Annotated in this window: 20 protein-coding genes and 2 tRNA genes; 13 read left to right on the forward strand and 9 right to left on the reverse strand. The window is 56.9% G+C overall.

The window, feature by feature from the left end; translation table 11 throughout:
- Positions 1–9 precede the first annotated feature (9 nt).
- Entirely contained in the window at positions 10–1,185 is a 1,176-nt protein-coding gene (locus tag KAJ71_RS01805; RefSeq protein WP_248944106.1) for a fimbrial protein, read from the forward strand.
- A 124-nt stretch (positions 1,186–1,309) separates the two neighbouring features.
- Positions 1,310–1,882: a helix-turn-helix transcriptional regulator gene (locus KAJ71_RS01810; protein ID WP_248944107.1), complete on the forward strand. Its 573-nt coding sequence runs from the start codon at positions 1,310–1,312 to the stop codon at positions 1,880–1,882.
- A gap of 45 nt (positions 1,883–1,927) precedes the next feature.
- Here KAJ71_RS01810 and KAJ71_RS01815 read toward each other — a convergent pair whose 3' ends face one another.
- The 3 genes from KAJ71_RS01815 to KAJ71_RS01825 form a co-directional block, all read right to left on the reverse strand.
- Positions 1,928–3,382 (reverse strand): alpha/beta hydrolase, encoded by a 1,455-nt coding sequence (locus tag KAJ71_RS01815; RefSeq protein ID WP_248944108.1) that lies wholly within the window; start codon positions 3,380–3,382, stop codon positions 1,928–1,930.
- A 150-nt stretch (positions 3,383–3,532) separates the two neighbouring features.
- Positions 3,533–4,000 carry an outer membrane lipoprotein gene (locus KAJ71_RS01820; protein ID WP_248944109.1) on the reverse strand — a complete coding sequence of 156 codons (468 nt, stop codon included), beginning with the start codon at positions 3,998–4,000 and terminating at the stop codon, positions 3,533–3,535.
- A 288-nt stretch (positions 4,001–4,288) separates the two neighbouring features.
- The gene (locus KAJ71_RS01825; RefSeq protein ID WP_248944110.1) at positions 4,289–4,741 is read right to left on the reverse strand and encodes a periplasmic heavy metal sensor; all 453 of its coding nucleotides are present in this window, start codon (positions 4,739–4,741) and stop codon (positions 4,289–4,291) included.
- Between the two features lie 142 nt (positions 4,742–4,883).
- On the opposite strand from KAJ71_RS01825, the gene KAJ71_RS01830 reads away from it, so the two are divergent.
- From KAJ71_RS01830 to KAJ71_RS01840, 3 genes are read left to right on the forward strand one after another with little or no spacing between them, the layout of a single operon-like run.
- Positions 4,884–5,057, forward strand: a complete 174-nt coding sequence (locus KAJ71_RS01830) for a hypothetical protein (protein WP_248944111.1) — start codon at positions 4,884–4,886, stop codon at positions 5,055–5,057.
- Entirely contained in the window at positions 5,047–6,819 is a 1,773-nt protein-coding gene (locus KAJ71_RS01835) for an ATP-binding protein (protein ID WP_311292383.1), read from the forward strand. Before KAJ71_RS01830 ends, KAJ71_RS01835 begins: the two co-directional genes overlap by 11 nt.
- The gene (locus KAJ71_RS01840) at positions 6,806–8,149 is read left to right on the forward strand and encodes a sigma 54-interacting transcriptional regulator (protein ID WP_248944112.1); all 1,344 of its coding nucleotides are present in this window, start codon (positions 6,806–6,808) and stop codon (positions 8,147–8,149) included. The genes KAJ71_RS01835 and KAJ71_RS01840 overlap by 14 nt, the downstream gene beginning before the upstream one ends.
- Positions 8,150–8,337: 188 nt before the next feature.
- Here KAJ71_RS01840 and KAJ71_RS01845 read toward each other — a convergent pair whose 3' ends face one another.
- Entirely contained in the window at positions 8,338–9,075 is a 738-nt protein-coding gene (locus KAJ71_RS01845; RefSeq protein WP_248944113.1) for a carbonic anhydrase, read from the reverse strand.
- Positions 9,076–9,330: 255 nt separating this feature from the next.
- Between KAJ71_RS01845 and mltB the strand changes: the two genes are divergently transcribed.
- On the forward strand, positions 9,331–10,410 hold the full coding sequence (gene mltB, locus KAJ71_RS01850; RefSeq protein ID WP_248944114.1) for a lytic murein transglycosylase B: 1,080 nt from the start codon (positions 9,331–9,333) through the stop codon (positions 10,408–10,410).
- A gap of 170 nt (positions 10,411–10,580) precedes the next feature.
- On the opposite strand, the gene KAJ71_RS01855 is transcribed toward mltB, so the two are convergent.
- From KAJ71_RS01855 to KAJ71_RS01875, 5 genes are all read right to left on the reverse strand, one after another.
- On the reverse strand, positions 10,581–11,750 hold the full coding sequence (locus KAJ71_RS01855; RefSeq protein ID WP_248944115.1) for an HlyD family type I secretion periplasmic adaptor subunit: 1,170 nt from the start codon (positions 11,748–11,750) through the stop codon (positions 10,581–10,583).
- 10 nt (positions 11,751–11,760) lie between these two features.
- Positions 11,761–13,899 carry a type I secretion system permease/ATPase gene (locus KAJ71_RS01860; protein ID WP_248944116.1) on the reverse strand — a complete coding sequence of 713 codons (2,139 nt, stop codon included), beginning with the start codon at positions 13,897–13,899 and terminating at the stop codon, positions 11,761–11,763.
- A gap of 26 nt (positions 13,900–13,925) precedes the next feature.
- A complete protein-coding gene (locus KAJ71_RS01865) occupies positions 13,926–15,323 on the reverse strand; it encodes a TolC family outer membrane protein (RefSeq protein WP_248944117.1) in 1,398 nt (465 codons plus the stop codon).
- A gap of 186 nt (positions 15,324–15,509) precedes the next feature.
- On the reverse strand, positions 15,510–33,164 hold the full coding sequence (locus tag KAJ71_RS01870; protein ID WP_248944118.1) for an Ig-like domain-containing protein: 17,655 nt from the start codon (positions 33,162–33,164) through the stop codon (positions 15,510–15,512).
- 677 nt (positions 33,165–33,841) lie between these two features.
- Entirely contained in the window at positions 33,842–35,233 is a 1,392-nt protein-coding gene (locus tag KAJ71_RS01875; protein WP_248944119.1) for an MFS transporter, read from the reverse strand.
- A 203-nt stretch (positions 35,234–35,436) separates the two neighbouring features.
- Here KAJ71_RS01875 and pncC point away from each other — a divergent pair, with 203 nt between their 5' ends.
- From pncC to KAJ71_RS01910, 7 genes are all read left to right on the forward strand, one after another.
- Entirely contained in the window at positions 35,437–35,925 is a 489-nt protein-coding gene (gene pncC, locus KAJ71_RS01880; RefSeq protein ID WP_248944120.1) for a nicotinamide-nucleotide amidase, read from the forward strand.
- 112 nt (positions 35,926–36,037) lie between these two features.
- The gene (gene recA, locus KAJ71_RS01885; protein WP_248944121.1) at positions 36,038–37,102 is read left to right on the forward strand and encodes a recombinase RecA; all 1,065 of its coding nucleotides are present in this window, start codon (positions 36,038–36,040) and stop codon (positions 37,100–37,102) included.
- A gap of 57 nt (positions 37,103–37,159) precedes the next feature.
- Positions 37,160–37,693: a recombination regulator RecX gene (gene recX / locus KAJ71_RS01890; RefSeq protein WP_248944122.1), complete on the forward strand. Its 534-nt coding sequence runs from the start codon at positions 37,160–37,162 to the stop codon at positions 37,691–37,693.
- A 131-nt stretch (positions 37,694–37,824) separates the two neighbouring features.
- Positions 37,825–40,452: an alanine--tRNA ligase gene (alaS, locus tag KAJ71_RS01895; RefSeq protein WP_248944123.1), complete on the forward strand. Its 2,628-nt coding sequence runs from the start codon at positions 37,825–37,827 to the stop codon at positions 40,450–40,452.
- Between the two features lie 254 nt (positions 40,453–40,706).
- Positions 40,707–40,892, forward strand: coding sequence for a carbon storage regulator CsrA (gene csrA / locus KAJ71_RS01900; protein ID WP_004091602.1), 186 nt, complete (start codon positions 40,707–40,709; stop codon positions 40,890–40,892).
- A gap of 332 nt (positions 40,893–41,224) precedes the next feature.
- Positions 41,225–41,317, forward strand: a tRNA-Ser gene (locus tag KAJ71_RS01905).
- Positions 41,318–41,320: 3 nt separating this feature from the next.
- Positions 41,321–41,394: transfer RNA gene (locus KAJ71_RS01910), tRNA-Arg, on the forward strand.
- Positions 41,395–41,396: the final 2 nt, after the last annotated feature.

Here is a 41,396-nt window from a genome sequence, read left to right on the forward strand (position 1 = left end):
ATAAATAAAGTGTCGGGCCTGCTCGGCGGCATGTTGTTAAGTGTTATTAGCACCCATAGTTGGGCCGTAGCCAATTGTTCGTTTGATGCTGGTGCAACCCAAACGGAAACGGTGCCGTTGAGCCCGCCGGTGATTTCTGCCGGGGCCGATATTCCCGTAGGGACGATACTTTATCAAGGCAGTTGGTCGATGAAAAACACCAAGATGGGGTGTCAATGGGCGCAGGCCGACGTAGGTAAGTCATTTTGGTACAGCAGCTCAACGCTGATTAGCAATGCTCCGCTGCCTCTGAGTGGCTTAATGACTGGCCCGTTTGCGGGGGCCGTCTATCAAACGAATATTCCAGGGATTGGCGTGGTGATGTCACGAACCCCTGATGGCAATCCGATAATACCAACCAGGCCCGCAGTGACCACCGATGCAGAGAACCCTATCAGGCAGGTTAGCAATGAATTAGGGGGAGCCTTGGATTTTGCTGGTTCAACACGTTATGTCTCGCTTATTAAAACGGGGCCGATCACGCCCGGCAGTTTTACATTGAGCGGGGCAAATCTCCCGAGTATCAGGACTATGATTGAACAACCGGTAAATAGCCATCCTGGCTCCGTCGCTGTCACCGGGCTGCCGTTTACTTTTTATAATATCAATTTCCAGGGAACCCTGACGATCGCTACACAAACCTGCGCGACGCCGGATGTGTCGGTGACACTGGGTTCTTTTGAAATAAAAGATTACTTCACCCAAATTGGTGCGACCACCCCCTGGGTGGATGCGTCTATCAATTTGACCAACTGCCCGACATTTTACGGTTTTTATAATAGTACCAATACCACGAAGCTGATGGATTACAGCACGGGACAGTCGACGGTCTCCACGGCACTGAATAACAGTATTGGCGTGAGACTGGCCCCGACAACCTCGGTACTTGATGCTGCCAATGGGGTGATGGCAATCGACTCGACGGTATCTGGTGCGGCTTCAGGCGTAGGTATTCAGATCGGTTGGGGTGAAAGTAGCCAAGCGCCGAAGCTGTTTAACCTGGCCTCAGAACAAACGGTGGCGTTGCCAAAAGACGGTAGCCCAACCATTCGTATTCCTCTGGCTGCCCGCTATATTCAAACGGCTGCGAACCCTACGCCGGGCGAAGCGAATGGCAAAGTGGTGTTTACCATAAACTACTATTGAGTTACGGCCTGCGGATAGCGTAATTCATGACGATAAAAACGTTCAACTCGGCCATCTTTTAGCCTCGGCTTGCTGTGACATTGATGAGATGGAGATTCATTTTGCATTAAGGAGCGCCATTGATATGTCTGGAAACATTAATATAATTACCGATAATTATTATTTTTTTGTCGGACTGAAGGCATATTTACATGCCGAGGGTAGAGTGATTAACCTAATGTCAATTAATGAACTGAAAAACACCAGTTTCAGTAGCTTTGGCAAAAAAGACGTGCTGGTTTTTCATATATTGAATTCAATGAGTGCAATGTCGTTCTTGATTACGGTTGCCAAATTTCCGGGGAAAGTAATTTTTTTGCCACGCGAAATGAAAATAAAATTCAATCTGGATTTTGAGCGGCATAGTGCCTCGGAAGAGGATGCCGATGCGGTGTTTAAAGCGTTGGTCAAGATTTTAGGCGGGGAACCTTCTGTTGCTACTTTTCCCCAGGATAGCTTAACCGGCAGAGAGAAGGCCGTATTGCTGTATATGATTGATGGCATGAATATGCAGGCTATCGGCCACAGCTTACGTATATCAACCAAAACTGTGTATACCCACCGGCGTAATGCTTTGCATAAACTTGGGGTGCGTAACCTGTTTCAGGCGTGTCCAATAAACACCAGTGTGCTCAATTCAGCTATTTTTGCCAGTTGAAAACACGGCCAGCGACGAATGGACACTGGCCGTGTTTAACCTACTTTATTTCGTTGGTGCCGGGCCGATGTTGTCATCGATACGTTTGAGCAAATAAGGGAAGAACGGGTTCGAGGATAGACGCATCAGCGAATCCAACCCGACCACTAGCACTGCCCGCTCACCACGTGCGGCAAAGGTACCCAGGCTGATGCCGTATTGATTGCGTGGTTCAGGGTAACGTCCGTACAGGGAATCACTCAGCGGGAATGGCAACGCTACGTGCGACAGCGAGAAGATATCCGGCAAATAGGTGATACCAAGCAGATCCGTGGTCTCTGCCGTTTGCCCTGCGACGATAGTGCGCGCCTCGGTATCGGTAGTTTCCGGCGTCACGTTGGTGACAACGGTAGCCGTATAGTTACGCGGAGGTGGTGGCAATAGCCTTGGCAGTGCGGTATAGGACGAACTTCTGAGTAACGGCCCAAATGCTACCGCCTGGTTTAAATCAAATAAAACCACCTCACTGCCGTTGGCGGGCAGATGGTTATACAGGGCGGTGATCACCGCACGGGTACTGACGGTAGAGTCCATCACCGATTGGAACGTCAGGATCGGTGGCAATTCGCCCATTTTGCCGTTGCGCGAGTCAGCGGCAATCTGCTTTTGCAATGCCTGAGTTAGCAGGAAGGATTGACGCGCGGCGTTCACCGGGAACGAATTATATTTGAACGGGTTAAATTCCGGTACAATCCCCAACCAGGCCGCCTTGGCAAACGCCGGGAAGATGGCTGGCCAACCGGCAATACCGGCAAAACGGGCAAAGCTGGTGACGCCGATCATCGGTGAAATCAGCACCACGCGCTGGGGTCTGGTCAGTCGAGGGTCATCCAACGCATCCAGCGTGTATTTCATCGCCAATGCGCCGCCGTTGGAGAAGCCAACGATATGCAGCGGTACGTCGTCACCCGCCAGGCGTTTGGCTTCACGGATCGCCAGCCGTGTCGCGGCTAACCAATCTTGCCAATCCACTTCGGTCAGCGCTCCCGGTACGGTGCCGTGCGCCGGTAAACGAATGCCGACCGCTACATAGCCATATTCACGATAATTATCCGCAATATGTCGCAGGCTATAAGGGGTATCGGTCAAACCATGCAACAGCACCACGGCGCCTTTCGGTCTGCCGTCCGGCATCATGATGTAGGAGCGGTTCCAGTCGGTGGGAAACTTTTCGGGGTAGATCGGGCTGTCGACATAGTAGCGGTTCAACGAGGTCTGCTGGCTGCTGTCCAGTTTGTCGGTCACATTCTGGCGGACCTCTTTGAAAATAGCGTCCTCGGCGGTCAGATAGTCCGCCCAACTGGCCTTATCGATCTCATCGGAGTGCATTTCATCGGGGACAAAGGTATGCCAAAGCTGTAGCGACGGCCCACGCTGGGTATCATAAATCCTTGCCCCCAGCGCACCGATAATTAATACCACCAGCAGCAGGGCAATGCGTTTAATCCATTTGATAAACATCAGGTTTAACTCCGTTTTTTTATTGTAATGGCCGAGCCGGAAAACTCGCTATAATTCCCGCAAGGGGAGTTCGTCCCTGAAGTCTGTATCCCATCAGTAAGGGGGTCATGTTGCGGCCTGACACCTAAACCGTGAAGCTACCTATTCCCTTTAGCGTGGTGATACGGTGGTGGTGCTGCCATTGGTCACCAGTGCGACGCGTTGCCCATTATGGAACTGGGTTGAGCCCTGTGCCTGAACGACCACGATATTCACGCCATCATCCCGGCGCACTTCAAGTTCCACCCCGGCGCTGCGGTTCATGGCGCTTTGGATACCTGAGCCAGCAGCTGCGCCCCCCACGGCACCCGCCGCCGTTGCCAGATTGCGTCCTGAGCCGCCACCCACTGTATTACCCAGGAAGCCACCAACTACGGCCCCGCCGATAGCGCCAGCGGCGTTGGTGCCATCACCTCCCTGGATGGTTACCGGGCGCACGGATACCAGCGTGCCATAAGTAACGAAGTTGGCCTGCCTGGCCTGTGCTGCGGTAAAGGTATCGCCGGAAGCGGTGCGATTAGCGTTACATCCGCTGAGAACGGCAGCAGCAAGAGCGACAATAATGATGGTTTTATTCATGAGAAAACTCCGAGCAAGTTAAGTGCACAAAGAGACAGTCGCTGTCTCATGCAAATAAGTATGGCAGGAACTTGATTTTATTCAGGTGCTACGAAAAATTATCTTCGGGTGCAAGAATAAAGATTAAGAATTTTAGTGTGTTGTTTTAAGTCAATTTACCGAGAATATTCTCATTTATGAGGGTTGTTAATTATTCGGTCGGGGGGTAAATGAGTCGCGGGGGATTGGTGGGAGAAACCAGAGCGGGTCTGGTGTTCCCCCTACTTTAATTAAGCGTATTATTATGACTTAACGGCAGCCACGACCGCCGTGCATCCCCGCTCCGCCCATCCCGTGGCCCATCATCGGCACGCCGGCCTTGGCCAGTTCCGTATCCAGTGCTACGCGTTGTTGGTACAGATTGTCACGCAATGCGGTAATTTCTTTGCTCACGGCCAATATCTTCTGCTCATCCAAAGGTTTGCCGGTCAGCAGCGCCTTGTATTCATATTGCTTGGACATCAGCTGTTGGCGCAGATCGGCGGTTTTCGACTGGAACTCATCAAAGGCTTTCTGGCTGACGGCCTGCTGTTCTGGCGTCAGATTCGCACGGTTGCCGTGCTGATAACCCATCCCCTGATGAGTTTCCTGTGCATTGGTCATGTTTGCGTGGTTGCCATTTTGCGCCAGCACGGTAGTGCTAACACCGGCCAGCATGGCAACGGAGATAATGGCGGCTAGGGTGGTTTTAGTCAGCGTCATGATTCATTTCCTGTTGTTTACGGTTTATGGATTCAATTTTCTTATTGCAACCGTCGTGCCAGCTTCAGACTGGCATGGGAATTGTATAGATCCTGGATCATCGTAATGCTCAGCCAACGGGCGTCACCAAAGGAACTTCAGCATGCAGGGCGTTGATTTTATGACAGCAATAAAAATAACTGACTGCGGAGGATGGCCGTTTGCTGACCGTACCGCAGCCATAAAGTGGGTTATTTTTACTCGACATGCTGTTAGTGTGGGTAATAATTACCCGCACGCTGGCGTGTCGGTTGCAGAGGAAGCCAATGAAATTTAAAACCAAATCGACGCTCTTACCTGCCTGGATAGCGATCGCTGCGGTCGCGTTACTGCTTGGCATTATCATCACGCTGGCTATCAAAGACCTGCAGCGTGGACGTGAGGTGGAGATCCAAACGCTACGAGAGAAAAGTTCAGTGCTGATGAGCTCGTTTGAGTCCGGTGCCCGTACCGGTATGGGCATGCGTTGGCGTCACGATCAGCGTCAAACCCTGTTGGAGGAGATGGCCTATCAGCCGAACGTGTTGTACATCGCCATCACCGACCGTTCCGGCCGCATCCTGGCGCACAGCGATCGGCAACGCGTTGGCCAGCAGTTGTATAGCCCGCAACAGATGGCTGAGCTGAAGGTCTCCAGCGATGAACAGTGGCATATGACGACCTTTGATGAGCCGCAGAATGGGCGGCAGAATGCTTTCGAAACCTACCGTTGGTTTAAGCCGCTCAAGCGCGGCAGCGGTCACTCTGGCCATATGATGAACCGATCGCATATGCAGGAGGCTGCCGAGCCTCAGGATGATGAGCAGGCCGTCATTTTTGCGGCGTTTGACACTGTCGCGTTGGATGCCGCCCAGGCAAAGGATATGCGTAACACCTCCATTTTGCTGTCCATCCTGCTGTTGCTGGCGTTAGCCAGTTTGTTGGCGCTGTTCTGGGGGCGACGTTATCAACGTTCCAGCCAACAGTTACAGGACTCAAAAGCCTTCTCCAGCGAAATTATCAGTAACCTGCCGATGGGGTTGATCACCACCAATGAGCAGCACCAGATCCGGGTGGTTAACCATGCGGCAGAAGTGATGCTGGGCTGTGATGTTGCAGAGCTGTTTGGCCAGCCCAGCCATCAGGTGCTGCCTGCCGAATGGCAGCAACTGGCACAGAAAAGTAGCCACGGCCAGCCGATCATCGAACAGGATATTGACCATCGTCTGGCTGGTGGGCAGAGCCTGCCGTTGAGCATCAGCGTGGCAAATATTGTTAATCATGGCGGCCATTTTCTGGGCAACGTATTTATCTTCCGCGATATGCGGGAAATTCGCCAACTGCAAGAAGAGATCCGCCGCAAAGAAAAGCTGGCGGCTATCGGCGATTTAGCGGCTGGCGTGGCCCACGAGATCCGCAACCCGCTTTCTTCCATCAAAGGCTTCGCCAAGTATTTTGCCGACCGCTCGCCTCTGGGCAGCGAACAGCATGAACTGGCCAAGGTAATGGCGAAGGAGGTCGATCGTCTCAATCGGGTGATCACCGAGTTACTGGCACTGGTGCGCCCTGCCGATCTGCGTTTGCAGCGGGTGGCGATTAATGAGGTGATCGAACATTCGCTGCACCTGATCCGTCAGGATGCTGAGAGTAACAATATCGTCCTCCGTTCCCGCTGTGATGAAGCTTTGCCGCTGGTGGAGATCGATCCCGATCGCCTCACTCAGGTGTTGTTGAATCTGTATCTCAATGCCATCCAGGCGATTGGCTCGGATGGCGTACTCGAGGTTGAAGTTGAAGCGACCAAGGATGGGGCGATGCGCATTACCGTCAGCGACTCGGGTGCTGGTATCTCACCTGACGACCTTGGAAAAATCTTTAACCCTTACTTCACCACCAAGGCGACGGGGACTGGCCTGGGGCTGACCATGGTGCAGAAAGTGATCGAGGAGCACCAGGGGACGATCACCGTTACCAGTGGCCAACCAACGGGCATTCGCTTTGCAATGGTGATCCCACTTAGCCACCAAACACCGCAGGGAGAGGCTCATGCAGACGCCTAATGCACATATTTTGCTGGTTGAGGACGATCTTAGCCACTGCACCATCCTCCAGGCGCTGATAAACGGCTGGGGTTACCGGATCAGCGTGGCGCATAACGGCCGACAAGCGTTGGAACAGGTGAGGGCACAGCCGTTCGACCTGATCCTCAGCGACGTGCGGATGGCGGAAATGGACGGCATCGCGGCGCTGAAGGCCATCAAAAGCTATAACCCGGCGATCCCGATCCTGATCATGACTGCTTACTCCAACGTGGAGTCTGCCGTTGAAGCGATTAAGGCGGGCGCTTATGACTATCTGACCAAGCCTCTCGATTTCGATACGTTGCAGCTCACGCTGGCACGCGCGCTGGAGCATACCTCGTTAAAGAGCGAGAACCAGGATCTGAAGCAGCGCTTGCGGCTCGAACAGCGAAATTTTATTGGCCGCAGTGAGCCGATGCGCAAGCTGCTGGAAATGATCGCCATGATTGCCCCTTCCGAAGCGACGGTGTTGATCTGCGGTGAATCAGGCACCGGCAAGGAGCTGATAGCCCGGGCCGTACACGCCAACAGCCTGCGCAAGGAGCGGCCATTGGTGAGCATCAACTGCGCCGCCTTGAGCGAATCTCTGCTGGAGTCGGAGCTGTTCGGTCATGAGAAAGGGGCGTTTACCGGTGCCGATAAACGCCGGGAAGGGCGCTTTATGGAGGCTGACCAGGGCACGCTATTTCTGGATGAGATTGGAGAAGTTTCGCCGTTGATGCAGGCGAAATTACTGCGGGCTATTCAGGAACGGGAGATCCAGCGGGTGGGCAGTAACCAGACCCTGTCGGTGGATGTACGCCTGATCGCAGCGACCAACCGGAATCTGTTGGCGGACGTGGAGGCCGGCAGGTTCCGCCAGGATCTCTACTATCGGCTGAATGTGGTGACGGTGGATAGCCCGCCGCTGAGGGCGCGCCGCGAAGACATTCCCCTGTTGGCGATGCACTTTCTGGCCAAATTTGCTGAGCGTAACCGTAAGTCGGTCAAGGGATTCACCCCGCTGGCGATGGATATGCTGCTGAAATACCCCTGGCCGGGCAATGTGCGTGAGTTGGAGAACAGCGTTGAGCGCGGGGTGATCCTGCTGAGCGGGGACTTTATCAGCGAAAAGGAGCTGCCGTTGAGTATCAGCCAGTGTGTTGATGTGCAGCCGGAACGACAATGTAGCCAATCTATCCAGCCGTTGGATCAGGTAGAGAAACAGGCGATTTTGGCGGCGCTGGAACAAACCGCTGGCAACAAGACCGAGGCGGCCAAACAGCTCGGCATTACCCGTAAGACGCTGTTGGCCAAGTTACAGAAGTAGCCTCAGGCTTGCGTTCACGCCGCTAACCCTAACTCTGTGGGAGAGGGGGGGGAGTGATGAAAAGAAGGGGGTCATAATTAGCAAGATGATTATTGACGCGGAATGTTATGTAGTGCATTGATACTCAAGAAGCGTTATAAGGAGCGGCGAGCCGATGTTCGCCGCTATGGTGATGGGTTACCTAGGGGTTAAGCGAGAAATTCGACCTTGCCACCGTTCAGATGGTACATGCTGCCCACAATTTTGATTTTCCCTTCCTCTTCCAGCTTTTTCAGCACCGGGCTGTTTTTGCGGATATCGGCGATGGTCATCTCGACGTTGGTTTTGGCGACGGCATCGACAAATTCATAGTTGCTACCGCTGCGTTCGCCTTTAAATTCGGTCTTGTCGATGGCCGGCTTGATCTTGTTGAGCAGCCCGGTCAGGTTACCCAGCTCGACATTCTCGATGGCCCCTCTTATCGCGCCGCAGGCGGTGTGTCCCATTACCAGTACCACTTTGGCTCCGGCAGCGGCGCAGGCAAACTCCATGCTGCCCAGAATGTCGTCATTCTGGATGTTACCGGCAACGCGCGCGTTAAAGGTTTCGCCGATGCCGACGTCCAGCAGGATCTCCGCCGGGGCGCGTGAGTCGATGCAGCTTAAAATGACTGCTACCGGGAACTGCCCCTTAGCGCTGGCCTGCTTCTGGGCCACATAGTCATGCTGCTGCATTTTGCCTTCACGAAAGCGCATATTGCCTTGTTTAAAGCTTTCGATGATGTCGTCCGGTGTCATTTTGTCGCGCTGTGCTTTGGTCATCGCGGCGGCAAAGGTTACTGAAGGTGTGGTGAAACCGGCAATGCCGGTTATGGCTAATACCGAAAGGGCTGCGGTACGTTTTAGCAGGGCGCGGCGTGGCGGTTCTTGATCGGGAAACTTACTCATATACGTTATTCCTTGTGGGCTGTTTTGGAGATAAAACACGTTGATTGCGCCAGTTTCCAGGAGCAATACATGAGCCTGGCGTAGTGGCGTGCTTTGATAAAGGTAAGCGCTAGTAAGTGTATATGTGACCTTGCTTTTCAGTTGGGTGTTTTGTGAACAAAATGCGGGTATCGGAGAGCATATTCCTGTTTGTTCGCGTCAGACAATAGCTTAACATAGCGACAACTTTTTTTGCCTGGCCTATATGGATATCCGATGCGTCATCTGGTTACGCTTTTACCCCTGATCCCTTTGCTGGCTGCCTGTAGCAGCGGGCCTAAATCTACTGAGCAACTGGCCCCCCCAGATAGCCTGGTGCAGAGTGGCTTTGTGCTTGAACCGGAGCATGCCATTCATCCACTGGGCGGCGACTTTGCCAATAATCCGGCGACGGCGCGCTTTATCGACAAGATGGTGCAGGAGCACGGCTTTGAGCGCCAACAGCTGCATGACGTGCTGGCCCAGGCCAAACAGCTGGACTGGGTGGTAGCGCTGATGGATAAGCAGGCACCCGCTGGTAAGCCAGCGACGTCGCCAAACGGCGCCTGGATCCGCTATCGCAACAAGTTCCTGACGCCGGACAACGTGCAGAACGGGGTGGTGTTCTGGAATAAATATGAGGCGGATCTCCAGCGCGCCTATCAGGTTTACGGCGTACCGCCAGAAATTATCGTCGGCATTATCGGGGTGGAAACCCGCTGGGGCCGGGTGATGGGTAAAACGCGCATTATCGATGCGTTGGCGACGCTGTCGTTTAACTACCCACGCCGTGCCGAGTACTTTAGCGGTGAATTGGCCACCTTCCTGCTGATGGCCCGCACCGAAGGCGACGATCCGCTTTCCCTGCGCGGCTCCTACGCTGGCGCGATGGGCTACGGCCAGTTTATGCCTTCGTCGTTCAAGAGCTATGCGGTTGACTTCAACGGTGACGGCCATATCAACCTGTGGGATCCGGTGGATGCCATCGGCAGCGTGGCCAACTACTTCAAAGCTCATGGCTGGACGCGTGGGGCAACGGTGGCGGTGCCGGCTAACGGCCAGGCTCCCGGTTTGGAGACCGGCTTTAAAACCAATTACTCGGTCGCTACGCTGGCTGCGGCTGGGTTGACGCCGCAAGGCTCGTTGGAAGGGAATCAGCAGGTCAGCCTGCTTCGCCTGGATATGGGCAACCGTTATCAATATTGGTACGGCTTGCCGAATTTCTACGCTATTACTCGCTATAACCACAGCGTGCATTATTCGATGGCGGTATGGCAGTTGGGTGAAGCGGTGGGTAGAGCTCGGCGCGGGCAGTGAGTTTTTCTGATTTTTGAGCGAGTTTCAGGCGTAAAAAAACCCGATGGTGAATCGGGTTTTTTTACTTTCCGGCCTGAGTTGGTGGCTCTGACCAGGGTGAGAACATCATCATCTAACAACCCAATATTATTACCTTAAAGGTAATAATATTAGGCGCTGAGTTCATCCCATCAACGTTCCCGCAGTGACTCCTTCACCTTGTTCAGCGGCTTGATCAGGTAATCCAGCACGCTTTTCTGCCCGGTCTTGATCTCCACGCTGGCCACCATCCCCGGCACGATCGGGAACTTCTTACCCGCCTTATTCATCAGCTCCGCCTGCTTGGTACGCACGTAAACCCGGTAGTAATACTGGTCACGTTTGACCTCGTCCTGAATGGTATCCGGGGAAACGTTCTCCACTTCGCCATTCAGGTTGCCGTAGATCGACGAATCATAGGCGGTTACCTTGACGGTGGCGGGCAGGCCAGGGCGGATATAGGCGATATCCCGTGGGTTGATGCGGGTTTCGATCAGTAACTGATCTTCCAACGGCACGATCTCCATCAGCTTGCCGCCCGGCTGTAACACGCCGCCCACGGTGGTCACCTGAATATCTTTCACGATCCCACGCACTGGCGAAACCATGGTGGCGCGTTCCAACTGATCTTCCTTACCATTCACCAGTTCCAATTGGGCGTCCAGATCGGCGTTGTTTTTTACCTGCTCCTCACGCGCACGCACGGCATACTGGTTATTCGCTTCGTCAATCTTGCCGCGTAGCTCGCTGACCTGCCGCCGCAGGCGGATCACTTCAACTTGACCGGCAGCCCCTTTGGCGACCAGCGGCTCGGTCATGCGTAACTCCTGCTGGACCAACTGCATCGACTGTTGCAGGTTGCTGACGGTCTCATCACGGTTGCGCTTGCGGGATTCATACAGTTGGCGTTCACGGGCCACCAGACTTGGCTCCTTCAAGGTATCAGCGCTGAACTGAAGTGGCTCGCCGGTCAGCTCGGAGCGTAGGCGTTCGGCGGAGGCGCGCAGGGTGCGCACGCGGGAAAAGGCTTCGCCATAGTTGGACTGAAAACGTTTCACATCCAATTGCGCCAATTTCTGGCCCTTGTCGACGATGTCCCCTTCGTGAACGTACAGATGATCGATAATCCCGCCGTCCAGGCTCTCGATCAGCTGTGCCCGGCTTAAGGGCGTGACCTTGCCAGTGCCGACGGTAACTTCATCGAGCATGGCAAAATAGGCCCAGACCACAAACAGGATCATCCCCAACAGCGTCAACCAAAGTACCGAGGAATGCCGCCGCCCCTGGCGTGCCAGGTCGTCTTGCATGGTGATATTGCTCATTGGTTGCTCCTCATGCCACGCCCTGTTCTTTATTGATCGGCTTATTGGCCGCCTGTAGGATCTGATCCCGTGGCCCGTCGGCGACTACGCGGCCGTTATCCAACACCACGATGCGATCCACCAGCTTCAACAGCGCTGGCCGATGAGTGACCAGCACCAGCGTGCGGCCGCTGAGCCAGCCGTGCATTTGGCGGATCACGTACTCTTCCAGCTGTTCATCCATGGAGGCGGTGGGTTCATCCAGCAGCACGATTTGCGGGTTGCGCAGGATCATGCGGCTCAGCAACACCATCTGGCGCTGGCCGCCGGACAGGCCGCGGCCGCCTTCATGAATAATGCGATCCAGGCTGGCGGCGTCCTGTTGCACCAGGCTCAGTGCTCCTGAAATACGCAGCGCCTGAAGCATTTCCGATTCGGTAGCATGAGGGTGGCCGAGCATCAGGTTCTGGCGCAGGCTGCCGAAAAATAGCCGCGACTCCTGCGAGAGAAAGCCCAGTTGCCGGCGCACATCGCTGGGATCGATATGGCTGATATCGACCCCGTCGATGATCACCTTGCCCCGAGTGGCACTGGCCTGGCCGGAAAGCAGCTTCAGCAGCGTCGATTTACCCGCGCCTACCTTGCCGAGGATCGCCACCCGCTCGCCGGGTTTGATCTCCAGATTATTGACGGTGATCGAGTTATCCCCTTTCTCCACGTCGTAGCTGTATTGCAGATTGCGCAGTTGGAAATGGCCGTTGAGCACCGGGCAGTGGGCCATTTTTCCCTCTTCCGGCTTGTCGAGCGGCTTCTTCAACAGATCGTCAAGGCCGGTCATGGCGGTTTTGGCGTGCTGCCAGCGTGAGAATACCATGGTCAGCTGCATCAGCGGGGCGATGGTGCGTGAGGAAAGCAGGCTACAGGCCACCATGGTCCCGGTAGTGATATCGCCGGCGAGCACCAGATAGCTGCCAAACACCAGCATCCCGGCATAGGTTAGTTGCTGTACCGTCGAGGCCCAACCGCTGAGCCGTGCGCCCCACAGCCGCTGCTGCATACCGATGTTGGCGCTGACCGCGTGGGTCTGCTCCCATTGGCGTTGGAAGTAGGGCTCGGCTTGCAGCGCCTTGATATCTTCAACCCCTTCGATCGACTCAACCAGCACTGCGTTGCGCAGGGCGCTTTCCCGCATACCTTCCTTCGCCAGCTTAGCCATCGGCCATTGCAGCAAGATGCCAGGAATGACGATCAGCGGGATCGCCAGCATCGGGATAAATACCAGCGGGCCGCCGACCAGCGCCATGATGGCTAGAAACAGCAGTACAAACGGCATATCCGCCGCCGCGCCCACGGTGGTGGAGGTCAGTAATTCCCGCACCTGATCGATCTCCCTCAGCTGCGAGATAAACGAACCGGTCGATTTCGGCCGCGCTTCGTTTTTGATCGCCAGGGCGCGGGCAAACAGCATGCCGGAGATCTTCAGGTCGATTTTCTTGCCCATCAGATCGGAGATCACGGTGCGCGACAGGCGGATGGCATACTCCAGCGCCGCCGCGATCAGCACCCCAAAGAACAACACCCACAAGGTGGAGTAAGACTGGGCCGGAATAACCCGGTCATAGACCTGCATCGAAAACAGAATACCGGCGAGGGCCAGTACGTTGCTGATGATCGATGCCAGTGAGATCTCGCCGATTTGCCGTTTGGCCCCGCGAAAATGTTGCCAGAACCAGTGTTTGCGGTAGGGCTGCACGAAGTCGTCGATACGCGCATCCTGCCCGCGCTCCGCCGCCCCCAGCAGCACAATGCTGCCTTGCCCTTTGAGCAGCAGCTCCACCAGCTCGGCCTCTCGCTGCACGTCGCCGCTGTCGCTGAGCCAATACAGCGCCTTGCCTTCGCTGTCGAGGGACTCGATCACCATCAGGCCGCCGTCGTCGATCTCGATCAGCGCAGGCAGGATCTCGTTACGCCAGCGGACTTTCTCTCGCGGCTGCAAGCTGACGCTAAGCCCCATCAGGTGGCCCAGGCGCTCTAACCGGCGCGGGGCAGGCAGTTGTTCATACCAGCGCATTTGCTGGCGGACGGATTTGATATCGACAGCCAGACCGTAGCCGTTGGCCGCCCGGGCCATGGCTGAGATCCAGGTTTCGAGTGAGGCAGGTTGTGACATAAGCGCTCCTGGCAAAATCATTCAGACTACAGCGACGGTAAGCTGTCGCCACTGGCTCGTTGGCGCTCGATACCCAACATATCCAATAAATTGTCGACCGCGGAGGCGTAGCGCACCGCCGCGTCCCAGCCGTCGTAAAGCGCGGTGACGCGTGACGTTTCTGCCTGTAGCACGTCTTGTTCCACGCTGAGCAGGTCGTTCAGGCTGCGCTTGCTGAGCTTGTACTCGTCCTGGTAGACGCTGCGGGTATAGTCCGCGCTGCTCAGCTGTTGCGCTCCGGCCAGCTCCCGCTGCTGTGCACCGATCAGATCGGCATAGGCGGTGGAGGCTTTCTGGTTCATATCCAGCTTGGCGGCCTCGACCTGAGCCTGTGCTGCCTGGCGGTCGCCCTCGGCGGCATCGACCTTGGCATTGACCGCGCCGCCCTGATAGATCGGCGCCTGTACGACGAGCTGCAGCTGATCGTTCCAGTAGGATTGGGCATCGCTGCCATCGCTCTCATAGCGGGTGCGGCCAGCCTGGACCGAGATGGTTGGCCAGTGCTGTGCCTCGGCCTGGCGAATGCGTTGGGTCGCGGCCTCCTGCTTGGCCTGGGCGCTGAGTACCGCATTACTTTTTTGATAGGGCAGCGACTTGAGGGTGATTTTCTGTTGCAATAGCTGCTGCGGCAGGTCCGGCAGTTTATCCGGCACGACGCCAGTCAGTACGGTAAGTTGCGCCAGGGCTGAACGGTGCTGAGCGCGATACTGTTCCAGCGTGGCGTTCATCCCGGCGATGCGGGTTTGCGCCTGTAACACGTCGGATTGCGAGCTAAGGCCGGCATTGGCCCGCAGCTCGGCAATTTCCTTGACCCGGTTCAGTGACACCAGGTTGCGCTCCGCCGCTGTGCCCAAGTCCTGATAGCGCTTGACCTGTAGGTAAGCCTGCAGCGTTTGCTGGCCCACCTCGGTCATGGTTTGGTACAGCGTGTAGCGATAGGCGTCGGAGAGGTTATTTTGTTCCTCAATGCTGCCGCTGGTTTTGCCGAAGTCATACAGCAACTGGTTCAGGGTCACGCCTGCCGAGGCGTTGTTGTTCAAGGTGCCGGAGGAGTCGGTCTGGCTGGATTTGCCAAAATTGCTGTTGAGGGCAATTTGCGGGAACCAGGCGCTTTGCGCCAGCGCCAGATCGGCTTTACCCACGTTAATCTGTGCCGAAGCCTGGGCGATCTGCGGGTTACGCGCAAAGGCTCGCAGGATCGCATCCTGTAAAGTGAGCGTCATCACCGAACGTTCTGTCGGTGCGGCTTGCCAGTTAAATTCGACCTGCGGAGCGGCGAGAGTCTGACCTGTCAGCCCGCCTAATCCGCCCAAAAACAGTCCGATTGTGGCCGCACGCCGTAGCGTGAGCCGAGCTCCATCCGTGCCATAAGGGTATTTTTTCATTATCGCTACCACATCTATGCCGATAACTGCGCTTGGTTGCCGTTTCGGCTTTGTTATTGTGACGATCATTAATTTCGGCGGCCCGTCTCCCGAACGGAACCGCCGCACTGCCTTGGCCTGAACTCTGTCATTCCCATGCCACTGGCTCGCTGCGTACGAGCCAGTGGCTGACAGAGAGGCCGGGTACTACACCAGATTGACGTGCAGGCCTTGCTGCACCAGAACATCTCCCAGGGTGTTGCCGCTGTCGAGGGCGGAGTTGTGGTAAACGTCGAACACTTGGCCATCGACCGTCCGTTGGCCCACTGAGCTCCAGGTGCCGCCTTCGGCCTGGGTCAGATTGACCTGGTCACCGACGCTGCCCTTGATCAGCAGGTTGTCGCTGGCGGCATCCTTGACGTTCAGCGCCTCGTGCAGATCCAGCGTGATGCTGTTGGTGCCGCTGGTGCCCAAATCGAAGATATCGATGTGTTGCACCTTCAGGCCCAACGCCGTCAGATCCAGGTTGAGGTTTTTGCCATCCAGCTCCAGGGTATCGATACCCGCGCCGCCGTCGATCGACAGGAAGTCGAGGGCGTTGACGTGGATCACATCGTTACCGCTGCTGCCATGGATGGTGTCGCCGCTGGCAGTAGTGCCATCCGCCAGATTGATGGTGACGCCGCCAATGCTGAAGGTGGTGTCTTCAACCGTGGTAACTCCAGCGGTATCCACCGGCAGCGTTGGGTTCACCACCAGCGTGCTGGTGACTGGCTCGCTGGTATCCGTGGTGGTCTGGGTACTGCTGACCTCGCTGGTTGGCGTGCTGGTTTCTGCCGTGGTGTGTTGCACGGTGGCGACTGTAGTGAGATCGGTGGTGCTGTCGGTGCTGGTGTTTTCAGTACCTGAAGTATCCAGCGACAGTGTTTCGACCGTGGTGTTGGCGGTCATCAGCAGTGGCAGTTCGATACCGGAAGTCAGCCCCGCAGAGACGCTGACCCCGTTGCCTGCCAGGTCGGTGACCGAAGCCGCCACTGCGGTACCCAACAGGGTAGGGATCAGGTTGAGCACATTCAGACCCTTGAGGGCGTTGGTGGTGTCGAACTTCACCGACCAATGCCCGGTGGCGTCTACGGTGCCTTGCAGCGTACTGCCCAGTAAGGTGACGCTGACTTGCGCTCCTTGCTGTACGTTAAGGCTGGTACCGCTGACGGACAGACCGTTGGTCAAAATGCTCAGCGCACTGCCCAAGGTGCCGAGGGCATCGATGCCCAACAACGGCAGCGCGTGGATTTTCACCGTGGCGTTGGCGTTGGCCGAGCTGGTGTTACCGTAGCGGTCGGTGACGGTAACGCCGACCGACAATGGCCCATCTGCCAGATTGACCAGATCCAGGGTAGGAACGCTGACGCTCCATTTCCCGTCGTTGCCTACGGCGGCAGTCAATACCAGTCCTCCCACATTGACGCTGACGCTACCGCCGATGGCGTTGGTAGTGGTGCCGCCGATCAGCTGGTTCAGGTTGGCTTCGCTCAGATTGAGGAAACCATCGCCAAACAGGCTACCCAGGTTAACGGTCGGCAGGTTGTGGATCCCCACGCCCAGATCGGCGCTGATGCTGCCGGTTTTCCCTGCGGAGTTGGTGACCGAAACGTCCAGTGACAGATTGCCGTCCAGCAGGCTGGACAGGTTGAGCGGCGTCAGGCTGAGTGACCAACTGCCATCGGCATTCACCTGGGTGGTGAAGGTATTGCTGCCGAGGTTTACCTGAATGGTTGAACCCGGTGCGTTGGTGGCATGACCGCTGATGATCTGGTTGCTGGTCGCCTCCAGCGCATTCAGCAGGTCATCACCGCCGAACAGCGGATCCAGCGTCAGGGTTGGCAGAGCGTTGATCAGCACGTTGAGTGGGTTGACCGTGCTCACGGTGTTACCTGCCGCATCGGTGAGGCTGGCGGTGACGTTGGTCACGCCATCCAACAACCCTTGCAGATCCAGGGTTGGGATCGGCAGTTGCCATTTGCCGGTGGCATCGACGCTGGTGGTATAGGTATGGCTACCCAACGTCAGCGTGATGGTGGTCCCGGCCGACACGTTACCTGCGTTGCCGCTCAGGATCTGCGGTGACAGCAGATCGCTCAGATCCAGCGTGCCGTCGCCAAACAGCGGGTTCAGCGTCAGCGTCGGCAGGATGGTTGCCACATTGAGGCCTACACTGGCCCCGCTGGTGTTGCCCGCAGGATCGGTGACCGTAGCGCTGACGATCAGATTACCCGCCGCCAGATCCGCCAACTGCAACGGATTGATGGTAGCGCTCCAGCTACCGTCGGCACCGACCGTGGCGTTCAGTTGCAGCGTACCGACCTTGATCACCACTTGGGAACCTGCCGCCGCATTGGTGGTGGTACCGCTGATGGTCTGGGTTAGCAGTGCTTCGGCAGCATTGAGGAAGCCGTCGCCGCCAAACAGCGGGTTCAGCGCCAGCGTTGGCAGGTTGTTGACGATCACATCAATCGTCGTATCAAGCACGCCGGTATTGCCAGAGCCATCTAGCACCGAAACGCCAACGTTGATATCGCCGTCTAGCAAGGTCGGCAGATCGGCCGGTTGCAGTACCAGGCTGAACTTGCCGTCGGCACCGACGGTGGTCAGGAAGGTCTTGCCACCGAGAGATACCTGCACTTGTGCACCTGGGCTGGCAAAGGCCACAGTACCACTGAGGGTTTGCGGCACCAGCGATTCGGCCGCGTTGAGGAAGCCATCACCGCCAAACAGCGGATCGAGCGTGATCACCGGCAGTAACACATCCAGCTGTAGCCCGGCGGTGGCGCTGGTGGTGTTACCCACCGCATCGGTCGCGGAAGCGGTAACGGTAAAGTCACCATTGCCCAGCCCTTGCAGGATACCGAGGATATCCGGTGTGACGGTGGCGCTCCATTGACCGCCTGCGCCTACGGTGGCGGTCAGGGTTTGCGAACCGGCAATGTTCAGGTTAATGGTGGAACCTGCCGCCAGGTTGGTGACGGTGCCGCTGATGGTCTGGTTGAGCAGCAGATCCGCCACGTTGAGGATACCGTCGCCAAAGATCGGATCCAGCACGATGTCCGGCAAATTGTGGATGATGGCGGTGATATCGATGTTTTTGCTCACCACGTTACCGGCAGAATCGGTCACCGAAACGCCCAGCGCCAGATTGCCGTCGCTCAGTGCAGCCAGATCCAGCGGTGGGATCGACAGGCTCCAGATACCGTCACTGCCAACGCTGGTGGTATAGGTTTTGGTGCCCAGGCTGACGCTAACGCTGCCGCCGCCGATACCGAGACCGTTAATCACCCCGCTGACAGTCTGTGACACACCGGCTTCAGCCGCATTCAGCAGGCCATCGCCGAAGGCGGTGACCGGGCCGATCACCGGCAGGTTCTGCGTGAGGACATCGATATCGATCAGGTCGTTGACGACGTTGCCGTTGGCGTCAACGATTTGTACCTGAACCTGCGCCAAACCGTCACCCAACAGGCTGAGCTGGCTAGGCAGCAGTGAAACGCTCCACTGGCCGTTGCCGCCCACGTTGGCATCCAGCGTGATGCCAGCGATAGTGACGTGAACAACCGCTCCGTTGTAATCGCCGGTGGCGTTACCGCTGATCACCTGAGTCAGCAGCGATTCGGCCAGGTTCAGCACGCCATCGCCGCCAAACAGGGCGTTAACCCCCGCACCGAGCGTTTTATTCAACGCCACGTTCAGCGTCACGTCGGTATGGCTGCTGTTGCCAGCGGTGTCGGTCAGGGTGACGCCGATGATCTGCGGCCCATCGGTCAGGCTTTGCAGATCGAGCGACGGTAGCGGAATGCTCCATTTGCCATCCGGGCCAACCACTACACTGGCGGTCAATGGCCCCAGCGTAACGGTGACGGTTTCGCCAATGCCGCCAGTCCCGGTCAATGCCTGGTCGAGCAGGGCTTCTGCCAGCGTCAGGACATTGTCCCCGGTCAGCAGATCGACCGACAGCAGTGGTGCCGTGGTATCGGTAGTAATGACGTGCGTTGCAGGCGTGGTGTTGCCTGCTGCGTCGGACAGCGTGGCATTAATGGTGCTACTGCCCTGCGGCAGGTTCACCAGATCTGCCGGTGGCACGTTGACCGACCAGGTGCCGGTGCCACTGACCTGTGCACTGTAAGTTTTGCCATTCAACGTGACCGTCACAATGCGGCCCGCTTCCGAGACCGAGGCGGTACCAGAAATCGCCTGGGCGACGGTGCTTTCACTGGCGTTCAACACGTCGTTACCCGCGAAGGTATTGATGGTGAGCGTCGGTGGAATGCGGTCGACCAATACGGTTTCACTGGCGGTAAATACCGTTGGTAGCGGTGTTAGCAAGGTGGTGCTGGCCGAAACCACGATATTGCCGTCAATCGGGAAGGTCACCACGGTGCTGAAGGTGCCATCCGCCAGGGTAGTGACCGGAATACCTAGCGGTAAGCCGCCCACGGTAATGGTGACTACCTGACCAAGCCCGATCCCGCCAATCACTTTACCGGTCAGATTGATGATTAGCCCGACCTCACTGGCGTTGACGATGTTATCGCCGGTGATCGGATCAACAGTAATGATCTGGCTCGGAGGGGTCAGGTTAACGTTGAAGCTGTGGTTATCGACGGCGACGTTCCCGGCCTGATCGCTGACCTGAGCCGTGATGCTTGGCGTACCGCTCAGGGCTTGCAGATCGGCAGGCAGAACAGACACGCTCCAACTGCCATCTGCCAACACCACCCCGGTATAGGTTTTACTGTTGAGCGTAACGGTCACCTGCTGCCCAACCGCGACGTTGGTGGAGGTACCGCTAATCAACTGTACCGACTGACTTTCGGCATAGTTGATGGTGTTATCCGCCGTGAAGTTGGAGATGGTCACGGTTGGTAGAGTGGTGATTGAGACGTGCACCGAAGAGCCGGCCGTGCCCTGGTTGCCAGCGGCATCCGTGGCGGTCACGGTGATGGTGTTATCACCTTCAACCAGATCTCTGAGCGCGCCGCTGTTGAGCGCCAGACTCCAGGTACCATCGCCGTTGACCTGAGCAGCAAAGTTGATGTTGCCGATCTTCACGTTGACCGCAGTCGCATCGCCGGAGTTACCGGTCAAAGTTTGCCCCAGGTTGGTTTCGGCCAGGTTGAGGAAACCGTCACCGAACGGTGTGTTGATGGTTGGTACCGGTGCGGTGAGATCGCTGCTGAAGTTCAGAGTGCTGCTGTTGGTGTTGCCCGCGGCGTCGGTCGCCGTGACGGTCAGCACGTGTGGCCCATCCAGCAAGGTGCTCAGGGTGGCCGCAGGCAGCGGTAACGACCAGTTACCGTTGATATCAACCTGCGCGTTGTAACTGATGCCATTGACATCGATCACCACTTTCACCGCCTGGCCAGCTCCGTTTACCCCGGTGGTGCCGGTGATCGTCAGCGCTCCGGCGGCTTCGCTGATGCTCAGCACACCGTCAACGCCAAACGGCGGAACGATGGTTGGCACTGGTAAGGTGAGGGAAGCAGTCACATCCAGCGGCGCGGTGGTAGCCGTATTGCCGCCTCGATCCTCAACGGTGACCTCAACGGTGTGTTGTCCGTTGCTGAACACGGCAAGCTGTGCTGCGGTGAGTTGCAGAGACCAGCCGCCAAGCCCATCGGCCTGAGCGGTAAAGGTTTGCTGATTTGGCAGACCTTCGTCTACCGTCACCGTAACGATCTGGCCGCTGCCGATCAGACCGGTTTTGCCGGTCAGGGTTTGCGTCAACGCGGCTTCGGCAATATTCAGCAAGCCATCGCCAAACGGCAGATCCAGGGTTGGCAACGGCAGCTTGTTGACCAGGATCTCCAGCGAGCCGGTAGTGCTGTTGATGTTACCCACTGCGTCGGTCACCGTCACCGTGACCGGCCAGTTGCCGTCCGGCAGGCCGAGCAGGGTGGCGCTGTCGAGTGGCAGCGTCCAGCTGCCGTCGGCATTTACCGTGGCGTCCAGGTTCAGGCCGTTGACATTCACTTTCACGGTCTGGCCCAGATTGCTATTGATGCCGGTGGAACCGGTGAGGGCTCCGCCCAACAAGGCTTCGGCATGGTTGACAATGCCATCGATAAACGGTGTGTCGAACCCGGCTACCGGCAGTCCGGTGAGGACGCTGTCAAAGTCCAGCGTCACGCCTTGACTGTTGCCACCTTTATCGGTGGCAACCACGCTGATGGTGTGTGGGCCATCCAGCAGCCCCAGCAGATCGCTGGTCGGTAAGGTGACACTCCACTGGCCGTTGTTGCCAACCGTAGCGTTGTAGTCTTTACCGTTGAGGCTGACCACCACCGTTTGACCGTTGCCGATAATGCCGGTGGTGCCGGTCAACAGCTGATTGACCCCGGCTTCCACCAGGTTCAGAGCGCCGTCGCCAAACGGCAGGTTAATGGTTGGATTTGGCAGGAGATGCGACAGGATCTCCAGCGACCCGCCTGCACTGGCCGGGTTACCTGCCGCATCCACGGCGGAGACCACCACCTGTACAGTGCCGTCAGCCAGCAAGGCCAGGGCATTGGCTGGGATCAGCGCGCTCCAGGTGCCATCGTTATTCACGATACCGTTCACCACGTAGGTACCAATCTGGACCAATACCGGAGTGTTAACCAGCAGGTTGGTTGCTGCACCGCCGATTGGCGTAGCGATCCCCAGTTCGGCAATATTAAGAATATTGTCACCGAACAGCGGGTTCAGCGTCAGCGATGGCAGCGTATGGGTGTTGACCGCCACCGTGATGGAGTCTGACACGCCGTTACCTGCAGCGTCGGTGACGCTCACGCCGATAGTCACGTTACCATCCAACAGCCCTTGCAGGATATTGCTTGGGATATTGACGCTCCATGCACCAGTCGTCGGATCCGCCAGGGCGGTGTAAACGTTAGCGCCCAACGTGACGGTAACGGTCAGGCCTGGATCGGTATGCCCGCTCAACACTTGCCCCAGCAGCGCTTCCGCCAGGTTCAGGATGCCGTCACCAGCGAAGATATCGATCTCCAGTAATGGTGGCACGGTGTCTACGTTAACGTTATGCGTTGCGCTAGCCGGGTTCTCGGCGACATCGGTCACCGTGGCGTTTACGGTCAGGTTACCCTGCGGCAAGGCTTGGGCATCGGCGGCAGGGACGCTCACGCTCCAGCTACCATCCGCTCCCACCACCCCGGTGTAGGTTTTGCCGTTGAGCAGCACGCTGACCACCTGGCCTGGTTGCACATGGCTGGAACCGCCGGTGATGATCACTGGGGAGTTGGCTTCGTTGGCATTGATGATGTCATCACCGGCAATCACGTTGATCGACAGCTGCGGCAGATTGCCCGCATCGGTGATCACGGTGAGGGTGTGGTTGGCGGTGGCCTGGTTGCCAGAGGTATCGCTAACCGTGGCGGTGATGGTGTCTTTACCGTCTGGCAAGGCACCCACATCCACAGCCGGAACCTGCAGGCTCCAACTGCCGTCCGCGCCGACGATGGCGGTATAGGTTTTGCCATTGAGCGTCACGGTGACCTGTTGCCCCTGTTCGACGCGTTGGCTACCCCCGCTGATGGTCAACGGCAGGTTGGATTCCGCCAGGCTGAGGTAGTCATCGCCGGACAGGGTGTTGATGGTCAACAGCGGTGCCTGGGCCGGATCGGTATCCAGGGTGATGCCATGGCTGACGCTGCCGATGTTGCCAGCGGCGTCGGTCAAGGTGGCGGTGATGGAGGAGATACCGTTCGGCAGGTTAGCCAGATCGCCAGCCGGAATGGTGACGCTCCAACTGCCATCTGCCAGCACCAGCCCGTTATAGGTCAAGCCGTTGATGGTGACTTTCACCACCACTGGCTGGCCGCTGTCGTTGATCGGTGCGGTACCGGTGATTTGCAGCGCTTGCTGGCTTTCGGCGATGTTGATGATGTCATCACCGCTGACGGTGTTGATGGTCAGCACCGGCACGGTCAGATCGACCGTGGCGCTGGAGTTGATGCTGGAGGTGTTGCCAGCGATATCACCGACGGTGACCCCAATGCTGGTTGGGCCGTCAGGCAGGGCCGCCAGATCGGCACTGGGTACGTTCACGCTCCAGTTACCGTTGTTATCGACGATGCCGGTATAGGTTTTCCCTCCCAGCACCACGCTGACGGTTTGTCCGCTGCCGCTCACTCCGGTAGTGCCGCTCAGCGTTTGATCGCTGGTGGACTCCGCCTTGTTGAGGTAGCCATCACCGAACGGCGTGTTCAGGGTGGCAACCGGCAGGCTGTTGATCAGCACGCCCAACTGTTGCGAACCAGTGACCAGATTGCCCGCTTCGTCGGTGGCACTGACGGTGACGGTCAGGCTGCCATCGCCCAGGATCGTCAGGTCGGCTGAAGGAACGGTAGTCGTCCAACTGCCATCGGCCTGCACTATCGCCTCGTAGAACTTACCGTTCAGTGCAATGGTGACGGTCGCGCCGACGGCAACGTTGGTGGAACTCCCGCTGATGCTGATCCCTGCGGCGGCTTCGATGGCGTTCAACTGGTTATCGCCAGTGATTGGGGCAATTGCCAGGGCGCTCTGGGTGAGATCGACCGTGACGTCATGGGTGGCGCTGGCCGGGTTACCGGCTTTATCGGTGACGTCGGCGGTGATCGTCAGGCTACCGTTAGTCAGCAATGCCAGATCGGCCGCCGGTACGTTGGTGCTCCACGAACCGTCTGCCTGCACGGTGGCGGTATAGGTTTTGCCATTGAGGGTGATGGAAACGATCTGCCCGGCTTCAACATTCAGGCTGCTGCCGCTCAGAGTTTGCGTTGCCTGCACCTCGGCACCGTCAATAATATTGTTGCCCGCAAAGGTGCCGATGGTCAGCACCGGTGCGTTCAACACGCTGGCATCAACCCCGATGGCGTGGGTGACGCTGGTGCTGTTACCGGCGCTATCGGTCAAGGTGGCGACCAGGTTATAGCTGCCATCGGACAGTGCGGTGAGATCGGCGGTTGGCAGTGAAGTGCTCCACGAACCGTCCGGCTGAACCACTGTGGTGTAGGTTTTACCGTTCAACGTCAGCGTCACGGTACGACCCGCATCGCCGATGGAGGCGGTGCCCGAAACGGTCTGGTTGAGCAGCACTTCGGCGCTGTTAAGCACGTCATCCCCGGCAATGACGCCGACGGTGAGGGTCGGAGCGATCTTATCGACCACGACGGTGCCACTCAGGGTGTTGCTGTTGCCCGCAGCATCGGTGACCACGACGTTGAGCAATGGCGTCCCATCTGGCAATGCCTGCAGATCGCCAACCGGAACGGTGACGCTCCAGTTGCCGCTACCGTCCACGGTGCCGGTGTAGGTTTTATCCCCAAGGGTCACGGTGACGGTTTGCCCCGGCGTGGTGATGCCGGTGGAGCCGGTGATGGTCTGCGGCTGGCCCGCTTCCGTACCGTTCAGGATGCCATCGCCAAACGGCGTGTTCAGGGTGGCGTCTGGCAGGTTATGGATAAACACGCCCAAGGTATGGCTGCTGCTGACCGGATTACCGGCCTGGTCGACAGCGGAAACGCTCAGGTTGATATTGCCGTCTGCCAACAGCGCCAGATCGGCCGGTGGTACCTGTACGTTCCAGGAACCGTCCGCCAGCGTAATGCCGGTGTAGGTTTTACCGTTCAGCGTCACGGTCACGCTTGCGCCGGTAGCCAGGTTGAGGCTGCTGCCGTTGATAGTTAATGGCAGCAGGCTTTCGGCCAGGTTCAGCTTATCGTCACCGGCAATCACGTCGATGGCGATGCCGCTCAGGGCCGTATTGACCACCACGTTATGCGTTGCCGTGGCTGGGTTGCCGGAGGTATCGCTAACGCTGACGCTAATGGTGCTGTTGCCCTGAGCCAGTTGGCCCAGATCGGCGGCGGATACGCTGGTGCTCCAGGTACCGTCTGCCTGCACGGTAGCGGTGTAGGTTTTGCCATTCAGCGTGATGGTCACCAACTGGCCCGCTTCCACGTGGGTGGTAGTGCCGCTCAGCGTCTGGCTGGTTTTCACCTCTGCGCCGTCGATAATATCGTTACCGGCAAACACATTGATGCTCAGGGTTGGCAGGTCCAGCGGATTGGCGTCGATTGTCACGGTATGGGTGACGGTGGTGGTGTTGCCCGCCGCATCGCTCAAGGTGGTGGTTAATGGATAACTACCATCGCCAATTGCTTGTAGATCGGCGCTTGGGATGGTGGCACTCCAGGTGCCGTCGTTGGCAACTACCCCGGTATAGGACTTACCGTTGAGGGTCACCGTGACGGTACGCCCGGCATCGCCGATGGAAGCGGTGCCGGAAACCACCTGGTCGCTGAGGCTTTCCAGGGCGTTAACCTTGTCATCCCCGGCAAACGGCTTGACCGCCAGGGTTGGTGGCACCAGGTCGACCTGCGCCGTAGTGCTGCCAGGCACGCTGTTACCCGCGGAATCCGTCGCGGATACGCTGATGGTATTGCTGCCCGCTGGCAGGTTTTGCAGATCGGCCGATGGGATGGAAACGCTCCAGTTGCCGCTGCCATCCACGGTTGCGGTATAGGTTTTGCCACCCAGAGTGACGATCACGCTTTGTCCTGCACCAGGGATGCCTGTGCTGCCACTCAGCAGTTGCGCAGTGGCTGCCTCCGCCTGGTTGAGGAAACCATCGCCAAACGGCTGATTGATGGTTGGTGCCGGCAGGGTATGGATATGCACATCCAACGAATGGCTGTCGCTGACCGGATCGACACCTGGGTTGGAGACGCTAGCAGTGACCGTTGTCAGGCCGTCTTGTAGCGCCAACAGGTCGGTGCTGTTAACCGATACGCTCCAACTGCCATTGGCCAGCACGACGCCAGTGTAGGTCTTGCCGTTCAAGGTTACGGTAACGGTTTGGCCAGCGTTCACATTGACCGTGGTTCCGCTGATGGTCAGCGGTTGTGAGGCTTCGGTCAGGTTTAGTTGATCGTCACCGGCAATCAGGTTAATGGCGATGCTTTCCACCGCCGTATCAACATTGATGGTATGGCTGCCGGTGGCCGGGTTGCCTGCCTGATCGCTGACGCTGGCGGTAATGGTAGCCTGGCCGTTGGCCAGCAACGCCATATCCGCTGCCGGAACGTTAACGCTCCAGCCGCCGCCTACCTGCACGGTGGCAAAGTAGGTTTTGCCGTTCAGGGTGAGCGTCACGGTCTGGCCGGCTTCGACATTGGTGGTGGTACCGGACAAGGCCTGGGTGACCAGCGCCTCGGCTCCGTTAACGATATCGTCCCCGGCGAATGCGCCAATGCTCAGCGTTGGCAGGTTGGCCGGGTTGGCATCGACGTTGAGGCTGTGGGTGACGCTGGTGCTGTTGCCAGCTGCGTCGGTGAGGGTAGCGACCAGATCGTGACTACCGTCGGTAAGCGCTTGCAGATCGGCGGCAGGCAGGCTGGTGCTCCACGAACCATCCGGTTGCACTACGGCGGTGTAGGTTTTGCCGTTCAGCGTCAGGGTCACGGTGCGGCCTGCATCTGCCAGCGAGGCGGTGCCGGATACGCTTTGCGCCACTAACACTTCGGCGGCGTTCAACACATCATCCCCGGCAACAAGACCCACGGTGAGGGTTGGTGCAGTTGCATCGACGGTAACGGTCGTGTTCAGCGTATTGCTGTTGCCGGCGGCATCGGAGACCACCACTGACAAGGCTGGTGTGCCGTCTGGCAACGCTTGCAGATCGGCACTTGGCAGCGTGACGCTCCAGTTACCACTGCCATCCACGGTGCCGGTATAGGTTTTACCGCCCAGGGTGACAGTGACGGTCTGGCCTGGCGTGGTGATGCCGGTGGAGCCTGTAATGGTCTGCGGTTGACCCGCTTCCGTGCCGTTCAGAATGCCATCGCCAAACGGCGTGTTCAGGGTGGCAGTTGGCAGACTATGGATAAACACGCCCAGATCGTGGCTGCCGCTGACCGGGTTACCGGCCTGATCGGTGGCAGTGGCGGTCACGGTAGCGGTGCCGTCGGCCAGCAATGCCAGATCGGCGGCGGGCACGGAAACGCTCCAGGAGCCGTCTGCCAGGGTGGTGCCGGTGTAGGTTTTCCCGTTCAAGGTCACGGTCACCGTAGCCCCGACGGCCAGATTGGTGCTGCTACCGCTGATTGCCAGCGGCAGCAGGCTTTCAGCCAGGTTGAGTTTATCATCACCGGCAATCACGGCAATCGACAGGCCGCTCAGGCTGGTGTCGACGGTCACGTCATGGCTGGCGCTGGCCGGGTTACCGGCGCTGTCGCTGACGGTGGCGGTAATGGTGGTCTGGCCGTTAGCCAACAGGGCCAGGTCGGCAGCCGGTACGCTGGTGCTCCAGGAACCATCGACCAGCACGGTGGCGCTGTAGGTTTTGCCGTTCAGCGTGATGGTGACGGTCTGGCCCGCTTCCACCTGCGTAGTGGTGCCGGACAGGGTTTGGGCGGTTTGCACTTCTGCGCCGTCGATAACGTCGTTACCAGCAAACACGCCGATGCTGACGGTTGGCAGGTTGGCCGGGTTGGCATCGACATTGAGGCTATGGGTGACGCTGGTACTGTTACCCGCAGTATCGGTGAGGGTAGCGACCAGATCGTGACTACCGTCGGTGAGCGCTTGCAGATCGGCAGCGGGCACGCTGGTGCTCCAACTACCATCCGGTTGCACCACGGCGGTGTAGGTCTTGCCGTTCAGCGTCAGGGTCACGGTGCGGCCTGCATCACCAATCGAGGCGGTGCCGGACACGGTTTGGGCCACCAATACTTCGGCGGCGTTCAGCACATCATCGCCAGCAATCAAGCCCACGGTCAGGGTAGGCGCGGTCGCATCGACGGTGACCGTGGTGTTCAATGTGTTGCTGTTGCCAGCGGCATCGGTTACCACGACGGACAAGGCCGGCGTGCCGTCTGGCAACGCTTGCAGATCGGCACTTGGCAGCGTGACGCTCCAGTTGCCGCTGCCATCCACGGTGCCGGTATAGGTTTTACCGCCCAAAGTCACGGTAACGGTTTGCCCCGGCGTGGTGATGCCGGTAGAACCCGTGATGGTCTGCGGTTGACCCGCTTCTGCGCCATTCAGAATGCCGTCGCCAAATGGCGTGTTCAGGGTGGCTTCTGGCAGGGTATGAGTAAACACGCCCAGATCGTGGCTATCGTTGACCGGGTTACCGGCCTGATCGACGGCAGTGGCGGTCACGGTAGCGGTGCCATCGGCCAGTAACGCCAAATCAGCCGCAGGCACGGTGACGCTCCAAGAGCCGTCCGCCAGCGTAGTGCCGGTGTAGGTCTTACCGTTGAGTGTGACGGTGACGGTCGCGCCCGTAGCCAGATTGGCACTGCTGCCGTTGATGACTAATGGCAACTGGCTTTCCGCCAGGCTGAGTTTGTCATCGCCCGCGATCACGGCGATGGACAGCCCACTGAGATCGGTATCGACGGTCACGTCATGGCTGGCGCTGGCCGGGTTACCGGCACTGTCGCTGACGGTGGCAGTAATGGTGGTCTGGCCGTTAGCCAACAGGGCCAGATCGGCGGCCGGTACGCTGGTGCTCCAGGTGCCATCGACCAGCACGGTGGCGCTGTAGGTTTTACCGTTCAGTGTGAGGGTGACGGTCTGGCCCGCTTCCACCTGCGTAGTGGTGCCGGACAGGGTTTGGGCGGTTTGTACTTCTGCGCCGTCGACAATGTCGTTACCGGCAAATACGCCGATGCTGACGGTTGGCAAGTTGGCCGGGTTGGCATCCACACCGAGGACATGGGTAGTGCTAGTGCTGTTGCCTGCGGCATCGGTGAGGGTGGCGACCAGGTTATGGCTGCCGTCGCTGAGTGCTTGCAGATCGGCAGCGGGCACGCTGGTGCTCCAACTACCATCCGGTTGCACCACGGCGGTGTAGGTCTTGCCGTTCAGCGTCAGGGTCACGGTGCGGCCTGCATCACCAATCGAGGCGGTGCCGGAAACGGTTTGTGCCACCAGCACTTCGGCGGCGTTCAGCACATCATCCCCGGCAACCACGTTAACGGTGAGGGTTGGCGCGGTCGCATCGACGGTGACGGTGGTGTTCAGCGTGTTGCTGTTGCCTGCGGCATCCGTGACCGTGACGGACAAAGTTGGCGTACCGTCCGGCAGCGTTTGCAGGTCAGCAGAAGGTACGCTGACGCTCCAGTTGCCGCTGCCATCCACGGTGCCGGTATAGGTTTTGCCGCCCAAAGTCACGGTAACGGTTTGCCCCGGCGTGGTGATGCCGGTAGAACCCGTGATGGTCTGCGGTTGACCCGCTTCTGCGCCATTCAGAATGCCGTCGCCAAATGGCGTGTTCAGGGTGGCTTCTGGCAGGGTATGAGTAAACACGCCCAGATCGTGGCTATCGTTGACCGGGTTACCGGCCTGATCGACGGCGCTCACGGTAACGGTGGCGGTGCCATCGGCCAGTAACGCCAAATCAGCCGCAGGCACGGTGACGCTCCAAGAACCGTCCGCCAGCGTAGTGCCGGTGTAGGTTTTACCGTTGAGTGTGACGGTGACGGTCGCGCCCGTAGCCAGATTGGCACTGCTGCCGTTGATGACTAATGGCAACTGGCTTTCCGCCAGATTGAGTTTGTCGTCACCGGCGATCACGGCGATAGACAGGCCGCTCAGGCTGGTGTCGACGGTCACGTCATGGCTGGCGGTTGCTGGGTTACCGGCACTGTCGCTGACGGTAGCGGTAATGGTGGTCTGGCCGTTGGTTAACAGCGCCAGATCGGCAGCGGGCACGCTGGTGCTCCAGGTGCCGTCAGTCAGCACGGTGGCAGTGTAAGTTTTGCCGTTCAGCGTGATGGTGACGGTCTGGCCCGCTTCCACCTGCGTAGTGGTGCCGGACAGGGTTTGGGCTGTCTTCACTTCAGCGCCGTCGATAACGTCGTTACCGGCAAACACGCCGATGCTGACGGTTGGCAAGTTGGCTGGGTTGGCATCAACGTTGATGCCGTGGGTGACGCTGGTGCTGTTGCCCGCAGTATCGGTAATGGTAGCGACCAGATCATGGCTGCCGTCGCTGAGTGCTTGCAGATCGGCGGCGGGCAATGATGCACTCCACGAACCATCCGGTTGCACCACGGTGGTGTAGGTTTTACCGTTCAAGGTCAGGGTGACGGTGCGGCCTGCATCGGCGACTGAAGCGGTACCGGAAACGGTTTGTGCCACCAGCACTTCGGCGGCGTTCAGCACATCATCCCCGGCAACCACGTTAACGGTGAGGGTTGGCGCGGTCGCATCGACGGTGACGGTGGTGTTCAGCGTATTGCTGTTGCCAGCGGCATCGGTGACCGTGACGGTCAAGGCTGGCGTGCCGTCTGGCAGGGCTTGCAGATCGGTGGCAGGGATGGTGACGCTCCAGTTGCCGCTGCCATCCACGGTGCCGGTATAGGTTTTGCCGCCCAGAGTCACGGTGACGGTCTGGCCCGGCGTGGTGATGCCAGTGGTGCCGGTCAGGGTTTGTGGCTGACCTGCTTCCGTACCGTTAAGGATGCCATCACCAAACGGTGTGTCCAGAGTTACCGCAGGCAGATCATGAGTGTAAACGTCCAGATTATGTGTGGTGGTCACGGTAGAACCGTCGTTACCTGTAACGCTGGCAGAAATCGTGTTGTTGCCTTCGGCCAGCAGTTGCAAATCGGCGCTAGGCACCTGCAATGTCCAACTGCCGTCCGCCAATACCTGCGCAGTATAGGTTTTTCCATTGAGAGTGACGGTCACGGTTGCACCAACGGCAACGTTGGCCGTGGTACCGCTGATGGCAAGAGGAAGCCCGGCTTCGACGGCGTTGAGCCTATCGTCTGAGGAAACAATGCCGATATTGATGGCCGAGAGTTGGTTATCTACGGTGATAACCTGCGGCGCGGTAGTTGTCGTGTTGCCCGCCTGATCGCTAAGCGTGGCGATCATCTCGTAATTGCCGTTGGTCAGGGCGGCCATATCTGCGGCAGGCACGCTGATGATCCATTTGCCATCTGCGCCTACGGTGCCGGTATAGGTTTTACCATTGAATGACACACTGACCATCAGCCCGGCTTCGCTGATGGAGGCGGTACCGGTAATATTTTGCGCGGATTTTTGCTCGTCTGCGGTGACAACATCATCGCCGGTAAACTTATCCAGCGTGAGCACCGGTGGCACGGTATCTACCTGCAAGTGCTCCGTCACGGTAGTGCTGTTGCCTGCGGCGTCGGTAGCCGTCACGGTGAGGGTATTATCCCCTTGGGCCAACGCTTGCAAGTCTGCGACAGGCAGAACCAGGCTCCACTTGCCATCCGCGCCCGTTACCGCCGTGTAGGTTTTACCATTCAGGCTAACGACAATCGTCTGGCCTGGATTGCTGGTGCCGCTAAGCGTCTGTGGCGTATGCGCTTCGGCGGCGTTGAGCACATCGTCCCCGGCCAGTTTGTTGACGGTCAGTTCAGGGGCGGTTAAATCGACAGTGATAGTTTCATGAGCGTTGGCGCTTTGCCCTGCTTTGTCGGTGACGGTGGCATTAAGCGTGATCGAGCCATTGGCCAGTGCGGCCAGATCGGCGGCAGGCAGAGAAAGCGACCAACTGCCATCGCTTTGAACCACGGTGCTATAGGTCTTGCCGTTCAAGGTGATGGTAACGGTTTGCCCCGCTTCGACATTTTGCGTATGGCCGCTCAGTGTTTGAGCGCTTTTCGCTTCGTTGGCGTTGATCGCGTTATCGCCAGCCAGGGCGTTAATTGAGATCTGTGGCGAGGTATTATTGATCGTGGTGTCAACGGAGATCGGGTGATCCTGCGTGGTTTGGTTACCCGCTTTGTCGGTTGAGGTCACGATCAGGTTGTAGTTACCGTTTTTCAGCAATGCCAGATCCGCCGCGGGCAACTGTAAACTCCATTTGCCGTCGCTGCCGACCGTCGTGGTGTAGGTTTTACCGTTCAGGGTCACGGTAACCGTCAACCCAGCCTCGCCGGTGCCGGTTAGCGCCTGCGATGTTTTCAACTCTGTGCCGGTCAGATGGTCGTCGCCGGTCAACGGGGTGACGGTCAACACAGGCGGGGCGGTATCGACCAGCACGCTGATCGTTTTTTCGACGCTAATCCCATCCTGGTTGGTCACTTTAACCGTCAACTGGTAATTGCCGTCTTTCAGACCAGAAAGCGCAGCGGAACTGAAGTCAAAGCTCCACTTGCCATCGGCTCCGACGGTAGTGGTGTAACTTTTGCCATTGAGCGTCAGTGTGATGGTCGCGCCTGCGGCAACGCCGGTGGTCAGGCCGCTCAGTAACTGGGCAATTTTAACTTCACTGGCGTTTAGAACGTTGTCCTGGCCTAGGGTTCCGACGGTCAGGGTCGGTTGTTCTGGCGGTACGGAAGGATCGTCGTTGTGGTCGTCGTTGTTATTCCCTGTCCCGGTAGCGATGGCAACGCCAGCCCCAAGCGCCAGGCCAGCCAGAATGGCGGCAATGGCACCGTTGGAGAGATCATTATCGCTAATCAGCAGGGGTGAAACGTCAGACAGTGATTCAAACTGCGGTGTGATTAGCATTGGCTCGGCGGTAGCGGCGGTTGCCGGGAATATCGCGTGCTGGATGGTGCCATTGCCATCATCAAACACCAATTCACTGTGTTTCCCGTCGGCGTCTACCTCAAAGAAACTTTGATAACGTACCGTCGTGCCATCTTTCATGTGTACGATCAGATCGTTACCTTGGCGTTCATAGCTGCCTACCAGTGCCTGAGTGCCATGGATCCGCACAATGCTGCTTTGTGTCAGGCTGACGGTAGTGGTACCGGTTGCTACGTCAGCGATTTTTGCGCCGCCGTGACGAGCAATAATATCAACAGCCCCAAGGGTAAAATTGGATTGTGCCATGTGGTTAGCCTCTGAACGCCAAAGTTAATTTGCATAGCGCGCCAAAGCCGCTTGTGTGGCTTTTGTAGGCGCGCTGGAATGCCCGATGGGGGGGCCCTCGAGCTAAATTTAACCTGGTGTTTAGATGACTAATTTAATGCAAAGTTAACTAATAAATCTTCCCTGATAGGATATTATGATTAAGTTTTCTAACTTATCTGTGAGATAGGTATAAGCGAGCTTTGATAAAAATGCCATAGGCGGCAATGATTATTGTGCAAAGTCGTTATTGATAAAAATTCTTATTTGCTAGCATGGATAAGTGCCCATAGGTAATTAATGGTTTCTTAAATTATTCAGCCATTTTATTTTTGCCAAGATAAATTGAATTTTTTCACCAGTTATTAACTGGGGTGGTGAAAATAAATTCGCATTTAATCATTGGGTTAACCTTTTTATTGTGGTGGTTGCACTTATTTGAAAGTTGGTGCTACCGGGTTGGATAAATAAAATAATTGTATTAAAAAACGGACGCTCACTGCGGGTCTTCGTAGCACTTATCTGCGGGGTAATAAAGGGGGGTTTTTGGGAATTGTGAGGTTAAGACTTTTTATTTATCAGTTATGCTACTGATTTTATGAGGCGGTATAATAAATCCTTCAGATTTTTGGGGTAAGGCGTGGCAGACACAGCCTAGACTAGAGCATGGTATAGGCTTTTTTCAGCCCGGTATCTTCTTCAGGGTCCGCACCTTGAGGCTGGGCTGGCTCTTCTTCAGGCAACGGTTCCGCCAACGGCGTTTCTGTTTGCGGGTCGGGGGCTGCTTCCGGTGCTGGCATGGTCTCCTGAATGATCTGCTCATCGAACGTCGGGTTTAATGCCGGGGAAAGCGGGGAGCTGGAGAGGCTGTCTGGCATGGCGATATGGGGCACTGGTGCATCCTGGACAAACTGCGACTCATCCTGTTTGACAGTCCTGCTGCAGGCCATAATCAACAGCCCACACAGCGCGAAAAACACATACAGGATATTCCCACCCAGAGGCTGGATCAACGCACCGACGGCCAGCGGCCCGATGCTGGCCCCCACGCCAAATGCCATCAGCAGACAGGCAGCCAGGGAGACGCGGCGCTCTGGCTCAATCATGTCATTGGCTAGCGCCACCGCCAGCGGGTACAGGGTGAACTGCAACATGCTGACCATAAAGCCGACGACCAGCAACACCGGGAAATCGATATGGGGCAACAGGGCCAGTGGTAAGGCGGCAATCACCAGCAGTAACGCGTTAACCCGCATCAGCAGCGTGCGGTTGTAACGGTCTGACAGCCAGCTCAGCGGAAATTGTGCCACCAGCCCGGCAAAGATCGCGATGGCCATAAACAAACCGGTTTGCTGGGTGGTCAACTCTTGCTGGCTGGCATACACCGGTGCCAACCCGTAGAAGGAGCCGACCACCATGCCGATCACCAGCGTGGTGGCCAACACTTTGGGAATGGCCTGTACAAAATAGCGTAGCTCCATTGGTGCGGGGGACATATGCCGAGCATTGGTGCGGGTTGTCAGGGCTATCGGAACCAGGCAGAGGGAGAAACACAGTGCGATCAGCAGCAGCGTGGTGATGCCGAGGTTGGTTTGCAACATCAGCACAATCTGCCCCAACGACATGCCAAGATAGGAGGCGGCCATATAGAAGCCGAATACCATGCCGCGCTGATTGGATTCGGACTGATCGTTCAACCAGCTCTCCAGCACCATGTACTGGCACATCATGCACAGGCCGATAATCAGCCGCAGTACCACCCATACAGGGATGTATTCCGTCAGGCCGTGGCCCAGCACCGCTGCGGTAATGATCCCGGCGCAGGAGACATAGGCGCGGATATGCCCGACGCGGGCAATCAGAAAGTGGCCCACCTTGCCGCCGATCACCAGGCCGATATAGTTGGCGGCGATAATGGCCCCGATCAGGGCACCGCTGACGTTGATGGAGGTTAACCGCAGGGAAATGTAGGTGGTTAGTAACCCTGAACCCAGCAGCATCAGCAGGGTAGTGGTATACAGCGGAAAGAATACACCTAACGTTTTTTTCACTCGGCCTTCCTGTTTTGGTCGAAGATTGAGGCAAACTGGTTTGCCGCAGCAAGTTGGACGTTATCCCCGATACTAACAGTTCGTCCAACGGCTTAAAACCGCAGCACTGCGAAGCGCTTGGCATTTCGGTCAGCAAACCGCCGCAGAGGCTTGATAAATGCTACCATCAGGCGCATATACCTTGATTGACTAAAGGAGAGGCTATGAGTGAGAAGCGGTTGCGTGAACTCAGTATTGCCGTTGGACAAAAGCTAAAGGCCCGCGGGCGTTGGATCAGCTGCGCAGAGTCCTGTACGGGCGGCGGTATTGCCAAGGTAATTACTGATATTGCCGGCAGTTCGGCCTATTTCGATCGCGGCTTTGTCACTTACAGCAACGCGGCAAAGCATGAACTGTTAGGGGTGGCAGAAGCGACCTTGCAGACTTATGGTGCGGTCAGCGAAGAAGTGGTGCGCGAGATGGCACAGGGCGCAATGCACGCGGCCAAGGCCGATCTGGCGCTTTCGGTCAGCGGCATTGCCGGCCCGGACGGTGGCAGTGCGGAAAAACCGGTCGGTACCGTCTGGTTTGGCTTTGCCGAACGTTCCGGCCAGGTGTTGGCACGCAAAATGCAATTTACCGGCGATCGTGATGCGGTGCGCCTGCAGGCAACGATTTTTGCGCTGCAAACGGCGCTTGATGAATTTTTGTAAAATTAGGCTTGATACTGTATGACCATACAGTATAATTAGCGGCAATTTCCTGCACAACATACATTCAGCGGCAATGCGGGTGATACCCGCATTACGCAACGAAGGAGCAAAAATGGCTATTGATGAGAACAAGCAAAAGGCGTTAGCTGCGGCACTGGGCCAGATTGAGAAGCAGTTCGGCAAAGGCTCCATCATGCGTCTGGGTGAAGACCGCTCCATGGACGTAGAAACGATCTCCACCGGCTCACTATCACTCGATATCGCTCTGGGGGCAGGCGGCTTGCCAATGGGCCGTATCGTAGAGATTTATGGCCCGGAATCCTCCGGTAAAACTACCCTGACACTGCAAGTTATTGCCGCCGCACAGCGCGAAGGTAAAACCTGTGCGTTTATCGATGCCGAGCATGCGTTGGATCCTATCTACGCCAAGAAACTGGGCGTGGATATCGACAACCTGCTGTGTTCTCAGCCGGATACCGGTGAGCAGGCGCTGGAAATCTGTGATGCGCTGACCCGTTCCGGCGCGGTTGACGTCATCATCGTTGACTCCGTAGCGGCGCTGACGCCGAAGGCGGAAATCGAAGGCGAAATCGGCGACTCACATATGGGGCTGGCGGCACGTATGATGAGCCAGGCCATGCGTAAATTGGCCGGTAACCTGAAGAATGCCAACACCTTGTTGATCTTTATCAACCAGATCCGTATGAAAATTGGCGTGATGTTCGGTAACCCGGAAACCACCACCGGGGGGAATGCCCTGAAGTTCTACGCTTCTGTCCGTCTGGATATCCGCCGTATCGGTGCGATCAAAGAGGGTGATGAAGTGATCGGTAGCGAAACCCGCGTGAAAGTGGTGAAGAACAAAATCGCTGCACCGTTCAAACAGGCAGAATTCCAGATCCTGTATGGCGAAGGGATCAACAGCCGTGGTGAGTTGGTCGATCTGGGTGTGAAGCACAAGATGATCGAGAAGGCCGGTGCCTGGTACAGCTACAACGGTGAGAAGATCGGTCAGGGTAAGTCCAATGCCTGTAACTTCCTGAAAGAAAACCCGGCCATTGCTGCGGAGCTGGACAAAAAACTGCGCGACCTGTTGCTGCACAGCAATGGTGAACCCGTTGCTGCGGGTGATGAGAAGGCCGACGACAACGAAGCAGAAACCAGCGAAGAGTTTTAATCTTTGCCGGTGGGTATACGCCCCTTGGGCGTATACCGATCACCAAGGCTTGCAAATATGAATGACGTAGGCTCCCAGCCTTCAGGTAATCAGCAAAATACGTTGATTAGCCGTGCGATGCGGCTATTGTCCCAACGCGATCATAGTGAAGCCGAACTGCGCCGCAAACTTGCGGCGTCGCCATTTATGGCGAACGCCAGATTCGGTAGTAAATCCCCGACAGAACCTCCCGAAGAGCCCGTCGATCCCGCAATCATTGAACAGGTGATTAGCTATTGCTACCAGCATAACTGGTTGGACGATCGGCGTTTCGCCAATAGCTTTATTGCCAGCCGCAGCCGCAAGGGATATGGCGCACAGCGTATTCGCTCAGAACTGATGCAAAAGGGCGTGGATAAAGAGATTGTGCAGGGCGCACTGGCGGAATGTGAAATCAACTGGTGTGAGCAAGCCAGGGAGATTGCACTGCGTAAATTTGGCGATCCGTTACCGGTAGAATGGAAAGAGAAAGCCAAGGTGTTGCGCTATTTGCTCTATCGTGGCTTCTTCCAGGAAGAAATTCAGTCGATTTACCGTGATTATGCGCAATGAATGCACACGGCGTTTTACTTCGCTGCGAAGAAAATTTATCTTATCCCCACATTTAGTTCGTGAGCCAGAGGATATCGTCAGGATGTCGAGCCTCTTTCACGCGTCGTTATTCTAGTCTTTCCGGGAAAATTATGAGCAAGAGCACCGCTGAGATCCGTCAAGCGTTTCTCGATTTCTTTCATAGTAAAGGCCACCAGGTTGTAGCAAGCAGCTCCCTGGTACCTAACAATGATCCGACGTTGTTGTTTACCAATGCCGGCATGAACCAATTTAAAGACGTTTTCCTGGGGCTGGACAAGCGCGCCTACTCGCGTGCCACCACTTCACAGCGTTGCGTGCGTGCCGGTGGCAAGCACAACGATCTGGAAAACGTCGGTTATACCGCTCGTCACCATACTTTCTTTGAAATGTTGGGCAACTTCAGTTTCGGTGACTACTTCAAGCATGATGCCATCAGCTATGCGTGGGAGCTATTGACCGGTGAAAACTGGTTCAACCTGCCGAAAGAAAAGCTGTGGGTCACCGTCTATGAGACCGATGACGAAGCCTTTGACATCTGGCAGAAGCAGATTGGCGTGCCTGCGGAACGAATCATCCGCATTGGCGATAACAAAGGCGCGGCCTTTGCTTCCGATAACTTCTGGCAAATGGGTGACACTGGCCCGTGTGGCCCGTGCACCGAGATCTTCTTCGATCATGGCGACCATATCTGGGGGGGGCCTCCGGGTAGCCCGGAAGAAGATGGCGATCGCTATATTGAGATCTGGAACATCGTGTTCATGCAGTTCAACCGTCAGTCTGATGGCACCATGCTGCCGTTGCCGAAGCCTTCGGTGGACACCGGTATGGGCCTTGAGCGTATCGCTGCGGTGCTGCAACATGTCAATTCCAACTACGAAATCGACCTGTTCACCACCCTGATTGCCGCCGTCGCTAAACTGACCGGTGCGACCGATTTGGGTAACAAGTCGCTGCGCGTGATTGCTGACCATATCCGTTCTTGTGCCTTCCTGATCGCCGATGGGGTGATCCCGTCGAATGAAAACCGTGGCTACGTGCTGCGCCGTATCATTCGCCGCGCGATCCGTCATGGCAATATGCTGGGCGCGAAAGAGACCTTCTTCTACAAGCTGGTTGCTCCATTGATCGAAGTGATGGGCCCTGCCGCTGACGAGCTGAAACGTCAGCAGGCACAGGTTGAGCAGGTACTGAAATCCGAAGAAGAACAGTTTGCCCGTACGCTGGAGCGCGGTTTGGCGCTGCTGGATGACGAACTGGCCAAGCTGCAGGGTGATACTCTGGATGGCGAAACGGCATTCCGTTTGTATGATACCTACGGTTTCCCGGTGGATCTGACTGCTGACGTCTGCCGTGAGCGTGGCCTTAAGGTTGATGAGCAAGGCTTTGAGCAGGCTATGGAGGCTCAACGCCGCCGTGCGCGTGAGTCCAGCGGTTTTGGCGCGGACTACAACAGCCTGATCCGTGTTGACGGCGCAAGCCAGTTCAATGGTTACGATCGCGAAGAGCAACAGGCGAAAGTGACCGCTCTGTTCCGCGATGGTCAGCCAGTGGATGAGATCCATGCGGGTGAAGAGGCCGTGGTGGTGCTGGACGAAACGCCATTCTATGGCGAATCGGGTGGCCAGGTCGGCGATAAAGGCGTGTTGAAAGCAGCCGGCAGTGAGTTTGTCGTGAGCGATGCGCAGAAATATGGCCAGGCTATCGGTCACCTGGGCAAGCTGGCTAGCGGCTCTCTGAAGCTGAATGACCGCGTTGATGCGGTGATCGACAGCGAACGCCGTAACCGTATCCGCCTGAACCACTCCGCCACTCACCTGTTGCATGCGGCATTGCGCCAGATCCTGGGTGAGCACGTAGCGCAAAAAGGTTCGTTGGTTAACGACAAGTACCTGCGTTTTGACTTCTCGCACTCTGAAGCGATGAAGCCAGAACAAATCCGCGCGGTAGAAGATTTGGTTAACCAGCAGATCCGTCGTAACCTATCGGTGCAGACCGAAGTGATGGCGTTGGACGATGCCAAAGAGAAGGGCGCGATGGCGTTGTTTGGCGAGAAGTACGATGACCACGTGCGTGTGCTGACTATGGGAGATTTCTCTACCGAACTGTGTGGCGGTACGCACGCCAACCGTACTGGTGATATTGGCCTGTTCCGCATCCAGAGTGAGTCTGGTACCGCAGCCGGTATCCGTCGTATTGAAGCGGTGACGGGTGAAGGTGCGATAGCGACCTTACATCAGCAAAGTGACCTGTTACAGGATGTTGCTCACCTGGTGAAGGGTGACAGCACTAACCTGAGCGATAAGGTACGTGCGGTGCTTGATCGCACTCGCGCGCTGGAAAAAGAGCTTCAACAGCTGAAAGATCAACAAGCTGCGCAGGAAAGCGCTTCTCTGTCGAGTCACGCCAAGCTGGTCAATGGCGTGAAACTGCTGGTCAGTCAGTTGGATAACGTTGAGCCGAAGATAATGCGTACCATGGTTGACGATCTTAAAAATCAGCTGGGTTCTGCGATCATCGTGTTGGCCACGGTGGAAGAAGGCAAAGTCAGCCTGATTGCGGGTGTTACCAAAGATCTGACTGACCGGGTTAAGGCCGGCGAGCTGATCGGCAACATCGCACAGCAGGTTGGCGGCAAGGGCGGTGGGCGCCCTGATATGGCAATGGCAGGCGGCACTGATGCCAATGCCTTGCCTGCGGCATTAAACAGCGTAGAGGCCTGGGTGGCCGCGAAACTGTGAATATAAATAAATAGGCACATTCTTGACGCTGTAATCCATTGTGGCTTATGGCGTTTTTAGACTGTGCTAACACAATGTAGTTATAATTGCGGGTACAAAGTTTTCCAGGTCGGCTAAACTTATTCTTAATCTGGAGTGACACCAAGTCTACTTACATTTATTGTGGGTTCTTGACTTACGTTTTCACTGTATATAATGGATAATGGCGGGGAAACTGAGAGACCCGACTCTTTTAATCTTTCAAGGAGCAAAGAATGTTAATTCTGACTCGTCGAGTTGGTGAAACCCTCATGATTGGCGATGAGGTTACGGTCACAGTGCTAGGGGTTAAAGGCAACCAAGTTCGTATTGGTGTGAATGCCCCCAAAGAGGTGTCTGTTCACCGCGAAGAAATCTATCAGCGTATCCAGGCCGAGAAGTCTCAACAGACGACTTACTGATTTCTAAGTAGCGTCTCGTTCTATAGCGAGACGCTCCTTGCTTTTCTGGACCCGCTTTATCCCTCCTTTTCATGCTAGCTGTTATCTTCCCCCACATTTTTCCAATAATCTTTCTCCTGCGATCAAACTCTTATCCGCGGTAGCACGGCATTTTCTTGTTGATAAAGCACTCTTTTTGCCGCGAAATCACTCATGTTGCCTGTGATTTGTGCAAACGCGCGAGAGTTGGGAAAAATTGTTTGACTTATAAACCCACGAAAGTAATATGTGCGCCACGCAGTGCCGATGAGCTTCTCTAAAGCAAGTTAGGCACGATTCGCAAGAAGCGTACTGGTGAGGTGGCCGAGAGGCTGAAGGCGCTCCCCTGCTAAGGGAGTATGCGGTCAAAAGCTGCATCCGGGGTTCGAATCCCCGCCTCACCGCCATTTGCATCCATAGCTCAGCTGGATAGAGTACTCGGCTACGAACCGAGCGGTCGGAGGTTCGAATCCTCCTGGATGCACC

The sequence above is a fragment of the Serratia silvae genome (assembly GCF_023282985.1).
GTDB classification, from domain to species: Bacteria; Pseudomonadota; Gammaproteobacteria; order Enterobacterales; family Enterobacteriaceae; genus Chania; species Chania silvae.

Bases quoted from the DNA above. Each gene is read 5' to 3' on its own strand.
- KAJ71_RS01810 (WP_248944107.1), top strand. From the start codon at position 1,310: ATGTCTGGAAACATTAATATAATTACCGATAATTATTATTTTTTTGTC.
- KAJ71_RS01815 (WP_248944108.1), bottom strand. From the start codon at position 3,382: ATGTTTATCAAATGGATTAAACGCATTGCCCTGCTGCTGGTGGTATTA.
- KAJ71_RS01820 (WP_248944109.1), bottom strand. From the start codon at position 4,000: ATGAATAAAACCATCATTATTGTCGCTCTTGCTGCTGCCGTTCTCAGC.
- KAJ71_RS01825 (WP_248944110.1), bottom strand. From the start codon at position 4,741: ATGACGCTGACTAAAACCACCCTAGCCGCCATTATCTCCGTTGCCATG.
- KAJ71_RS01830 (WP_248944111.1), top strand. From the start codon at position 4,884: ATGCAGGGCGTTGATTTTATGACAGCAATAAAAATAACTGACTGCGGA.
- KAJ71_RS01835 (WP_311292383.1), top strand. From the start codon at position 5,047: ATGAAATTTAAAACCAAATCGACGCTCTTACCTGCCTGGATAGCGATC.
- KAJ71_RS01840 (WP_248944112.1), top strand. From the start codon at position 6,806: ATGCAGACGCCTAATGCACATATTTTGCTGGTTGAGGACGATCTTAGC.
- KAJ71_RS01845 (WP_248944113.1), bottom strand. From the start codon at position 9,075: ATGAGTAAGTTTCCCGATCAAGAACCGCCACGCCGCGCCCTGCTAAAA.
- mltB (WP_248944114.1), top strand. From the start codon at position 9,331: ATGCGTCATCTGGTTACGCTTTTACCCCTGATCCCTTTGCTGGCTGCC.
- KAJ71_RS01855 (WP_248944115.1), bottom strand. From the start codon at position 11,750: ATGAGCAATATCACCATGCAAGACGACCTGGCACGCCAGGGGCGGCGG.
- KAJ71_RS01860 (WP_248944116.1), bottom strand. From the start codon at position 13,899: ATGTCACAACCTGCCTCACTCGAAACCTGGATCTCAGCCATGGCCCGG.
- KAJ71_RS01865 (WP_248944117.1), bottom strand. From the start codon at position 15,323: ATGAAAAAATACCCTTATGGCACGGATGGAGCTCGGCTCACGCTACGG.
- KAJ71_RS01870 (WP_248944118.1), bottom strand. From the start codon at position 33,164: ATGGCACAATCCAATTTTACCCTTGGGGCTGTTGATATTATTGCTCGT.
- pncC (WP_248944120.1), top strand. From the start codon at position 35,437: ATGAGTGAGAAGCGGTTGCGTGAACTCAGTATTGCCGTTGGACAAAAG.
- recA (WP_248944121.1), top strand. From the start codon at position 36,038: ATGGCTATTGATGAGAACAAGCAAAAGGCGTTAGCTGCGGCACTGGGC.
- recX (WP_248944122.1), top strand. From the start codon at position 37,160: ATGAATGACGTAGGCTCCCAGCCTTCAGGTAATCAGCAAAATACGTTG.
- alaS (WP_248944123.1), top strand. From the start codon at position 37,825: ATGAGCAAGAGCACCGCTGAGATCCGTCAAGCGTTTCTCGATTTCTTT.
- csrA (WP_004091602.1), top strand. From the start codon at position 40,707: ATGTTAATTCTGACTCGTCGAGTTGGTGAAACCCTCATGATTGGCGAT.